The sequence below is a fragment of the Candidatus Poribacteria bacterium genome, assembly GCA_016866785.1.
In the GTDB taxonomy this organism is placed as follows: domain Bacteria; phylum Poribacteria; class WGA-4E.
In genome coordinates, this window is record VGLH01000001.1 from 57,672 (window position 1) to 106,559 (window position 48,888).

The window sequence follows — 48,888 nt, forward strand, 5'->3', positions numbered from 1 at the left end:
AGGGCGACGGGGTGCGTGGGTAGACGGTAGCACTCGCCGCGTGGCTCGTCAAGGAAGTGCGACAGGTCTCGTCACCGGACGGACGAAAGGCGGCGACGGTTGCCAGACCGCATCGACGTCCATATCATCCATTGAGTCCGCTAGCTGCGAACGTCGAGGACCCGCGATGAGCCGTTCCGCGTTCCGTTGGTCTGCGATCCTCTGCCTGCTCGTGTGCGCACTCGGACCGACCGCCGCACGCGCGGCGTCCCGCGCCGAGCTCAACGAGACGGCAGCGAAACGGGCAAAGATACAGCGCGAACGAGAGACTGCCGACGCCGAGCGACGACGGATGCTCTCCGACGAGCGGAGCGTACTGGGTGTTCTTCAGAAGCTCGACAAGGGCATCGAGGTCGTGCGCCGTGACGTGGCTTCGGTGCGCAAAGACATCGCGTCCCTTGACGAGCAGATCGCCGAGTCCGAGTCCGAGATCGGCGACTTGACGGCACGCATCGACGCGCGTCGGCAGCTCGTGGCAGACAGGCTGCGGGCGAACTACAAGATCGGCTACTCGAACCCCAACGGGTTCGTGTCATTGGCTCTGCGCGCCGACAACCTGTCCTCGCTGCTCGTACGCCTTCGGTACGCGGCACGGATTCGGTCTCGAGACAACGAGATCATCGACGGGTTCCGCGCTGACGAAGCCGCTCTGCGCGAGCACAAGTCCAAGCTCGAGACGCAACAGTCGGCGCGCGTCGCTCAACAGGAGAAGCTGGAGTCGCAGCAAGCCAAGCTGAACCAGGATAAGCGCGAGCGCAACGCCGCGCTGTCAGTGATTCGGCGCGACCGAGGGCTCAAGGAACGCGCGATACGTGAGATGGACGCTTCCATCCGCCAACTCAACGCCCTCATACGGCAACTCGAAGCCGCGATCCGGGCTGAGGAGGAGGCGCGGGGAGGCGCGAAGGGCAGCACCGCGACGGCTCCCTCCGTGCAGTCTCTTGGGTCCACCGAGGAGATCGCGCTCGCCATCCAGACCTTCGGCAGGATCGACTGGCCCGTTGAAGGCAAGGTGACCAGCAACACCAGTACCGCGCTGGAGGGAATCACGATCATCGCGTCCGAGGGCGCAACTGTGAAGGCTGTGCTCGACGGCACGGTGGAATACGCGCAGTGGTTCAACGGGCTGGGATTCGGGAAGCTGCTCGTTCTGAACCACGGGAACGGGTACCGCTCCTTCTACGCACACCTGTCGGACTTCGCCGTCAACGAACGGCAGCGCGTCCGCAAGGGCGAGAAGATCGGAACGGTCGGGAGCACCGGTTCACTGATCGGACCCGCGCTTTACTTCGAGATGAGACGCCACTATCACGTCATCGACTTCAAGCGCATTGCGCGCTGATCCACCCGCGAGCTTGCCCGGCGTAGAGACGGGGGAACCTGTGTTGCGACCCATGTGGCTTCCGGTGGCGGTGCTCTGTTCGATCATTCTGGCGACGGCGCGCTCGTCTGCCCAAGAGGCGATCCCCGAGGCCGCGAGCCCTGCGCCGGCTGCCGTCAGCATGTCCGACACCGACGGCACGAGACGCGAGCTCGGACGACTCAGCGAGGTCCTGGCTCAGGTACGGCAGAACCATGTTGACGATCCCGACGCGCGCCGCCTGTCCGAGGGAGCCATTCGCGGCATGCTCGCAGCCCTCGACCCGTACAGCCAGTATTACGACGCGGACGCCTACCAGAGCCTGCAAACGGACACACGAGGCAAGTTCGGCGGCGTCGGCATGTACATCGGCGTGAAGCAGGACCGCATCACGGTCATCTCTCCCATCGAGGACACCCCCGCGTTTCGGGCGGGCATTCTCTCTGGGGACGTGATCTCCTCCATCGACGGAGCCTCCACGGTCAGTATGTCGGCTGACGACGCCGCCAGCAAGATGCGAGGGGAACCGGGAACCGAAGTCACGTTGACGCTGCTGCGCGCTGGGCGCGATGAACCGGTCGTCGTGACGCTGACGCGCGACATCATTACGGTCCGGTCGGTGAAATGGCATCTGATCCATAGCAACGTGGGCTATGTGCGCATCACGCAGTTCATGGAACCGACCGCCCACGACGTGGCAAACGCCATCGCCGAACTCACGAAGATGGGAGCCCTCGCGCTGATCTTGGACCTTCGTAGCAATCCAGGGGGTCTGCTCAGTTCCGCCGTGGCGATTGCTGGCATGTTCCTGAATGAGGGGAACCTGGTCGTCTACACTCAGGGGCGCAGCGGCAGAGAGGACTTCACCGTGTCGGCTCCTCTGCTGCACACGGACTTGCCGGTGGATGTTCTCGTCAACAGCGGGAGCGCGAGCGCTTCGGAGATCGTGGCTGGAGCCCTCCAAGCCCACCATCGCGGAATGATCATGGGATCGACGACCTTCGGCAAGGCATCTGTCCAGAAGATCTTCCCGCTGCAGGAGGGCGATGGCGCATCGGCAGTGAAGCTGACCATCGCTCATTACTACACGCCCTCTGGAGTCGATATCAACAAGGTGGGCATCAAGCCCGACGTCGAGCTGGCTGCGCTGAGCGCGCTGGAACGCGACATGTGGCGCAAGCTGCGCTCCAGCGATGCACTCAAGACGTTCCTGCAGGGCGAGAGCCCGGACCTGCTCAAGGCGATTGAGGCGTTCAAGGCTGACAACACCACCGATCGTCTCTACCGCAAGTACCAAGCGTTCCTGAAGTCGGCATCGGAACAGAACATCGTCCTGAGCGAAGGGCTGATTCGGTTTGCCATCGCCTCCGAGACGGTCAACGAAACCGACGACTTCGAGTACGACCCGCAGATCGCTGCTGCCATTGGGTACCTCCGAGCGTTCGATGTCTACCGAGCGCTGCGCCAAGACGGGGCGGCAGAATCGGAATGATGCCGTCTCACTGACGGATCGTGACTGTGCGAGTTTCGCCGTCGCTGCCTCGCGGAATGGACGGCACTTTGCGCGCCGGTGCCCGCGAGACCAGTGCACCTCAGACGGTCGGACTGCTGGCGCTCATCCTGCTCAGTGACCTCTATCTGCACACGTCCGTCCCCGTCGCTGCGGGTCCGGGACCTGGCTTCATCGCCATGCTCGCCTGGGCTGCGGTCGTGCTGTGGAGCGCACTCATGTCCACGCGCGCCGCAACAGCGGTGGTTTGGCTGGCAGCCGCACTCAGCGCGGTGGTGTACGGCGTCACCACTCCATGGGCGAACGACATGGCGTTGGTCGCGGCGTGCTATGCGCCGGTGATCGGTACGATCGGCATCGCCGTTCACTCGCTGCGGCGCACCTACGAGCGCGAAACTCGCGCGGCGGCGGAACTCGATGCCGCGAACGCGCGAGCCGCCAAGACCGTCACCGAACTGTCGGCTCTCCTCGACGTGAGCCAGATGTCGGAGCTCAGCTTCGACCTCGGCATGCTCTTCCAGTCGTCTATGGCTGCGGTATCCCGCGCGCTACGTATGCACCGGGGCACGCTGGCTCTCTATGACGAGGCGACGCAAGAGCTCAAGGTGAAGTACGCGTTCGGTCTGACACCTGCGCAGATCGCCGCCGGAAGGTACCGTCTGGGAGAGGGAATCCACGGCACGGTCATGTCCACCGGGCAAGCGATGGCGATCCCGAACATCGGAGAGGAACCGATCCCGCTGTCCTCTGGAGGGGCTCCCGTCGAAGCCCTCTCCCGTCGTCCGAGGACCGTCGCCATCCTCTGCATGCCCGTGAGAATGGAGGGACGTACGATCGGCGTGCTCAGCGTGGATCGCGCCCCTGTCGATGATCGCACGCTGGGAGACGACGTGGGATTCCTGACCATCCTGGCGTCCATATTCGGGCAGGCGCTCCGAATCCAGCAGATGGTCGATCATGCCTTGCGTCAGGAGCGACTCGCGGCGCTCGGACAGCTCGCCACGAGCGTGGCGCACGAAGTGAGGAACCCACTCGCCGGAATACGCGGCGCTGCCGAGCTGCTCCAGAGCGACGATCCGCTCCCGGTCTCGGATGCGCAGGCGTGCGCGTCGCTGATCGTCACGGAGGTGGATCGTCTCGCGCGCGTGGTCGAGCAGCTCTTGCGGTTCGGCGACCATCGCCGGGGCGAGCGAGCAAAGCACGATTTGGTCGATATCCTTGACCGTGTTCTGACGCTCGTGGGGCCCGAGTGCGACGAGATCGGGATCGAGATCATTCGGCGATACGGGGCGAACTCGACGTGCCTGGAAGCCGACGGCGACCAACTCGCCCAGGTGTTCCTCAATCTCGCGCGCAACGCCGTCGAAGCGATGCCCAACGGCGGAACTCTCATCGTCGAGGTGCACACCTCGCCGCGGGAGTCCGTCGGCGACGGTCGCGTCCTTCGCTATATCGAGGTTATCATTACGGACACGGGCGTCGGGATCCCACAGCCAGCACGCGAGCGTGTGTTCGACCCGTTGTTTACGACCAAGCGCAAGGGAACCGGTATCGGACTCGCCCTCAGCCGCAGACTCATCGAGGAACACGACGGCTACATCGAGGTGCGCTCTCCCGAGGTCGGAGGAACCTCAATGGTTGTCACGCTGCCGTCGTTGGCGTCTGAGCCCAGCACGGCATCGACGAACGCCGAGATCGGGACGCAACCGAACCACGGAGCGGGTCACCGATGACGATGCGCATATTGATCTGCGACGACGAGCCCTCCATCTGCTTTGTCCTCCGGCGCGCGCTCGAACGAGCCGGGTTCGAGACAAAGAGCGTTCATTCGCTCGCCGACGCCAAGCACGCGCTCCGTAACGACGCCATCGACCTCGCGTTCCTCGACATCCTCTTTCCGGATGGCAGCGGACTGGACGAGCTCCCGGCGATCCGTGAGAAGTTCCCGGACATTCCCGTGATCATGCTGACTGCCCACGGGACGATGCGGACCGCTCTGGAGTCGATGAAGCGGAACGCCTTCGACTACATCACGAAGCCCTTCGATCTCGCGTCGGTGGTGTCGCTGGCACGACGAGCCGCCGACTCAGTCCAGGAGAGCCGCCGCCGGTCGGAGGAACCCGTCCGCGCACCTCTCGCCACGGAGGGCGACGAGATCGTCGGTAACAGCCCGGAGATGCAGGCGATCTACAAGACGATCGGTCGCGTCGCTGCGACCGAGGTCACCGTTCTCATTCAGGGCGAGTGCGGCACGGGCAAGGAACTCGTCGCGCGCGCTTTGCACGCGAACGGAAGTCGGGCTGACAAGCCGTTCGTGGAGGTCAACTGCGCTGCCATCCCTGCGACGCTGCTGGAAAGCGAGCTGTTCGGTCACGTCAAGGGCGCGTTCACGAATGCGGTGGCGACAAGGATTGGTCGGTTCGAGGGAGCCAAGGATGGCACGATCTTCCTCGACGAGATCGGAGACCTCTCTCTGGAACTCCAGACGAAGCTCCTCCGAGTGCTCCAGGAGAGGTCTTTCCAGCGGCTCGGTTCCAACGAGACGGTCGTCACCGATGCCCGAGTAATCGCCGCAACGAACCGCGACTTGGACCGCGCCGTGTCCGAGGGTTCGTTTCGAGAGGACCTGCTGTACCGGCTCAACGTCGTACAGATCACGCTCCCGCCGCTAAGACACCGGCGCTCAGACATCCTCCTGTTGTCGGACTACTTCGTGCGCAAGTACGCCCCGCGCTATGGCAGGGACGGCGTGTCGATCTCCGAGGACCTTCTCAGCCGCTTCGAATCTTACGACTGGCCCGGCAACGTGCGGGAGCTTGAGAACGTCATCCATCGAGCCATCGTGATGGCGCGCGGGCCCGTTCTCAGTACTGCGGACGCGCCCCTGGTGTCCCCGGGCCCGGAACTCGAATCTGACGGCGCGATGGACCTTTGGCTCCGCAAGTGGACCCAGGACTACTTCGCCAGCGGGAGACGCGGAACACTCCACGAGGAGGTCCTGGAGCGCATCGAGGGGCACTTGATGACCTACGTGCTGGAGCACACAGGCGGCAATAAGAGCCGTGCCGCCGACTACCTGGGCATCAACCGGAACACCCTCCATGCGAAGCTGAAACGCTACGGGCTCACAGGGACAGACGACGACGGAGAGGATTGACGCGAACCGATGACAGCGATGACTCGAAGAGCGGCCGTCGTATCGATCGCCCTCGCCTTTGCGCTCGCGCTGGGAACGACAGCGTCTGCGCTCACCGTGCGAGTCACGATGCCCAACGGAGATCGCCTGACCGGAGAGTGGCTCGGGTCGTCCGAGTCGACGATGAGCATTCGGCTCGGCGACGGACAGACGCTCGAGATGTCCCTCGACGGTGTCGTGGCGGCCTTCGGCGACGACGACGCCCCCATATCCATCGAAGCGCGCGCCAGGCTCGATGCGGCGCTCGACGCCGTCGCGTTGGGCATGGACACGCCCGCCGAATCCGCGTTCAGGGACTCAATCGCTCTGGCTCCGCGCTTTGCCCGGGCATATTACGAGTACGCCCGGTTCCTGGAGCACCATGGACGCGCGTCCGAAGCCTTTCAGCATTACGTACTGGCTGCTCGGTTGGACGCCAAGACGTACCGCATCGCCGACAAGATTCGCGCGGCGGCGGACGACGCGCTCGGACGCAAGGACTTCACTAGCGCAGGACGAGCTCTACTGCAGTTCGCGCAGAGCTTCTCGAACGACGCGACGGCCCCCTCAGCGGCGTACGACGCCGCGCGCTATCTCGCCGACGGCGCGGACGCCTCGGAGCCGGGCGACGCCGTGCGCGCCGATGCGGAGAGGGCGCTGCGTTACGCAACCACGACGTACCCTGATCACGCAGCCTGCGACGAGGCACGCCTTCGGCTCGCCAATCTCTACCTCACATGGAAGCAACCGACACAAGCGGCGGAGGTCGCGGAGGATTTCATCCGTCGTCGCCCCAACAGCCCGCGCATCGTCGACATGCATCTGGCTCTCGGGTACGCCCATTTGCAGCGCCGAGAGCTCGCCCGCGTGATCGAGGAAGCGCGTTGGGTGCTGCAGCGTGCAGAGGACCCGGACATGCAGGAGCGGGCCCGAACGCTGGCTGCGGAGAGCGCCTGGGTGGTTCAGTCGGTCGATGCGGGGTTATCCGCCGCGAGCGTATTCTCCGTGCTCCGAGACGGTCGGTTCCTGTGGGTGGGGTCCTCGGGCGGCGTCGGGAAGTACGATGCCTCCGGGGATAATCTCACCTCGGCACCTGGCGCCCCGGAGGGCACGGCTGGCATGACAATCCGCGCCATCGCCGCAGACGACTCGGAAGTGTGGCTGGCGACCGCCAACAAGGGCGTCGTCCGGTACCGCCGAGACAACGGCAACACGGCGATCTACGGACGTCTCGACGGGCTTCCGAGCCACAGCATCGCTGCCGTCGCCATGGACGCCAACGAGGTCTGGGTCGGCGGCACAGGCGGCTTGTCACGCCTGAACCGTGTCACGGGAGAATGGACGCCGTTCAGGTCGGGCAAGGAGTTCCCTGGTCAGGAGGTGACCGCCATAGCCTTGTCGCCGTCGCATGTGTGGGTGGGAACGCAGGGCAACGGCGTTCTGCGTCTGACGCGAGCGACGAGCCAGTGGGAGAGCTTCGGCGTGCAGACCGGCTTGGGCAGCAACTCCATCCGCAGCATGGTGCTGACTCCGACGGGCATCGTCGCCGCATGGAGCACATCCGACAAGAATGGTCTCTCCGAATGGAGCGAGTCAACGCGGCAGTGGGCGAACCAGCCCATCGGACCCGACGAGATCGCCCCTCACGACATCCGCGTGACGGCGAACTCAGGCACGCTCTGGGTCGCCGTCGGCGAGGCGCTGCTCTACAAGGACGCGCGCGGCAAGTGGGGGAGCGTCGACTATCCGTCAGCACTGCGCTCGGCTCGCATCTACACAGCCCTTGCGGACTCGTCCTCGGTATGGGTCGGCACGAGCGCGGGATTGGGAAGGCTCGACATTCGGGCGACCGGCACGCTGGGGAGCCTGCGATGAGGTGTGACGTCCGGGCGGCATTCGTTGCGGCGATTGCGTTGCTGGGTGTTGCGTCACCACTACCGTTGTCGGGACAGACATCCGATCGCGGCACGCAAGCCATCTCCCGCGATATCGACCAGATCCGAAAGGCGCGGCGGAACCAGGGGGAGCTCCACCGAGGTGTCGTCGACAAGTGGCGCGCTGTCGGCAAGCTCGCCGAGTTGCTCGCCGTGTATGAGAGTCAGAACGCCGCGTCGACAGACAACGCCTTCCTCGCCTACGGCTACGGCTACGCGCTCGCCCTTCGAGCGGGCGAGGGAGACCTCCAGCGCGCAGCCGATGTCTTGTCGCGGGCGTCTTCGCTGGACGCGACATTCGTCCTTGCGCGGTTCAGCCTCGCGGGGGTACAGCACCTACTGGGGAACACAGAGGCGGCTCTTGCCGCCTATAGCGAATGTGTGCGGATCGACCCCGCCTATGTGGCTGCCTACCACGCGATGGGTGAAGTCTACCGGTCGGATGGCGACTACGCGGACGCGCTGGAGTCGTACGACTTGGCGCTCGCCAACGCTCCTGCCGACTGGGCTCGACCTCACTACGGCAAAGGTACCGTGCTCCTGGCGATGGGCAGCCCCGCCGACGCTGACCGAGAGCTGACCCTGGCAATCGCCTTGGACAAGTCCCACGGCCCGTCGTACATGGCTCTTGCCCAGGCTCGCGCCGCCCTGGGACAGGTTCCCGAAGCTGTGGAGCTTTTCCGAACCGGCGCATCGCTCACGTCTCCAACTCGCGACAATCATTGGGGGCTGGCGCGGGCTCTTGCTGGGGGAAGGCATTGGGAGGAGGCGGAACGGGAGTACGCTGCCGCGATCCGACTGGACGACGATGCCGCCGAGTTACACCTCGAGTTCGGCGATGTCTTGTGGGCGCAAGCCCGTCGCGACGAGGCGGGAACCGAGTACCGTACCGCAGTTGGGCTGGAACCGGAGTTGGGAAGCCGCTTCACGGATCCGGTGCGCGATGGGTTCTTCGCCGCGCGTGTCTCGGAGCCGGAGGCGCGCGATCTGCTGGAGAAGGCGCTCACGATCCGCCCCGACGACGCCTCGGTTCATGAGCTCTACGGCGATGTGGAAGCTGCGACGAGCCATTCAACCGAGGCGCTGGCGCGCTATCGTCGAGCCACTGAGCTCGACCCTCAACGTACGCAGGTCTGGGTGCGTATCGGCGATCTGCTGCTCGCCGACCACGCGCTGAATGAGGCTCGGGACGCCTACGCACGCGCATCGTCGCTGTCTCCGAACCTCCCGGAGGAGTGGTCGCGAGCGTCAGCGGCGGAGCTCGGATCGGAGCGCTACGCCGCCGCTCTCAACGGCTACGGGCGGTGTCTCCTGCTGGCTCCCGACGATCCGTCGTTGCGATATGGCCGCGCCCGAGCGCTGGAGGGACTCGGAAGGACCGACCAAGCCGTGGCGGCTTATGAGGAGCTTGACGCCCTTCATTCCGACTACTCCGATACGCTGAATCGCCTCGCCGGTCTGTACCGCGCGTTGGATGACCCTGAGCGGTCACTCGCCGTGCTCGACCGGATCGTGTCGTTGCGACCCGATGACGTCCCTGCGCTGCGCGAGCGGGCATCGCTGCTCAGGGAGTTGGGCAAGAACCAAGAAGCCACCGACGCCTTCCGACGACTAACCGCCGCCGCACCAGACGATGTCGATACGTTTGCGGCGCTCGCCGAACTGACGGAGGAAGCCGACCCGACCGCCGCGATCCGTGCCTATCGACGAGTCACGGAACTGGCTCCCGACCGGGCTGGGGCGCACTTCAGCCTCGCGCGGCTGCTGCTGTCGTCGGGCGATGAGCAGGGAGCGCTGGTTCCGCTGGAGCACGGACTCGACCTGGAGCCGCGTCGCGCCCGCGAGCAGTTCATGCTGGGCGAGCTCCTCGCCAAGCGACGTGAGTTGGCACTGGCGGTCCCGCACCTCGCCATCGCGTGCGAGATCGAAGCCGATAACGCCGAATGGCAGGCGCTCCTCGCCCGAACGGCTGAAGGAGCCGCGTCAGGCGATGTCGGCGACGCGAGCCGCGAGCGACTTTTGGAGATCGCTGATTCCGCGTACAGCGCTGCCATCCGCATTCAGCCGACCGCGTCAGCGTTGTTCCGGCGCGCAGTCTTGCGCCGGGAGCATCGACAGATCGGCGAGCGTCTCTACCTCTCCAGCGAGATCGCCGAGGACTTCAAGCAGGCGGCGTCCATGGACTCGAACAACCCGGATGCCACATACCTGTTGGCTTTGACGTATCTGGACATGGAATCGAGCGACCTTGCCGCGACCACGCTCCGAGACCTCCTGAAGGCTCGCCCGAAGTATCCCAACGCGAACGCCGAACTGGGGAAGCTGGCGGAGGCGTCGAACCGGTTCGACGAAGCGATCCGCTACTACGCGCGCGAGATCGTGATCAACCCCAAGTCGTTCGCGGCGCACTACCGTCTTGGGTTTCTGAAGGCGAACTCGCAAGGCGACATGACCTCGGCGATAGACCACCTGTCGAGAGCCGTCTCGCTCGATCCGAGCCATGTCAACGCGCACATCGAATACGGCATGGTGCTCTACCGCGTGGACCGCGTCGCGGGCGCGGCTGAGCAGTTCGAGATGGCGATCCGGCTGGCTCCGGACAACCTCACCGCCAACTACAACCTCGCCCTCATGTATCAGCTCCTGGGGAAGGATCGACTCGCCATCGAGCGATGGCGTCACCTGCTGAGTCTCGATCTGCCGGGCGAGTGGGTCGGCGAGGCTCGCACGATGCTGGAGAAGCTAGAACGCTCGTCCAGCCGACCGGGATCGCGTCGTTAGCCGCATCGACGACCGCGCCCGCGACACGCCATCAGGTTCCTACGTGCCTCCATAGCTCGGAGATCGCCCGTTCCACCCACGCCGTGGGGATGGTCTCGACCAGGCTCATGCCTGGGCGCAGGGGAATGGAGTCAGGCTGGGACGAGTCCGCCCTCACGAGCCGGGCGGTCGGGGATTGAGGCATCCATCGCACATGGTCGGTGTGCCCAAAGATCGCTACCAGAGGCGTGCCCACGGCGGCGGCGATGTGCATCGGACCCGAGTCGTTGGCGACCATCATTCGGCAGCGCGACGCGACTGCCGCCATCTCGCGGAGCGACAGTCCGGCGAGAACCGTGGACGACAATGACAGACGCGACGCCAGTTCGCGGCTGCGTTTTTCGTCGCCCGGACCGGAGAACACCAAGACGTGAGGCGCGATTGCCCACGAGCCGGTCGCCGCGTTCAGGGCGTCCGCGTACCGTGACTCCGGGAACCGTTTGTCATCCGAGCTGGCTCCGGGATGGACGCCGATGAACGGAGCGTCCGAACCGCGCAGGGCTCCCAGAGACTCATCGGCTGCAGCCCGTTCGCCTGACGAGAGCGGCATCTGCGGTTCCGCCGCCCGCGCAGACACGCCGACCAGTGCGAGCAGTCGCAAGTTGCGCTCGACTTCCCGGATCGATCCTGGTCGGTTCCCAAGGCGCTCGGAGTGCGTGAACGCCGGATGGAAGGGCTTGTCCGCATAGCCGACACGCATCGGCGCACCGGATGCCGCTGCGATGGCGTGGGTGTCCGTCGCCGTGCGGAGCGCGAAGACGCAGGTGAACCGCATGCGACGCACTCGCGACATCCATCGCAGCCGCGCGAGCAGGGACCGGTCGCCTCCGCGCGCATCATAGATCAGCACTTCGTCCACGTCGGGGTTGTGTTCCAGGATGGGCGCGTTCAACGGACTCGCCAGGACGGCGATGTGCGCTGAGCGGTGGGCTGCGCGGACGGCGGTGAACGCGGGCAGGGCACAGACCATGTCGCCGATGCCGTCGGGTCGGATGAACAGCACACGATCCACGGCGCACCTCAGACTGGCTGACTCGTGCCGAGAATGCGCCCGACGGCTTCCGCGACCGCCTGCGGGCTGTGGGCGTCCATGCACCCGTAACGGTTGCGTGTCAGCGGGCAATCGCGCTCGTAGCACGGAGCGCACGGGAGCCGAGCGTAGAAGACCTCGTGGCATTCGCCGTCAGGACCATGGCGACTCGGGCTAGTGGACCCGAACAACGCGACGACCGGCGTACCGACAGCCGCCGCGATGTGCATGGGACCCGAATCCGCCGTCACGCAGCAGTCGGATGCCTCGAGGAGGGCTCCCAAGACGAAAATGTCCCCGGCTTCGACGGCGTCGATGAACGGCACGTCTGCCATCGACTGGGCGAACGCATCGCGGGCGGCTCGCTCCGACTGCCCTCCGGTCACGACGACATCGTTGCCTTGTCGGGCGACGTGCCGCGCAACGTCTGCGAAGCGCTCGACGGGCCACGCCTTCGACCGCCACGTTGTGCCGAGGTTCATCGCGATGAGCGGCTTATGAGGACTGCCGCGACGGGCGTTCAGGAACGCAGCAGCCTCGAGTCGGTGCTCCGCCGTGTGCCAGAAGAACGTCTGGCGCTCTTCGTCGAGAACCGGGGGCACGCCAGCCAATCCGACGATGCGCAGATATCGATCGCGCTCGTGACAGCCCGCATCGGGCACAGTCGCCGTGAGAATCGGCTTCCAGCCGACGCGGGCGCCGCCAACGCGAACCGGGATACCGCTCGCCCACGCCAGCGCCGCCGACCGGACGCTCGTCGGATGAGCCACGACCGCGATGTCCCACCTGCCGGCTGACAACTGCTCGCGCCAGCGCCACGTGCTGCGCCAACCCGACTCCGCGCCATCCTTGTCCCACGCGAGCACCTCATCGAGGTATGGGTGGGACGCCATCATGTCGGCAACGTGAGATCGCACGTGAAGGCATACGTGGCTGCCCGGGAAGCGCTTTTTCAAGGCGCGCAACGCGGGACCCATCAGCACCATGTCGCCGATCCAGCCGCCCGTCTGCGTGACGTAGATGCGCGGGCTGCGTCCCGGCGTCACAAGACGGCGGCTGACGGAACCGATGCCCGAACCGCCTGCCCAAAGCGCCGCATGCCCTCGTCGATCTCGTCGAGTGTCGGATACCCGAACGAGAACCGGACATATGGTATGTCCTGCTCCTGGACGTGGAACGTGCGTCCGCGAGTGCAGAGCACGCGCAGGCGCGCCAATTCCGCCATCAGGCGGTCCATGTCGGTCGAATCGGGCACGCGCACCCAAGCGAACAAGCCGCCGAACGGCGGAATGCACGAAGCGAGGTCCGGCACGTACCGGCGGATCCCCGCCACAAGCGCGTCACGTTTCGCGCGAACTGCCGAGTTGGTCGTCGCGATGTGGCCCCACAGATGGTCGCGCAGGTACTCGGCAAGGACGATGCTGGCGAACGCGCTCGTTCCCCCGTCGAACCGCCCGGCGAGAACCGGCACCATGCGCGAAGGCGGCGCGATGAGGTATCCGAGCCGCATGCCGGGTCCCACGACCTTCGAGAACGTGCCGACGTGGACCACGCATCCCTGCGGCGCGATCCCGTACATGCTCGGGATCGGTTCACCCTCGAAGTGGATGTCGGCGTAGCAGTCATCCTCGAAGACGAGCACATCGTATTTCTCGGCGAGCTCGACGAGCTCTCGGCGGCGAGGCTTCGACAGGTTCGCGCCCGTCGGGTTCTGGTTCGTCGGAACCGTGTAGATGAGCGCCGGATGGACGCCGCGAGCCGTCAGGCCCGCCAGCGTCTTGCCGAGCTCGGACGTCACCATGCCGTCGCCGTCGACGGGAACTCCTACGAGGCGCGCGCCGGCATGTCGCAGAGCCCCCAGCGTTCCCATGTAGGTTGTTTCCTCGCAGATCACGGTGTCGCCGGGCTTGACGTACGCGCGGATCACCAGGTCGATGGCTTGCATGGATCCGCTGGCGATGGCGATGTCGTCCGTAGGAACTCGAGTGCCTTCACGCGACGCCAACCGATCTGCCGCCACGCGGCGCAGCTCGATATCGCCGTGGTCCCCAGGGTAGCGGACGAGCGTCTTGCCACCGACGCGGCGCAAGGCTCGCGCTGTGGCACCGATCAGCCCTTCCACCGGAAACGTGTCGGGATCGGGCATGCCGCCGGTGAAGTTGATCTCGCGGAGGGATGACATCGAGTCGTCTCCTTATGCTTTCACGCGGTCCCGTGAATGCCGGGCTCTTTCAGGTCGAGGACGGTTGTGGTATAGTTGCGAGTGACGACCTCGCCTGCGCCGCTCGGGTTCCGCGTGCCGACGAGTGCCAGCGTGCGTTGTTGCGGTCTAGGAGGTCTGCCATGTTGCCCGTTGAAGTCGCGTTCATCTCTTACGATCCGCGCGCGCAGCTCGCTGTCGTGTTTCTCCGCGAGATGGGCCCCCAGGTTCCCAAGGAACCCGAAGGCGACGCCGGCGCGGCTCCCCCGCGACGTTTGCTCCCGATCTGGATCGGCTTGCCCGAAGCGAACGCCATCTATCTCAAGATCGAGGGAAAAGAGCCTCTGCGGCCGTTCACCCACGACCTGATGGCGACGATACTCTCGACCCTTGAGGCACGCGTCCTTTCGGTGACGGTCCACTCGCTCGAAGAGTTCGTGTTCCACGGACGGATCGAGGTCGAGGCTGCAGGCAAAAGGCTGGACATCGACGCCCGGCCGAGCGACGCGATCGCTCTCGCGCTCCGCATGGAGGCGCCCATCTTCGTCGAGCCGTCCGTGATGGATGAATCGGCGATCACCGAAGCCGACATGCAAGAGATGGACAAGTACGCCCTCAAGCATACCTTGGAGTCCCTCGACGAGGAATCCTATGAGGAATTCAAGGTCTGACCGCCCTGCGCTGCCCAGTGGCTCCGTTCCTGTGGAGCCTCGATCCGACTCCACTCCGGGCGTTTGTCGGTCTACCCCTGAAGAACAGATCGGCTGATGAGCCTAGTTGAGCTCCTCATCGACAAGTTCCGCCAACTGCTCATGCCGGCACCGCCGCCCGACCCGCAGGTGCAGCTGAAGGAACTCCTCGCCCGACTGCACGCCGAACTTCGCGACGCGAAGATCCAAGCCGCCGACATGATACGCCAGAAGCGCGACCTCGAGCGAGCGCTCGATGAGCAGACCGTCACCGTCGAGCGACTGGAGGCGTCAGCGTCGTCCGCCCTTCGCAGCGGAAGCGACGCCTCTGCGCGGCGCTACGTGGAGCAGAAGCTGCACGCGATGGAGGTCCACACACAACTGGCAGAGCAGGTAGACGCCTTCCGAGCTCACGTTCAGGGACTGCTCGACGCCATCGAGACCTACAAACTCGAAATCGAGCGCGTCGAGCAGGAGCAGCGAACCTGGGAAGTCCGGCAGCGCACCGCCCAACTGAAGAGCTCGATGACTCGCGAAGTCACATCGACGTCCATCTCGGAAGCCAGGCGTCTCCTGCAGAGCTCGCGCGACGCCGCGCTGCATGAGGAGGCGCGCGCCGAGGTCCGCGACACGGTGCGCCAGCGCGTGTCGTCGACGGCTCCGCGATCCGCGTCGGATCGACTGGTCGATCGCGAGATCGAAAGGCTCCGAGCGGCGATATCTGAGACGCCGCAAGACCCGCGCTGACCTACGACGATGCCGATGCCCACGTCGCTGAGATGAGCTCGCGCGCGGCGACCAACTGCTCGTCCTGGTGGTAGGGCGACACCAGCCCGCTCTCGATTGTCAACCAGCCGTCGTAACCGACCGACTTGAGCGCATCGAATCCCGCCCGGAAATCCGTATGCCCGGCTCCCGGCTGAAGGCGGTTGCTGTCCGCCAGGTGTACGTACCCGACGCGCGCTCCGGCTCTACGGATCGAGTCGGCGATGGCACGCTCCTCGATCTGCATGTGGAAGAAATCGGCGAGTATCTTGATGCGACCCGAACCGACGCGGTCAATCACCTCGACCGCCTGCTCGAGTCGGTTCATGAACCGGGTCTCGTAGCGGTTGAGGGGCTCGAGGATGAGATCGACGCCGTGCTTTTCAAGGTCGGGTGCGAGCTCGCTGAGTTGGGCGACGAGCAGGTCGGTTCCGTACGCGTGTGCCGACGTGCCGTCGGGCAAATCGTCGAACTTGGGCTGTCCGAACACAGGCACTTCGATGATCGATTCCGCCCCGAGCCGCTTCGCCATGACGACGCGTTCCCGGTCGGTCGGCACAGCCGACGCGCGCGCCTTGGGGTCTGCCGCGAGGAGCGCGATGGATCCGACGATGGCAGTCACTTCGATGCCGGTGCCGTCGAGTTCGCCAAGCAGGTCGTCGGCGGTTCTCGACAGGTACTCGCCGCCAAGCTCGATGCCGGAGTATCCCGTTCGGCGTAGGGATTCGGCTCGCTCCCGCAGTGTGCTGCCGGGGATCGGTCCACGGATTCCAAGCTTCACGGTCCGTCTCCTCTGTATGGGCCCGTCACCACGTGTCCGGGCGCGGACGACTCGATGGGCGTTCTCTACCGCAACGCTTCGATCAACTGCTCTTCCGGCAGCGCGAGCGTGTCGCGCGCTTCCTTGAGCGCCGTCTGCGCGTCGAGATCCAACGGATCCGTCTCCACCGCGCGCTGAAAAGCCCGCACGGCGAGCTCGAGCTCCGCCCGCGTCCGGGCGTTCCGATAGCGGACCATGCCGGCGTCGACCCATGCGCCAGTGTCCGTCGGGTCCACCTTCACGATCTCTTCGAGCGCTGCGAGTACAGCGCCACTGTTCGGATCGCCGGTTCGTCGCAACAAACCGATCTGCTGCCGCAACGCGCTGACGAGTTCGGCTTCGGTCTCCGCAGACGCTGCGAGCTCGGCTCGCCGGATTTCCCGAACGGCTTCCCGAAGCTCCTCGATCGCAAGCTCCACGAGCTCCGCGCCGTCTTCCCGGTTTCCTGCGGCGAGTTGGGCAGTCGCGAGCTGCCGGTACGCTCTGCCCAGTTGCACGCGCGCCTGGATGCCGAATGGCAGGTCTTCAAACGGAGGGCGTGTCAGCTCGGGATCGGCGGCGATTGCCGCGAGGTACGACTCCGCCGCCAAGGTCATCTCGCGCGACGCCTGGTAGGTCGTGCCGAGGTAGTAGAGCGCCTCTGCATTGTCGGGCTGCATCGACAGGGCTCGTTGGTAGTCCGCAACAGCGGCGTCGGATTCGCCGTCGTCCCGGAGAACCCGCGCCCGAAGCAGCAGCGCGTCGATCATCGCCGGGTCGCGCCCCAGCGCCTGGTTCAGCAGGTGCAGGGCGCTCTCGTTCCAAGAGTTGCGGTGGAGAGTGAACGCCAACCGGACCTGGGACCGGGAGTCTTCGGGATTCCGAGCGATGGATTCGGCGTAGAGAACGCTCGCTTTGGCGAGGTCCTTGGCGTCAAACGCGGCGTCTGCGACGGCGATATCGGCAGACAGCTCTGCTGGTTGCCACAGCCAGGCTCCGCGGTCGAACGCGATGCGTCCTGACAGACTGCCGATGAGAAGCGCCAGCAGACCGGCTTCCACGGCGAACGCCGCGCGGCGACCGTTGCTCATGCGACAGCCCTTCGCCTTGCGAGAGCGTGGAATCCACCCGATATCGCGGCGGTCAGCGGAATCGTCACCACTAGCCCGATGGTGCCGGCGATGATGCGCACGATTTCGGAGGCGATCGCACCCAGGCTGAGGATTTCCATCCCCGTGGCTGGAATAACGTCGGTGCCGACGACCGCCAGCACCACAAGCAGGCGCAGACCGAAGTAGACGAAGATGACGGTGTTCACCATCGTGCCGAGGATATCGGTTCCGACGTTCATGCCAGCCTCGATCAGCCGAGGAATGCCAAGACCTGGATTCGCGGAGCTCACCTCTTCCATCGCCGAAGCGACTTCGATGGCAGCGTCGTTGGCGATCCCCAGCAGACCGATCAGCATGCCCGCGATCAGCAGACCTGCGAAGTCCAGATAGGACGCCGACTGCGATTCGATGATGTCCACGGCGTTCGCGCGCTCGATGCCGGTGAAGCGCAGCTCGCTCTGCGCGAAGAGGACCACGACACCGGCGATCAGCACGCCGCCGATGGTTCCCAGGATCGCCGCGTAGGTCTTGCGTCCGAAGCCTGCGACGATCAGCCGCGACTGGACCGAGATCAGAGCGCAGGTCAGCACGATCGTCCATACCGGATCGAACCCCCGGTGGATCATGGGCAGCATCACGTAGTAGAGGATGACGCCGTTGAGCACCATGGTCACCGCCGCTCGGATGCCTGTGCCCCTGCCGACGATGATGACCACGGCGATGAGGATGCCGAGGAGCGCGACGATGAAGCCGTCGCGGCTGTAGTCCTGAACCAGGTTGCGCGCGCTCAGAATGCGGACCTCGCCCACGGAGCCGCCGACTCGGCACAGGATGACGTCTCCGACCCCCGCGTTCACGTTCAGCATGGGGAACCCCTGCGGGTGCAGGTAGTTCCGAAACAGGGCTCGCTCGCCCTTGAACGACCCTCCAAGGAGCTCAACGTCGAACAGCTCCACGACGTTTGTCTCTCCTGTGGGAACGGACTGGACGACCGAAAGCACGCGTCCCTTGACGTACTCGGTCACCGCGACGATGTTGCCGTTCTCGTCTCGCTCTTCGCTGATCGTCGCAGACCTCCGGTTGACCGCCACGTAGCCGGCATGCGTCAGCACGAAGACGACGAGCAGGGCGATCGGGCTCTGCCAACGCTTGAGGGACATCAGGTCTCCCTCAATCCGCGCGTTTCATCGGTCGGCGACGCGTCTGAGCGCGAGCGCGAAGCCAGCACCCCCGCGATTGCCGCGCTGACGGGGATCGCCAGCACGAGCCCCATGGTTCCCATGATCGCATGGACAGCCTCGACCGCTGTTTCTTCGCTGTTGAGCATTCGCATGAATGGGTAGAGCCGTCCAGCCCCGGGGAACACGAGCCCCGGCATCACGATGAACACCAGGTCGGCTCCGATGAAGGCGAAGATCAGCGTGTCCGTCATCGTGCTCATGATGTCTTTGCCGACGTTGTATCCGGCGCGAATGGCTTCCATCGCCGAGATCGACGGATTCGCACGCTTGACCTCGTGGATCGTCGAAGTCACCGACATGCTGACGTCCATCATGGCTCCCAGCGCGGCGATGATCAGTCCGGCGGTCAACAGGTCGACATAAAGCCAACCGTGAGACTCCGGCTGTCGGTAGAGCACGGTTCCCAGTTCGAGGAACCCGAGCTCGACCGCCATGCCGGTGAAAGCGAGCAATCGACTGGCGATCAGCGAGATGACCGCACAGACGACCAATCCGCCAATAACCCCCAGCGACCCCGACACGACCTTTGCGCTGAAGCCCGTCACCAGCACGAAGGTCACGAGAGTCACCATGAGGGCAGTGACCAACGCGAGCGGCACGGGTCGGTTCCCGATAAGAGCGATGGAGCCCCACGCGAGTGCAGCGAATGCTGCGCCCGTCACTGCCCATGTCGCGATCCGGCGTGAGTGCACCGCGACCCAGCGCTTCGTCTCCGCCAATCCGTCGGACAGCACGCGGGCAACGAGCCATCCGATCCCCAGCAAGACGGCGGTGGTGCCCACGAGCCACGCGGCGTTCGCGGCGGCGCGACCCGTATGACCGAGAGCTCCGGGGACGAGCACGCCGAGTAGAAACAGAAGCGATGAAGCCAGCGACGCCAGCGTGAGGATCCCCTTGACGCCACCCACTAGGACCGTGGCGATTGACAACGCCGCGACCATGCGCAGCAAGAACTGAGTTCGGAAATACTCGCGGATATCGACGCGCTCGATTCGGTCGGCGCGTTTCATGGGCACATCGACGAACAGACGGTCGCCGATGCGTAGAACGCGGTCGCTGAAGGGTCTGCCCTGGAAGGTGTTGCCGACGACCGCCGTCGTGCCGCGAAAGTCCTGACCCCGCTGGCGCATCTCGGCGGGCCAGGTCAGGAGCCGCATGGTCAGTATCTGATCCTGGCGTTCGTCGATCCGCTGGACATCACCCGAAGCCCGTCCGCGCCGGAGCTTCGCGATGGTTCCGTCGGCGTGCCGGAACGTCACCCCGCCATCCATGTCGGACTCGACCACGGTTCCGATCAGCGCGGAGCCGTCGTTGAGCCTCAAGATGTCGCCGCTGTCGATATCGACCACCTGACCGACGCAGATGACCCGCGTCAGGCTCCCTTCTTGGACTGCCTCCGCGTACCGTCCGAGACGCACATCGAAAAGCGCGAACGCGACGAGGAGCACGAGCGAGGCGATCCATTTGACGCGCCATGAGTAGGTGAGATCGCCCGACATGGGTTCCCCTGGGACGCGCGGCTCGGATGCCCTAGTCCCGGTGACTGTGAAGGTGCTTGAAGATGCGCTGCGCCACGGGTCGCGTGATGCTCTTGACCGACAGCAGATCGTCGAGCGATGCGTGGCGGATCGACTCGACGTCGCCGAAATGGGAGAGAAGCGCGCGCTTGCGTCGGTCGCCGATGGACGGGATCTCATCGAGGATCGAGGTATTCATCCGTCGATCGCGCAGGCGTCGGAGGTAGCTCACGGCGAACCGGTGCGCTTCGTCGCGGATGCGTTGGACCAGGTGCAGCGTCGGATGGTCTTTGCGCAGTATGATCGCGTCGGCGGCGTCCGGCAGGAAGAGATGCTCGTAACGCTTGGCGACGCCGAATCGCGGTTGCCGCGCGTAGTCGGCGTCGGCGAGTCCCTCGCTGGCGGCGTTGAGCTGCCCCTTCCCACCGTCGATGAGGATCACGTCGGGCATCGGCGTGCCTTCCTGGATGCCGCGCGTGAAGCGCCTGAAGATGACTTGCCGCATCGCGGCGTAGTCGTCGGGGCCCTGAACGTCCTTCACTCGGAACCGGCGGTATTCCGATTTGGCGGGCTCGCCGTCCTCGAACACGACCATCGACCCCACGATGATGTCCCCGCCGAAGTTCGAGATGTCGTACGCCTCGATCCGATGCGGGATCGTGTCGAGGTTCATGATCTCCATCAGCTCGCGGAGCTCCGGTCGCTCGCCCGCGCTGTACACGACGTTGGCGGCGCGCTGCTCGAGGATCGTCGCTGCGTTCCTCTGCGCGAGTCCCGCCATCTCGCGTTTCTGCCCGCGCTGTGCCACGTGGATCGTCACGCGCGCGCCGCGTTTCTGCGTGAGCCACTCCGAGAGCGTGTCCTGCATCTCCACCGGTTCGATGAGCACGATGGTGCTCGGCACGAAGGAGGCATCCGCGTAGTACTGCGCCACGAACGCGGCGACGACGGAGCTCGTCTCCTCGCCTTCGACATCGGTCAGGAAGAAGTGCTCGCGCTCCACCAGCTTTCCGTCTCGCACCATGAGCACTTGGGCACAGGCGAGCCCGTCGCGGATGGCGGTTCCGATGACATCGTAGTCCTGACCCGCGGCGGAATCGAGGCGCTGGAGCTCGGTCGCTTGGCGAATATCGCGGATCTGGTCGCGGAGCCTCGCTGCCGCCTCGAAGTCGAGCGAGCGCGCCGCGTCTGCCATGCGTTTCTCCAGGCTCTCAAGCAACCGATCCGTCTTGCCGCTCAGGAACATCATGACTCCCTGGACCAGCGGTGCGTAGTCTTCGACCGTAACCAGGTCCGCACACGGTCCCGGGCACCTGCCCAGATGATGGTCGAGGCAAACGCGGTAGTCGTTGCCGATTGCCGAGAGCTCCAGCGCGCAAGTGCGCACTGGAAACGCCTTGGTGAGCACTTTGAGCGTCTCGCGGGTCGCGCGGGCGTGCACGAAGGGCCCAAAGTAGCGACTGCCGTCACGCTCCGTGTTGCGCGTCACGGACAACATGGGAAAAGGCTCACGAACCGTCAGTCGGATGTACGGGTACCGCTTGTCGTCTTTGAGCTTGATGTTGTAGCGAGGCTGGTACTGCTTGACGAGATTGTTCTCGAGTATGAGGGCATCGACGGCGCTGTTGGCGTGCAGAATCTCGATCGAGTGAACGCGCGGCAGCATCATCGCGATGAGCGTGCCGTGGGGCTTGGCGCTCGGCTGGAAGTAGCTGCGCACGCGGCTGCGCAGGGAAGCGGCTTTTCCGACGTACAAGACCGTGCCGTCCTCGCCCTTCATTAGGTAGACGCCTGGGCTCGCAGGCAGCTTCGCCAAAGTGTCGGCGAGATGATCGAAGGGCAAGAGCCGGTCTCCCTGATTCGCTCAATCCGCTCGTTGGTTCGTCGCACGCCGAGAGGCAAGCGCTCGCCGAACCTGCTCTCGCTGCTCCGGCGTCAGGCTCCTCAGGGCGTCTTGGAAGACACGCGGATCGGTGTCGGCAAGGCGCATCACGGTCTCGATCTCTCGAGGGCGCAGCGCACTCGTCCCTGACGGCAGTTGGTCCTCAGGTGTGTCCTGGCGACGCGAGGTCCGTCCGCGTCTGGATGCGGGACGTTCCACGAGGAACCGAGTCTCGCCGACGCGTCGAGCGACGATGCCCGCGCACACGACGGCAGTGCCTCCCAGCCCTGCCGTGCCGCCCCAGAACGCCGACGGCGCAAGCCACGCACCCAAGACTCCTGACACAGCGGCGGCTCCAGCGGCGGCGGCGACCCGCGACGACATGGCAGAACAGAGGCATCCCGCGGCGACGGCGGCGACCCATCCAGCCCATGGGTGCAGGAGCCCGCCGACCGCTCCTGCGACGGCCGACAGCAGAGCCCCGACCATGAACCAGACGACTACCCCCACGATATTCCCCGATTCGAGGTGAGCGAATGATAGCGCAGTCGGCAACGCGGTCAAAGAACCCTATTGGCTGTGGCTCATAAAGCGCCGAAGCATGCGGCGAGCTCGACAGACGCACTCCCGGCGTATTATGCTGATAGCTAATGAGCGCTCGCGCCGACCGCATATGGACGGCGTTGCGCGGCTGTCTGGGAAGGTCGAGATATGAACGGCGACAACTCGCGCAGTGGAACCTGGGTAGCTGTCAGTCTGGTTCTCGGCGTCAGCATGTTCCTGAGTGTGGTCGTGCTGGCGATAACGTTCTATCGGGTCCGTGTGCGACCGGATACCTTGTCCGTGACCGGGTCCACCAAGCAGCGCATCACGTCGGACGTAGCGAAATGGACGGCATCGTTCACTCGACAGACGACGGGTCGCGACCTGAGAGCCGCGACCGTCCAGATGGAATCCGACCTGGAGGTCGTGACCGCCTATCTGAAAGGCGAGGGCGTGACGGACGAGGGTTTGACCGTCGCGCCGGTGTCCGTCGAGCAGCAGTACGAAACGGTTCGAGTCGGTCAGGAGTGGCAGACGCGACCCGGGGAGTACCTGCTCCGCCAACGGATCACGCTCGAAACGAAGGACGTGCCGCTGGCGACCCACGTCGCGCAAGACATCACGAAGCTCATGGAGCAAGGCTTGGTGATCTGGACAGAAGGTTTGGAGTACTACTACACGGAGCTGCCGGACCTGCGAGTCGAGCTCCTGAAGGGGGCGGTGCAGGATGCGCGGCGCCGTGCTCAGACGGCTGCTGAGAACGGCGGATCGCGGCTCGGGAAGATGAAGTCCGTGTCGGCGGGGGTGATCCAGGTGCTGCCGCCACTCTCCACGGATGTTTCGGGAGACGGGCGGTACGACACATCGACCATCGAGAAGGATGTCATGACGACCGTGCACGCGAGATTCACGCTTCGGTGAGGTGGGCGCACTGCGTGGATAGGGAGGCGACGGATGGTTCGGCGTCACGTCTGGCTGGCATCGGCGTGTGCGGTGTTGGCACTGAACAGCGTGTATCTGTGGGCTCGGAACGATCCCACGGCTCTGTACGTGGCGAACGTTCTGCTGCACCTGGGCTTGTCGGGCGTCGCTCTGGTGTTGGGACTTCCTCCGTTGGCGCGTCTGCTGCGCGGACCGGGCGTCCTTCGCCGGGCGACCGGCGTCTTGCTCGCTGTGGGCGTGATCTCGGGCGTCGCCATCGTCGTACTCGGCGCGACGAAGCCCCATCGATGGATCGTGTGGGCCCATGCGGGGTCCCTTGCCGCCGGCGCGTTGCTGCTGCCGCTCGTCGTCTCGTCCGAGTGGCGTCGTCGCGTCGCGATGGCGGTGGGCGTAGTCGCCGTGCTCGCTCTCGTTCTACGGGCGCTACCGACTTCCGTTTCCAAACCCGCAAACAACTCCGGGGCTCTCTACGGCTCCGAGCTGGTTCGCAACCCCCAGCTACCCCCGGAGTCGATGTCGGGCGAGAATGCCGCGGGCACGGAGAGCCCCTTCTTCCCATCGTCCGTCGAGACATCCGACGGCAAGTTCATTCCCTCGTCGTTCTTCCTCGAATCCGAGCAATGCGGCGCGAGCAGCTGCCATCCAGACATCACGGCGCAATGGCGCGAATCAGCGCATCGACTGTCGTCGTTCAACAACCAGTGGTACCGCCGCTCAATCACCTACATGCAGGAGGTCCAGGGCATCGAGGGCTCCAAGTGGTGCGCAGGCTGCCACGATCCCGCCGTGCTCCTCACCGGCAGATGGACCCGTCCCATCGTCGAACAGCTCGATACGCCGGAAGCGCACGCAGGACTGGGGTGTTCTGCTTGCCATTCGATTGCCCACGTCAAGAACACGATGGGCAACGGCGGGATGGTGTACGAGTACCCGACCATGCACCGATTCGCAGAGACCTCGAATCCGCTGCTCAAAGCGCTGCACGACTTCGTCGTCCATCTGGACCCCGCGCCGCATCGCGAGACCTTCCTGAAGGACTTCCACACGGAGCAGACGTCTGAGTTCTGCTCAGGCTGCCACAAAGTGCATCTCGATGAACCCGTGAACCACTTCCGCTGGGTGAGAGGCTTCAACGAGTACGACGCCTGGCAGTCGAGCGGCGTCTCCGGGCAGGGGGCGATGTCGTTCTACTACCCTCCGACGCCCAAGGGTTGCGGCGACTGCCACATGCCGCTCGTGCCGTCGAAGGACAAGGGCAACATCCAGGGGATGGTGCACTCGCACCGGTTCCCAGCCGCGAACACGGCGCTCCCCTACGCGTGGGACCTGCCCGACCAACTGAAAGCAACCGAGGAGTTCCTCAAGTCGAAGATCGTCACGCTGGATATCTTCGGCATGGTGATCGGAGCCGATGAACAGGCGGTCGATGGCTCCACAGCGGGATCGGGCCCGATGGCATTCACGCTCAGCGGTGACGAGTCGGGGCTGATCCACGGTGCATCCGGCGGGTCAACCGTGGATGTCAGCCAGATCATCGCTCCGCTTGGGGCTGTTGATGCCGCGATCCGTCGCGGCGATTCGGCGCGCATGTCGGTCGTCGTCCGAACACGAGGCGTCGGTCATCGGTTCCCAGGTGGCACATTCGACGCCTTCGACGTGTGGGTCGAGCTGGAAGCAAAGGACAACCGTGGTCGAACCGTATTCCATTCTGGCGGGATCGAGCCCGACGGCAGCGTAGACCGAGGTGCTCATTTCTATCGCTCTGTCATGCTCGACGCACGCGGGAACGTCATCAACAAGCGGAATGCGTGGGCGGCTCGGACCGTGCTCTACGCACGCGGAATACCGCCAGGCGCTGCGGATACGGTCCACTTCCGCCTCGATATTCCCCCCGATGCCGGTGACACGATTGCTCTGACCGCCCGTCTGCACTACCGCAAGTTCGACCGATACAACACAAACTTCGCCTATGCAGGAGTGTCCAATGGCGACGGGAGCTACGACCTGCACCACGACGACCGTACGTGGTCGTTCACGGGCGACACGTCCGGTGTCGCTGGCGTAGTGAAGTCCATCCCGAATCTGCCGGTGATCACGGTTGCCGAGGACACCAAGACGATCCGCGTGCTTCCTGCAGACGCACCGGCGGTCGCTCCTCGGACGGCGACTTCGAAGGAACTGCGCGAACGCTGGAACGACTACGGCATCGGCCTGTTCCTGCAGGGCGATTTGAAGAACGCGCGGACGGTGTTCGAGCTGGTCACGCGGATGGATCCCGAGTATGCCGACGGTTGGGTGAACGTCGCCAGAGCCGAGGTTCGGGAAGGCGATCTGGATGCCGCAGAGCGCAATCTCCGTGAGGCGATCCGTCTGCTGGATGCCACCCCTTCAACGAACCCCCATCGCGCCAAAGCCCATGTGCTCATGGGTCAGGCGCATCGGACGCGCGGCGAATTCCGCGAGGCACTGGCGGAGTTCGGCATCGCCGCCAAGCAGTACCCGCGTGACAAGACGATCCTGAACGAGCTCGGCAAGGTCCACTTCCTCATGCGTGACTTCGAGAAGGCGGCTGAGTACTATGGGAGGACGCTCCAAGTCGACCCGGAGGACCTGACGGCTCACTACAATCTCATGCTGACTTACCGCGGAATGGGTGACTCGAGCCGCGCGGCAGAGCACCAAGCGCGCTATGTGCGGTTCAAGGCGGACGAGGCGGCGCAGGCGATCACCGGAGATGTCCGCCGCCATTCACCCGAGTTGAACTTGGAGCGGCAGGCGATCCGGGAGCACTACACCATGACTGTGCGTGCTTCATCGCCCGTTGGCTTCGGCGGAACGCAGGCGACGGCACGCATGAACCGTTGACAGGAGACAGCGATGCAGAGCAATCGCCTCGGTCTGCTGGTGTTCGGCGCGCATCCCGACGACTGCGACATCAAGGCTGGCGGTCTGGCGATCCTCTACGCGCAGATGGGGCACCGTGTGCGGTTCGTGTCCGTCGCGAACGGCGACGCGGGACACCATGAGCAAGGTGGAGCCATCCTGGCGCAGCGTCGCACGGCGGAGGCACGGAGGGCTGGCGACGTCGCCGGAATCGAATACATCACGCTCGACAACCATGACGGCGAGCTCGAACCGACACTGGAGAACCGGAGGAAACTCATCCGCATCATCCGGGAGTTCGAGCCCGATCTCGTTCTGACGCCGCGACCATGGGATTACCATCCAGACCACCGGTACGCTTCCGTGCTCGTGCAGGACTCGGCGTACCTCGTCACGGTGCCCAACATCTGCGCCGACGTCCGCCATCTCAACTACAACCCGGTGATCGCCTACGTCTCCGATGGGTTCCAGAAGCCGCTGCCGTTCCAGCCGACCGTGGCGATCGGCATCGACGAAGTCGTCGAGCGCAAGCTGGACATGCTCCACTGTCATACGTCGCAGGTCTACGAGTGGCTCCCGTACAACGGCGGATATCTCGCTGAAGTTCCGGAGGACGAGGCAGAGCGGAGACAGTGGCTCGCGGAGCGATGGAACCGACGGAGCAGCGCCGACCAGTACCGCGATCTCCTCGTCAAGCTCTACGGCGAAGAGGAGGGTGGTCGATTCCGCTTCGCGGAGGCGTTCGAGCCCTGCGAGTACGGGTCGCCGCTGACTGACGACAACATGCGCACGCTGTTCCCGATGCTCCCAGATGCTCGCGCGTGATAGATTGTCCCTGACCGGCGACTCCGAATTGAACCGGCGTCCGCGTTCACGGCTAGAACAGGAAACTGTCAGGACATCCCGATGCCGGATCCCTGCCCGACCTATGCGACCGAGGTCAACCGCACTCGCCCGGATTATGTGGTCTACAGACCGTCCGGAGAGTTCGAGCGGGACAGCGAGAACCAGCAGATCATCGTGACGCCGACCCCGCGCGGTACTTTTCTCGCGACCTGGACCATGTCGACACACGAGAACCACCCAGACCAGAGGATCGTCGTCAGCCGCAGCGGGGATCGCGGCAGGACCTGGTCTGCGCCTGTAGTCATCGACGGGGCATCGGCGTCGGATCGACCGGGAACCGGTCTGGCGAGCTGGTCGTTCTTCATCCAAGCCCCGGACCTGGGCAGAATCTACCTCTTCTGCAACAAGAACATCGGCATTACCGACTGCCGCGACGACACGACCGGCATTCTTCGGTTCCGCTACAGCGAAGACGACGGGCGAACCTGGTCCGAGCCGTTCGACCACCTACGCATCGGTCGCGGGGCTCTCGACCATCCGGATCCGGCTGTGCCCGTGAACTGGGTGGCGTGCTTCCAGAGCTTCCTGAACGCGGACGGCGTTCCGATGGAAGGATGGACGCGCTGGGGAACCGGCAGCCCAAACCTCCTGAACATCGACAGCGAAGTGTGGTTCTGGCGATTCGACAACATCCTCACCGAGACGGATCCATCGCAGATACGCATGACGACGCTGCCCGACGCCCCGAATGGTCTGCGCGTGGCTAGTCGCGATGCGCCGTCGATCTCCGTAGCGCAGGAACCCGCCACCGTGCGACTACCAGACGGCAGGCTGCTGACGGCGATGCGAACGCTCAACGGGTATCTCGCCTACTCCATCGGGACTGGCGACGGCGCCGAATGGTCTGATCCCGAGCCGCTCCGGTATCAGGACGGCGGCGAGCTCGTTCTGAATCCCATCTCGCCAGCGCCGCTGTACGAGACGGGAGACGGCGGGTACTTCCTGCTGTTCAACAACAACGACGGTACGTCGTTCGGCGGGACGAATCCGACGGACTATCGACGTAACCGACGCCCCTCGTGGATCGCCGCCGCAACGTACGCGCCGGACGACCATCAGCCGCTTCGCTTCGGCACGCCACGGCTCCTATGCGACACGGACGGCGTTGTGCTGGGCCCGAGCCGGCGTGTCGAACCGGCGAGCTACCCGAGCTACTTCATGGACGGCGAGGATCGGTTCCTATGGTACCCAGATCGCAAGCACTTCGTGCTCGGGAAGCGGCTGAGCGCTCGACTGCTGAGCCCGACCGGGGCGAACGGCAGCCGATGAACCCCTCCGCTGCGGCGATGTTCCATCGGCAGCGAAACCGGCTGGTGTTCGCGTGGAGTCTCGTGTGGGCGATCGCGATCAGTCACACCCTCGCGGCGGACACGGATGTGTATCGGATCATGCCCGGCGACTCCCTGCGCATCGCGGTGCTGAACCGTCCGGAATACTCCCAGGAGGTCAAAGTCCAACGGGACGGCACGTTCGTATACTTCGTCGTGGGCAACGTGATCGCCGCTGGACGGACGTTGACGGAGCTGCAAGCCCTGCTGCGCGAGGGGCTGACCCCGAAGCTGGCGGACGCCGAAGTGGTCGTCGTGCCAGTGCCACGCGCCAACGAGGTGTACGTCGGAGGAGAGGTTCGCACTCCCGGACGCTACGAGTTCGCGGAGGGCGAGATCGACGTCCAGCGTGCGATCATGCTCGGAGGAGGGAGCGTGCCTGATGTCGCGGACTTGACAAGAGTGCATGTCATTGCCGTCGGGGAGGAAGCCTCCACCGTGGATGCAACGCTGTCACCCGACACGCTTGTGCGACACGGCACAGCCATCGTGGTCGCCGCGCGGTCGTCGATCCGCGTCACCGGGAATGTGCAGACGCCCGGAGTCTACTATGTCGCTGGTCCGGTCTCCGTGCGGTACGCGCTCGGTCTCGCCGGCGGGCCCGTCGATGAGAAGGGAAGCGTCTCGGACTTTGTGGTTCTGAGGCGCGACGGCTCGGTGGAACCGGTTGGCGGCTCCGAGCGGTTCTGGGAAGGTTCTGACTCGGGCCCCACGTTGCGCAGCGGCGACACACTCTACGTGCCAAACGCCTATCGAGTCGAGGAGATCAGCGTCCTGGGTTACGTCCACAATCCAGGCATGCTGCGCGTGCGTGGACCGATCACGGTCGCGCGAGCCCTGTCGCTCGCAGGTGGAGCGATCTTGGACGAAGCCGACTTGAAGTCGATCGAGGTGATCCGGGCAAGAGGCTCTGTGGATCGGTTGGCATTGGAGGAAACGTCCACTGAGAGCTGGGTCTACCCCGGCGATGTCGTCCGCGTGTCCAAGCGCTTCACGATCAACTGGATGGCGATCTTGAGCGCCATCTCCACCGGCGCTGTCGTCTACAGCCTCATTCGGCGATGACTCCAGTCGGGAACCGACGATGACCTGGCGGGTGAGCGAGACACACGAGGTCGCTGGCTACTCGTTTCAATGGATCAAAGACGAAGCGGATGCCTGGTTCGTTGCCGTGTGGAAGGACGCAACGCCGGACACGTTGAGTCCAGAAACGCTTCGACAGTGCCTGACCATCTACCGCGTTCGCCCGACCGGCGATTCCAAGGCTGACTTGCGCGCCGTCCGCGATTTCTGCCAGCGGTTCGTCGCCGATATTCCGTTCCGAGTTCGCGCGATCCGCAACAAGCTGCCGACGCTCTCGGCGCTTGGGCTGGCTGCCGTCGATACCGATCAGGAACGATGACGTGGCGTGGTTCCGACGGCGCGAGTCATGGGTCGATATTGGGCCCGTCGCTGATTACCCGCCCGAGACGGTCCGACGAGTCACCATCCGTGGGACGCCAATCGCAATCTTCTCCACGGACGGCGCCCGCTACGCGCTGGGCGACATCTGTCCCCACATGGGGGGCTCACTCAGCGAAGGCACGCTGGAGCCAGGGCTGCTTGTCGAGTGCCCGGACCATACACTACGATTCTCGCTGATCTCAGGGCGTTGCGCCGAAGGCGAGCCCTACGAAGCCCGCGTGTTCCCAACTCGCGAGGCTGACGGACGTCTGATGATCCGGTTCTGAGCGCGCCCGAATCCTGACACCGCCGGATTCTCCACATGACTCCGATCACATCGCTCTATCGCCGCCCGCTCGCGCTCCTGACCGATCTCTACCAGGTGACGATGGCGTACGCCTACTGGAAGCGCGGCGTCCATGACCGAGAAGCGGTGTTCCACCTTTTTTTCCGACAGAACCCCTTTCAGGGCGGCTTTACGGTCGCGTGCAGGCTGCGAACGATTGTCGATCTGCTCGAGACGGCTCGGTTCACCGCCGAGGATACCGACTATCTCGCCGATCTGCGTGGCAATGACGGCGCTCCTCTCTTCGAGCCGGAGTTCCTGTCCTACCTGCGTCGCCTTCGGTTTTCCTGCGATCTCGACGCCGCGCCCGACGGTTCCGTCGTGTTCCCGCACGAACCGGTTCTGCGCATTCAGGGCCCGATCCTCCAGTGCCAGTTGCTCGAGACGCCGTTGCTCAACGCCGCCAACTTCGAGTCCTTGATCGCCACGAAGGCGGCGCGCGTGTGCCTCGCGGCGGAAGGCGACCGCGTCATCGAGTTTGGCTTGCGGCGCGCCCCTGGCATCGACGGCGGCGTGACCGCGAGCCGGGCTGCCTACATCGGCGGGTGTGCTGGCACGAGCAATTTGCTTGCCGGATGTCTGTTCGGAGTGCCCACGATGGGCACGCACGCCCACTCATGGGTCATGTTCTTCGATGACGACTTCGCGGCGTTTGACGCCTACGCCGACGCCCTGCCCAACAACTGCGTGTTCGTGGTCGACACCTACAACACGCAAGACGGCGTGCGACAGGCGATCGAGGTAGGCAGGCGGCTTCGGGACGAGGGGCATCGGCTCGCCGGCATCCGCCTCGACTCCGGCGATATCGCTTTTCTCAGCACCCGGGCCCGAGCCGCGCTGGACGAAGCTGGGTTCCACGACGTGATCATCGTCGCCAGCAACGATCTCGACGAACACACTATTGCCAGCCTCAAGTCTCAGCGAGCCCGCGTCGACGTGTGGGGTGTCGGCACGCGGCTGGTGACGTGCTACGGACAAGGGTCTCTGGGCGGGGTCCTCAAGCTGACGGCGGTGCGCGATGAGTCGGGTGCGTGGCGCGAACGTCTGAAGCTGTCCGAGCAGGCAGTGAAGGTGTCTACGCCGGGCATCCTTCAGACGCGGCGTTTCCGGTCCGAGGAGGGCTTGGACGTGGCAGACGCCGTTTACGACGTGCGGCGACCCGTGCGCGGAGCCTGCACAATCGTCGATCCGTTCGATCCGACACGACAGCGGCGCATCAATCATTGGGCGACGTACAGGGACGTGCTCATCCCCGTCTTTCGCGGCGGGTCGCGCGTGTACGACCTACCGGCGTTGGCAGCATCGCGCGAGAACACGGCATCGAATCTCAAACGTCTGCATCCTGGGATCCTTCGGCTGCTGAACCCGCATGAGTTCCCGGTCGGGCTCGAAGCGTCGTTGCACGAACGACGCATCGAGCTGATGGGGCAATACCGACGGAAGAGCCAGACGTGAATCGGGCGAAGCGCGCACTCATCCTCGTCGATATCCAGAACGACTTCTGCCCAGGAGGGGCACTCGCGGTCCCGGACGGCGATGCAATCGTGCCGGTCGTCAATGCGATCATGCCGCAGTACAAGCTCGTGGTTGCCACGCAGGACTGGCATCCGCCCGGTCACGCGAGCTTCGCGTCGAGCCACGGAGCGCGTCCGGGCGACACGTTAGAACTGGACGGGTTCCATCAGGTGCTGTGGCCCGACCACTGCGTACAGGGAACGCCGGGCGCTGAGTTCGTTTCCGAGCTGAACACGGAGCCGATCTGCCACGTGTTTCAAAAGGGCACCGATCCGGTAATCGACAGCTATTCGGGGTTCTTCGACATGGCAAGACGTCACTCGACGGGTCTCGGAGACTACCTACGGCAGCAGGGGGTCACGCAGGTCCATGTGGTCGGGCTCGCCACGGACTACTGCGTTCGGTTCACAGCGATGGATGCGCGCGGTCTCGGATTCGACGTGACCGTCTTGGTCGACGCGACGCGCGCCGTCGAGTTGCATTCAGGAGACAAGGACAGCGCTCTGGAAGACATGAGACAGGCGGGCATCAGGATCGAGCTGGCGAGCGCCGCAGCGGGTGATGCATGATCGACAGGGTTTTCCGCCACGGCGCTGACGTCACCACGTTCGTGGCACGCATTTTCCGCGAGCCCGCGGCCCGGAGGGCGGCAAGGTTCGCCGCAGCGGTCTGCGTGGCGGTCGGCGTGTGGCTGCTATCCGGCTGCGATGAGCGGGCGGCGGAAAGGCGTCTTGCATCGCTCGTCGAGGAGTCGCGAACCAGAGAATCGCCTGACGCCGAGTGGGAGGAGGCGATCCGCAAGATCGCTCGTGGCGCGCGTGACGAAGCGGTGCGGCTCAGAGCGTCCTACGTGTTCGGGAACGCCCTTCGCTCAGCCGAGCGCTACGAGGAGGCCGCCGCCGCCTATGCGCGGTGCGATGTCGAGGGGTTCATCCTCCGCGACATGGCGCGATATTACCGCGCGGAGTGCCTGAGACGCCTGCAGAGGCACGATGAGGCAGTCGACGCCCTCCGCTCTCTCTTGCAGGACTTCCCCGCGTTCCCATTGCCCGCGACTGCCACGTTCGCGCTGGCGGAGGAGTATGAAGCGTCCGGCGAATCGGGGAAGAGCTTGGCTGCGTTCCAGTCCATCGCGGACGATCCAGACCTGGGACGGTCGGCGCGCGTGCGCGCGGCGAAGGCGCTGTCGGGCATCGACAAGCATGCGGAGGCGTTCGACCTGCTTCAGACGCTCATCGAGGAGAAAGGGAACGACGCCCACGCACTGCGCGCTGTGGAGGAGCTCCAGCGCATCGTGTCTGCCAACCCTGCGCTCAAGCTGACGCGTCGCCAGGAGTTCCTGCAGGCACAGGTGCTCCACGACAACGGTCAGCGCGCTCGAGCGCGTGACCTGTGGGACAAGGTCGTGCGGTCGGGAAGCGACGACCTGACCCACCGCTCCCGCTACGCTGTCGGCATGTCGTACATGCGGGAGCGCGACTGGGGCAACGCGAACAAGGTCTTCACCAAGCTGATCGCGACGGCGGGAGCCAGCTACAAAGCTCGCGGGACGCTCCAGAAGGCGCTCGCGGCGCGCCGTGACCAGAAGCGCACGACGGCGCTGAAGGTGTTCGACGATCTCGAGCGGCTCTACCCCAAATCCGATGTCTTCGTCGAGTGCCTGATGGAACATGCGTGGACGCTGAAGGACGCAGGCGACTACGCCGGCGCGTTGGCGTTCTACTCCCGCGTCGCGCGCGACTTCGGCAAGAGCTCGTTCGGCGATGAAGCCTCATGGCAGTCGGCGTGGTGCCAGATCAAGCTCGGGTCGAACGACTCCGCGATCCAATCTCTCACGTCGCTCGTATTGCAGCACCCCAAGAGCAGCCATGTGGGTCGCGCGTGGTTCTGGATCGGCAAGCTGTCTGAGCGCGTCGGCAAGTGGTCGGAATCAGCAGACGCCTATCGCCGTGTCGTCGAGGCGGACACCTACTACTACGTCGACCGAGCGATTGAGCGTCTGGGAGCACTGGAATCCGACGGCCGAATACCACGGTCCGTCGTGCCGGCACTGCGCCGTGTCGTCGCGAAGTCCGCCATATCGCTGGATACGCTTCGAGGCCAGGTATCCGACCGAGTCACGCTGATGGAGGCGCTGAGCGACTACGGAGCCGCCATCGCGGAACTGACCTCGCTCGCGCAGCGCGACGCGTCGCAGCGCGCCAAGTACACGTTCCACGTCGTGACGGCCTATCAGGCAGCGGGCAAGCCGTATCAGGCATACCTCGCCGCGTATCGCTTCACGACGCTGCCCGAGGTGCGATCCAACGGAACCGCGCCCCCAATCGAGATCGGCGAACTGCTCTACCCGCTGCCATACCCCGAAGCCATTGAGAAGGAGGGGCGGGAGTTCGACATCGACCCGCACTACATCGCCGCGACCATTCGCGAGGAGAGCCGGTTTAACCCGACGGTCAAGTCGTGGGCGGGAGCTTACGGACTCATGCAGGTCATGCCGGACACCGGCAAGGTCGTCGCGCAGCGGCTCGGGATCGAGTCGTTCACGACGTCCATGCTACTGGATCCGGAGGTGAACATCCGCATCGGGAGCTGGTACCTGCGTTCACTGATGGATCAGTTTGGCGACGATCCGTACCTGGTCGCTGGGGCTTACAATGGCGGGCCGGGCCGCATGAGTCGCTGGCAGACTGAGTTCGGGGTGACGGATCGAGACGAGTTCATCGAGCAGATACCGATTGACGAGACCCGCAACCACATTTTCAAGGTTATGCACGCCTACAACACGTACACGCGGCTCTACGAGGACCTCGGAGCCGAATGAGTCCACGTCTATAGTGCCATGATGCGGAGACCTGCCTGATCCGCCTGTCGCACGCACTCCTCGCGGTCGAGCAGAAACGTCCTGCCCGCCTCCACGACGATCATCGACGCGTGTGCCTCGATCAGAACGTGGATCGTGTCTGCGCCAATCGTCGGCACATCGAACCGGAAATCGTGCTCCGGACGCGCCGCCTTGGCGACGACGACGCCCTCCCCGCCGAGCTCTGCGCCACGGCGGATCGCCGCGTCCGTGCCCTCGATCGCCTCAATGGCGACCGGTATGCCATCCTTGACCACTACCGTCTGACCGATGTCCAGATCGGCGACGCTCCGAGCCAGCGCCATGGCAGATGCCGCCGCTTCCGCCGCGCGTTTCCCGATGCGGCGACTCGTCACCGGTCCCGCGTTCGGGACGATGTCGCCGAGGTGATACCTCTGATCGGCGATGACGAACCCACGACGCGCGAACTCATCGCCGATCGCCGCGAGGATCGCCTGGTCGCCACGAGCTCGTGTCTGGGCGAGGATCTTCAGCGCGAGCCAGTCGAGCTGCGTGGGGCGGAACACAACGTCCTTGCGGACGCTGCCGATGATGGCAAGCTCCTTGGTTCCCGACTCATCGAACACGGCGAGGATCGAAGCGATCTGCCCGACGGGAACGCGCTCCAGTCGGGCTGCAGACGCAAGGAGCTCCGGCTGAGTCTTCTCGGCGATGCTGACTACCACCACGGGTCGATGGTGAGCGGCGCGCTGGGCAAGCAGGACGGGCAGACGCCCGCCTCCTGCGATGATTCCAAGCGGCTCCGTCATGGGGACCATCAGCGGCAGACGCCGCGCTTGGATGATTCGATGAACTCGAGGAGGTGCGACACGTACGCATCGTCCTCGACTTCGTCGCGCACGCGCGCCACGTTCACGCTCAGGTTGGTGGCGTTGCGGAACAGGATGCGGTACGCCTGCTTCAGACGACGAACGGACTCTTCCGGCACGTCTCTCATCGGGTGGCTCTGAGCCGTCCCGCGCCCGAGCAGATTCAGCCCCCGAAGTCGCGCTGGATGACCGTCTGCAACTGTGTAGGGAGGCAGGTCCTGGACGAACTTGGAGCAGGCTCCCGACATCGAGCCCCGACCCACGCGGACGAACTGGTGGAACGCGGAGTGGGCTCCGATGCGGCAGTTGCCCTCGATCTGCACGTGGCCGCCGAGGGTCGCGAAGTTCGCCATGATCACGCCGTCTCCGATGACGCAGTCATGGGCGACGTTCGACCAGTTCATCAGGAGGCATCGACTCCCCACCGACGTCGTTCCTCCGTCGAACGACGACGCCGAGATCGTCACGTACTCACGGAGAACCGTGCGGTCGCCGATGTCGGTTCTACAGATGCCGCCTCGATACTTCAAGTCGACGGACACGTGCCCGACAACTGCTCCGAAGAACAGCTCGCAACCCGAACCGATCGTCGTGTGTCGCGCCACCTTGACGTGCTCGTGGATCCTGGAGCCCGATCCGATGGTCACGTCATCGTCGATGATCGAGAATGGCCCGATCTGTACGTCATCAGCCAAGATGGCGTTCGGACTGACGATGGCACTTGAGTGGATGTCAGGCATACAGGTGCTCGTGTTTGAGGATCCGCGAACTGGTCCACGTCTCTCGCCAACGCGGGCTACCCAACGGCATCGCGGTCGGCGATTGCAAAGCTGAACGTCGCTTCGGCCGCCAGCGTGTCGCCGACGTAGGCGGCGCCGCGCAGTCTACCGACCCGCGCGCGTACGCGCAAGGCTTCGACTTCAAGACGCAACTGGTCGCCCGGAGTCACCGGTCTGCGGAACTTGGCGTCTTCGATGGTCATAAACAACGCGAGCTTCCCGGCAAAGGTCGGACTCCTCATCAGCAGGACACCGCCAGCCTGGGCGAGCGCTTCGACGATCAGCACGCCGGGCATGATGGGTCTGCCTGGGAAGTGCCCTCGGAAGAAGTCCTCGTTGCCGGTGACGTTCTTCACGGCAACGATCCGTCGCTCGCCTTCGATCTGCACGACTCGGTCGATGAACAGGAAGGGAGCCCGATGCGGCAGGATGCCCTCGATCTGGGTCAGGTCGAGCGGCGGTTCGAGCTCGCTGACGCGAATCTCCTGCTGCTGACGGCATAGTTCTGCCAACTGTCGGCTGAGCTGGAGGTTCAGAGCGTGCTGCGACCGAACCGCGATGATGTGAGCGAGCGGCAGTGAACCCGCCGTGTACAGGTCGCCGATCAGGTCGAGAACCTTGTGGCGCACCATCTCGTCTTGGAAGCGGAAGGCGTGCCCGCCGCCGGGTTGACCGCTCTCGTCGATCACGAGCACGTTCGAGTCGTCCGCTCCCTTACCAAGCCCGGCGGATCGGAGCGCGGCGACTTCATCTTCGAAGCAGAAGGTCCGCGCAGGCGCAATCTCGCGCTGGTACGTCTCAGGCGTAATGTCGAACGTTGCGATCTGCGTCTGAACGCCCGCTCTGCCGTAGTTGTCGAAGACGAACGTGACGCGCAATCGATCCGACGGAATCAGGTCGATCCGCCGATCACCGTGCTCGACGTGGATCGGCTCCGACAGCCGCAGCCGGCGACGCGGTACCGCCTGAGTCGCGATCCCAGCGTCGATGATCGCGTCAACGAGGGGGCTGGCACTGCCGTCGCCAATCGGAGGCTCCGGCGCGTCGATCTCGATGAGAGCGTTGTCGATGCCGACGCCCGCCAGCGCGGACATGACGTGTTCGATGGTCTGAACGCTGGCTTCGCCCGCCCGCACCCCTGTGCTTCTGCCCAAGTCGCTGACTAGGTTCTCCGGGACGACCGCGACCGTTGGGCGAGCCGGCTGATCGACTCGTTGGAAGGCGATCCCCGTGTTCGGTGCTGCCGGGCAGACGCGCATCGTCGCCTCGACTCCCAGCATCAGACTGATGCCGGACACGACGGCAGGCGACGCGACCGTCTGCTGAAGGGTGGATTCGTCCTTGGAACGGTCAGTGGATGATGTCGGCATCGCGGTCACGGCAACGACGTATCGGCTAGGCTTCCGCCCACATGCTCGGCAAGCGTCGTCGAGAACCGGTTCTTTCCGCCTTCTCCGACGTCGAAGAACAGGTACGCGGTTTCGGCTGGGTGTACCGCCGTCCGGATGCTATCGAGGCTGACGCTGCAGATGGGGGAGGGTGGGATCCCGTCGATCACGTAGGTGTTGTACGGCGACTGCGCCGAGCGGTCGGAAGGCATCATGCTCCGCTGCGGGTTCCCGAGACCGTAGGCGATGGTCGGCTCAGACTGAAGCCGCATGCCGCGTCTCAGCCGGTTGTGGAACACCGAACTGACGCGACGCTTGCCGTCTGCCGTACCCGCCTCCTGCTCGATGATCGATGCGAGCGTCAGGACATCCTGCGAGCTCATCGATGGGTAGAGCCGTCGCGCGTCCGCGAACAGGTCAGCCGTCGCAGCGTGGAACTCATCCAACATCAGAGCCGCCACGGTCCGCGCTGGGCTCCCTTTCGGGAACCGGTAGCTTCCAGCGAGGATGTAACCGTCCGGCAACGGGCTCCTCAGCCCGTACTTGGCGAGGAGACGGTCGTCGTTCAGGGCTGTGAGCAACTCAAGCGCGGGACCGAACCCGTTCGCCTGCCACAGCAGAGCGATCTGCGTGTTGGTCACGCGGCTTGGAAGCGTCCAGACGACGTATGTCGCGGATCCACGGAGATCGTCCAGCAAGTAGTCCGTGGTTGGGGCGACCGGTCGCGGAAGCGCGTCCGACGCCTGACTGTCGGAGCCGCTCTCATTGGCGGAACCGAATGGCTGCGGCAACATCGAGGCTGCGAGAGGCGCTGTCGCAGGAGATGTAGCGGTCTCGACGCGAGGGGCTCCGTGTGTTGCCCGTACGTACCTCCTCAGCGCCTTGGACGCCGCAAGCGATGGCCCGGCAACCACGAGTGACAGCCCAAAGGCAGCCGTAGCTAAAGCCGCGACCGCCACGATGGCTCGCCAGGGGAGTCGTTTGGGGGTAACGAAACGGATCGAATGTCCAGTGCGCTGGAAAAGGCGCTGGCGGAGGCACCGCGCAGCCAGGTCGTGGAGGCGTTCGTGTTCGTAATGCTTCATTCACCACCTAGCACTGGGAGGAACCGATAGCTACCGCGCTCGTGAAACCCCTCGAACCTGCGCGCGCATCGGGCACACGAGTAGATGATCGTTCGGTGTTCCGGGAGGTGGATCACCTCAAGCTCGACAAAGCCCCTAGCACGCGCGTTGCCCGGTGTGAGCCCGGCAGTTCGGGCTTCGAGGTCGCAATCACACACACCGTCCGCGTGATTCACGCTTCGATCCATTTCGGCTGCCTGCCCGAGCCCCACTTTCACCCCGCTCTACACGCCAATATAGCGCATGGACCTGCGGGAGGCAACACGAGGGGGGCGAGCTAGAAGCGCGCAAGAAACGAAACGCGATGCCCATCGCCCACGCCATCGTCGGGCACAAACGCGTAGTCGAGCTGGAAGTCGACGTTCTCAAGCGCCTTGGTACCCTGCGACCGCAGACCGATGCCGACGCTGAACCCATTCGCAGGCGATTCGCTGTTGGCGAACTGGTATCCGGCGCGGAAGGCGATCTGATCGCGGAACCATTGCTCGGTACCAGCGCGGACGCTCGTGTCGCCGTCGCTCGGCATCACGACGTCGACGGCAACCATGGGCCCGTCGTCCGACAGGCACGCGGACGCTCCCAGACGGACGGTCGTCGGCAACGGCGCATCGTCGATGTCTGGGCCCAGGTTCAGCACACTGCCGCCGAGGTCGATCTTCCTGTAGCTGAGTTGGGCTCCGAGGTCGAACGATGCTCCCGTCACCGTGTCGATGTCGTAGTCTTCGCGGATTCCCTTCACCGCGCCGCCTATGCTCAGCGATCCCAGACGGCACGCGGCTGCACCACCGATGGCGTATGTGGATGCCGTGAACTCCGAGTCAGCCTCGAGCGTGTCTCCGGCACGGCGCTCAATGCTAGCGAACACGCCCTGGAAAGTCGCGCCGACTGCCAGCTTCGGCGACACCCGATGGGCGTAGATCAGCGTGTCGTGACTGATGCCGCCGAACGAGAAATCGTGTGTGCCGGTGATCTGGCGACCGTCGATCGACGACAAGGCTGCAGGGTTGCCAAACGCAGCATCGAGGTCTCCGGTGATACCCACGGACGTACCGCCCATGGCGGCGCCCCGGCTGCCGGACTCCATCTTGAGGAATGCCGCACTGCGAGTGCCGGCTTTCTCATGGATGTCACTCTCAGCCCTTGCCGTCGAGTTTCCGATTGCCACAGACAGCAGCACGCCCGCGACACCAATCGTTCTCACGAGGGTTGGCATCGGTCGTCTCGTCATCGAGGTCTCCATCTGCCCCAGTTCTCCAGTGCGCGTCCGCTATCGAACTACGACGAGTCGTCCCATCCGGCGGACCTTGCTCGAGCCGTCGTCGACTTCGACCTGCCAGACGTAGATGCCGCTGGCGACGCGTGTGCCGCTGCGGTTGCTCAGGTCCCACGTCATCGCTTGACTGTTCGCCGTGCGTTCACGCGACGCATCGACCGTGCGGCTGAACAAGAGAGTGCCGGCCACGTCGTAGATGCTCAACGTGACGCGAGCGCCCTCCGCTTGGTTCGTCTCGAACGAGAAGTGCGCCGTGTCGGCGTCTCGATGGAGCGGCGAGGGCCACGAGTAGACGGGACCCTTGAACGCGAGTGCGGTCGTGAACTCCAACGTCCCGACATCGACGATGTTCGTGTTGCCGGCGCGGTCCGTGACACGAACCGCGAGTCGGTACTTGCCGGACCGACTGGGCAAGAAGTCTGCCGACCATTGCGCCCATGCCTTCTGCTGCTCCGTGCTCTCGTCGTCAGCGGCTTCCCAGGCGAGCTCCTCGCCGTCCGGGCCCGTGCCGCCGATCTCAACGAGCGCCACGCCCGAAGCCGTCACCGACAACTGCTGGTTGCCGCCGCCGGTAGTACCAGCCGTGTCACTCGCCGTCCCGGCGATGTGAGCCGGCTTGCTCTCGAAGACGCCAGTGCCGCCGGCGTTCGTGATGGCTGCCACCGGAGCGGTTTTCTCGTAGAGGAACGTGGCTCCTGCGGTCCGAGACGGCTGGATGCCCAACCCGTGGACGTCCAGTCCGACTGCTGTGATCTGGACTCGGTAGATGCCCTGATCCGCTAGCGCCCCTGAGATGAACTCGAGCGTGTCCGTGCCGTTCTGGCGAGTCGTGCCTGAGATCGGCGCTCCTTGTGGCGACACGACCGAAATCGTCGACCGGGCGAGATCCGCGCCAGCGCCGTCATCCGATATCTTCACCCGAAGCGTGATACCGGACTCCGAGTTCACACTTGTCGGGTACTCCAGGCTGTTCGTGTCGACCATGACAGGTCGGTCGTTCAGCGTCAGGGTCGCAACATCGACGGTCGGAGCCTTCGTGTCGAGCTCGAACTCATAGATGGCGACGGTCTCGTTGCCGGCTCGGTCCAGCGGCGCGATCGTCAGCGTGAACGCACCGTCCTGGCTCCCATCGCTCGCCAAGGGGCGCGTGAGGATCAACGCGAGCGACTGGGAACCGTCTCCGGAAACCGAACCGTCGAGCGGCTTGCCGTCCGGGCCCTGAAGCACCATCCACGAGTCGTCCACGTTGTCCCAGTCGATTCCCGAAGCCGGAGACATGTCCCGGATATCCACCGAGAACCCGGCGACGCTCTGAGTCGACCCGCTGGACGGGTAGAGCGTCTGCAGAGAGTTCGAGACGATCCGAGGCGACTGCGAGTCGTAGACGAACGTGAACGTCTTGGCGACGCCCCGCTTGCCGGCAGCATTGGCGGGCGTGACGACGATCCGATAGGTCCCGTCGTCGGAACCGTCGTCTGCCAGTGGCTTTGCGAGCCGGTAGACGAGCGTGGCGTTGCCGCTGGACGACTGCGTGCCGGCGACCGTGTTCCCGCTGTTGTCCGTCAGCCGGATCTCGGTGTGGATGGGCGACAAGGAGATGCCGCCGTTGTTCGTCGCCTGGAGCGTGGCTGTGACCTGCGCGAGCCCCTTCGGCGCGAAAGCCTCATCCACTGGATAGGTCTTGGGCGCTGTCGACGCGACCGTCGGGATGTTCGCCGCGTGGAAGAACGAGAGGTCCGTGCTCCGCCGGTTCCCCGCGCGATCCGCCATCGACAGGCGGAGGGTATGCGTGCCGTCCTGCGTCAGGTCCTCTGCGAACGTGAACGTCAGCGTCGAGGCGCTGTCGTTGGACACGATGCCGGACACCGCTGAACCTGTCGGCGCGAGCAGCGTCGCGGTTGTCGCCGCGAAATCGATCCCGCTGGTTCCGCGGTCGGACAACGTGACCACGATGGACAGAGCATTCGTCGCCAGCGTGCCGCCGCTCTCGGGCACGGATCGCACCAACGTCGGAGCCTGCGTATCGTAGGCGATGGCGTATTCCCACTTCCCCGTGTTCCCCGCGCGGTCCACAGCGGAGACGACGACGCGATACTCGCCGTCCGCCGAGCCGTCGGTGGGCAGAGGCGAAGTCAACTGCCAGCCGACGCGGGACGTTCCGTCGGTCGTTGCACGACCCGCCACGGTGGAGCCGTTGGGTCCCAGCAACCGGACCGACTGCTGAGCCAGATCGAGCCCCGACTGGCCGTCGTCCACCAGCGTCGCCTCCGCCTGCGTGATCGATTGACCGATGTAGCTGAGCGCGAGGCTCAGGCTCGCGGGCGATATCGCCGTGACGCGGGGCGGACGAGAGTCGTACACGACAGCGCGTTCCACCGTCGTTCCGGTCCGTCCGCCAAGATCGACCGGCGTCACAGCGATGGTGTAGTTCCCGTCGTCCGTGCCGTCCGTCGCGAGCGGCAGGATCGGCGTCCACGTGAGCGTCGTACCGCTGGCGGTCGTCCTCCCGGCGACCACGCCGCGCGGACCGGTCACGCGCACGGATGACGCTCCTTCTCGGAGGTCGAGACCGGATCCGCTCAAGTCTTGGAGACCTGCCTTGATCTCGCGGAGTTCACGACGATAGGACGACTCGGTCGAGCCGGACCCAATCGCCAACGACACGACGCGAGGCGGCAGGACGACAACGGTGAACGGAATGCGGATCGCGCTCTCGGCGGCATTGCCTGCCAAGTCGCGCGGCACGATCTCGACGGAATAGGCTCCCGCAGCCGTCAGCGGCGAGAACGTCACCGTGAGCGTGTCGCCGGACGCGCGTCGGTTCGCCGGAACCGTGTTGCCCGTCGGGCCCTTGACGATCACCTGGGAACCCATCAGATCGGGCCCGCTGCCGTCGTCGGCGAGTTGTATCGTGATCTCGGAGAGCGGTTCCGAAACGGTCGCATTGGCGGCGGGCTTCGTGCTCGCCACCGTGGCAACGAGCGTATCGAGAGCGACGACGCGGCTATCCTCGATGCGGTTCCCCAGCGCGTCGACCGCCGTGACGCGAATCGTGTAGGAACCGTCGTCCGATCCGTCCGTCGAGAACGGCGCATTCGTCGTGAACGTCAACGTGCTGCCGGCTCGGCTGATGCGTCCTGGGACGGACGCGCTCGCGGCGTTCAGCAGTTCGAGGGTCGAAGCGTCCAAATCCAGACCCGCGCCGCTACGTTCCTCGAGGACCGCCTGAACCGTGCGCAGCTCGTTGACCGTGGAGCCCGCTGCAGGCGTGGTCGACACGATGCGCAGCCCACGCGTGATCACGTAGAACGGAACGCTTCGGGTTGCGGAGTTTCCGGCGCGATCTTGCAGCGTCACGTTGATCGTGTAGGTGCCGTCATCCGCCCCGTTGGTTCGGAGGGGCAGGAAACCGAGGACTAGAGCGTTGCCATCAGCCCGCTGAGTGGCGTTCACGACACCCCGAGGTCCCGTGAGCTCCAGACGCGAACTCTCGAAGTTCACACCGGACACCGCGTCACGGACCTCCGCACGTACCTCCGACAACGCCGATGCGATCGTGACGCTGGCAGCGGGCGTTGTCGACGACAGCGCTGGAGCCACGGTGTCGTAGACGAGCGTGTAGGTGCGATCCTGGCGGTTGCCTGCCCGGTCACGAGCGGTTACCGCGACGGCATAGACGCCGTCTTGTGCGCCACCGGGCACCAATGGCGTCGCGAGCTGCCACGACACGGCGGATTTCCCGTCGGTCGTCTGCGATCCCACTACCTCCGAGCCGCCCTTCGTGCGCACACGAATCTGGGATGTCGTGGTGTCGATGCCGGTGAGCGTGTCATTGAGGGTCGCCGTGATCCTGGAGATGGTTCCCTTGGCGAACGACTCCGCCGCCGTGAGGTCCATCTGTGAGACCGACTGAATCTCTGGAACCTGCGTGTCGTAGGTGAAGGTGAAGGTCCCGGTCTCGCCGGACGTGCCGACCGCGTTGGTCGGCGTGATGCGAGCCGTGTAGACCCCATCGTCGCGTCCGTCGGTCGCCAGCGCCGGCTGTGGCGTGAACGCGAGCACGCCGTCCGCGAAGGTGGAAGCGCCGACCAGAGCTCTGCCGTCGGGGCCCGTGACCTCGATCCGCGAGCCGTTCGACGCGCCGGACAGCGTCGCCGACACACTCGTCAGCGCCGAGACGTAACCACGGTTCGCCGGAGTCACCGACACGATACGCGGCGCACCGGTCTTGACCGTGAACTCGCGGCGAATCGTGCCCGCGACGTTGCCGGCGCGGTCGCGCGCGACGATCTGGAGGGCATAGACGCCGTCCGCCGATCCGTCGGTCTTGAGCGGGTCGAATGAGATCGTGATCGTCGTGTCGTCCGTGGGACGCGCCGTCACAGAGAGAGCCGCCCCGCCCGGAGCGAGCAGCGAGATGATCGTGCCGGACAGATCGACGCCACTCGTCGCATCCGACAGCGTGACGCGCGCCTGCGACAGCGCCTCGGACACCACCGAGCCCGCCGCTGGCGTCGTCGACACGACCCTGGGCGGCTGCGAGTCGTAGACGATAGGGAACGTGCGCGCCAGGCGGTTCCCCGCCTTGTCCACGATGGTCGCGGCAAGCGTGTACGAGCCGTCGTCAGCGCCGGTGAGTGCGAACCGCGTGGATGGCCTCAACGTCACCGTGTCGACGCCATCGTTCTCCAGCGTCGCAGGGACGGTGGAGCCGCCAGCCTTCGTGAGAGAGAGCGATGTCGCTCCGAAGTCGATGCCGGAGACCGCGTCCTGGACCTTGGCGGCGAACGCATCGGGCGGCTGGCTCACGCGCGATGTACCGCCGGCGAGATCGACATGGGTCAGCGACGTCAGTACCGGCGCGACGAGATCGTGATAGAACGGCACGCTGCGCTGCTTGCCGACGTTGCCGGCGACATCCGCCAGGTTCTGCACGGTCAGCGTGTAGCGTCCGTTCTCGGATAGATTGGACCATCCCACCACCACGGCGAGAGGCGGGGCGGTCTCGGAGACCGAGACCGGTACGTCGACGCCGGATGGGCTCGTCAGTCGCACGGATGCTGTGGCGAAATTCACGCCGGTTCCGCTCTCCACGATGGCGAAAGACATGCTGTCGGTCGTCTTGAGCGCGACGATCTCATCACCGGCAATGGTCTTGCCTGAGCCGGTTGTCACAGCGGAAATGACCGGAGCGACCGTGTCGAGCGTGAAGGAGGAGGTTTTTGCGAGCCGGTTCCCCGCCTTATCGACGGCCGTGACAGTCGCCGTGTAGACTCCATTGCCGGCTGTAGCGGTAAGTGACGATCCGAGCTGAAGCCGAAGCGTGTTCGTCGCACGGTCGATGATGAGTGTGCCGGCAACCGGAGCTCCAGACGGGCTGGTCAGCGCGATTCCAGTCCCCGACGCGTCGAAGTCGAGCGCCGAGCCGGTCCCGGCGTTGACCATCGCGACGAATTCGGTCACTCCGGCATTCAGTCGAGCGCCGTTCGCCGGCGTGATGCTCGCGAGCTCAGGAGCCGTCACATCGACCGTGAAGTCGCCGGTTGCCTTCCCGACGTTGCCTCCGATGTCGGTGACCGCCGCTTCCAGCGTGTAGTTGCCCTCGGGCAACGCCGCCCCGGCAGTGTCGGTTCCCACCCATGTGATGTTCGCCGTCTTCGTCAGCGGCGAAGGACGGCTGATCGCAGGCGTGTTTCGGATGGGTCCCGCCGTCAGGGCGAAGTCCAGGCGAACCGGTGTCTCTGAACTGGCGTATGACACCGTCGTGGAGTCGCGGGAACCGTCGCCGTTCGGAGAGAGCGACCCGACGCGGAGCGAGACGACAGGGGCGGTCGTGTCCACGGTGATCTGGACAATCGCCGTCGTTGCGCCGACATCAATGATCTTGTTGTCGAAGCTGTCGATGGCGATCTGGGCTTTGTAGGTTCCTTCGGCGACCTTCTGGGTGGAACCCCACGCCACCGCACCGTCCCACTCCGAACTGACGGCAATCGTCGTTTCCTCTGCACGAACCTTTGGCATCGACTGAACCGCGCCCTTGGAGACCCAGTCGTCCGCCTCGCTGAACGTGCCGTCCGGGCCCCCGACACCACCCGGTCCACGTGTGTCGATGACCACTCGGTAGCTACCGATCAGCACGCCCGTTACAAAGACGACGAAAGCGCTATCCTGAGACCCATCGCCGTTGGGGCTGAACGTCGGGACGTATGCGGCGTCTCGCGCCGCGTTTTCGTCAAGCGCGTCCGTCGCGTACGGGGCGACTGTGAAGCCCTGAGCGAGCACACTCCACGTCGGTACGACGGCGAATGTCAGGGACAGGACAACGCGCACCAAGAAGGCGGGAATCCCGCCGCCGCGCGGCGAAGTCCGTGCACACGGATCCCCCTCAGTGCCCCTGTCCCGGTCAGCATCGAAGGCAAAGCGAGATGCCAACAACGTTCTGCGCGGATCGCACGAGGGACCATGGGCTGATTGGGCGCTTGAGCCGTTCTTGCGTGGTCTCATCGCTGGTTCTTCATTCCCTCTCGTCGTCCGTGTCCGTCATGTAGCTCGCTGTTCCTGATCGCAAGGCGAATGGTGCGTGGGCGACCCGCCTTCTCCGTAGCTCGTCCCAAGAAGCGTGGAACCGTATGATAGACGAAGTGCCGGGCGAATGGTTGACTTCGTCGTGCGGGATATTCGGCTGAGCATGACCAGCCGTCGAGCGTCATCGACGGCGTAGCACATAGTTCTTCTTCCCGTCCGATAGCAAGCCAGCCTCCTCGACCAATTCGTCAGCGGCTCGCCGGTCATGGCTGATGTCGATGCCTTCGGTATCGACGACCAGAACGGGGGTGGCAGAGTACTGGAAGAGGAACGTGTGGTAGCCCTGAACGACCTTCTCCAGGTACGTCTCGCTGATCCAAGACTCAGACGCGAAGCGCCGGCTGCGAATCCGCAGGGCAAGCTGACGCGCGTTCGCGTGCAGGAACACGACAAGGTCGGGTCGGAGGGCGTCTACCGCCACATAGCCATGGACGCGCTCATACAGCGCGAGCTCTTCGTCGTCCAGGTTCAGGTAGGCGTAGATGCGATCTTTCGCCTGCAGATAGTTCGACACGACGGTCGTACTGACGATGTCTTGCGACAGGAGATCGCGCTGTTGTTCACACCGGTCGATGAGGAACCGACACTGCGCCGGAAACGCATATCGGTCGGGGTCCGTCCCGAGGCGGTCCAGGTACGGACTGCGGCTGGCAGGATCGAGCACCAGCTTCCCGCCGACGACCTCGGCGAGCCGTCGAGCGAAATGCGTCTTCCCAACGCCGGGAGGACCGTCCACGGCGATGTGCCTTCGCTTGCGCAAGCCCGCGAGCGCAGCCTCGCTCAGATTCGTCGTGTCAGGTCCTTCGGGGTCCATGGAAGCGCCTATCCTCCGAGAAGAGCAGTCGGCTCAAAGGCAGGTCGGACGTCGCTGGCGTCTTCGCAGACTCTCAGCAGATCCGCTAGGTTGGCTCCGAGCGCCGCCGTGCATTCGGGACCCTCGACGTCGGCAAGTGGAACGAGCACGAATCGGCGCTCCGCGATCCGAGGATGGGGTACCGACAAGCGCTCGTCGGAAACTCGCTCGGAACCGAACAGCAGCAGATCGAGGTCGATCTCGCGCGGTCCCCACCTCATCGTGGGAAGCCGCCCGATCTCCTGCTCGATCGCCTTGAGGGCAGCGTGGAACGCCCGAACATCCGAGTCCGTGTGTGCGACCAGCACCGCGTTCAGAAACCACGGTTGGTCCCGGTATCCGACCGGTTCCGTTTCGTAGACTCTCGATGCCGCCGAGATTTCGAAGCTTCGCTCCCGCAGTGCGCGGACGGCAGCCCGAAGGAACCCCAGCCGGTCCCCGACGTTCGAACCGATGCCGACGTAGGCGCGAGTCATCTCGCCGGTCCTCGCTGGTACATCCGGCGCTGCTGACGGAGCTCCGTCGCCGATCGCTGCCGGTTCTTCTTCGGCGGAAGATTCCGCTCGCCGGGCCCATGGACCATCGCTCCGCAGGCGGTCGAGGGCAATCCTCGCCGCGTCGCGGCAGGCTGCTCGCTTCGTTGGGCCCACGCCCTGACCCAAGAGGAATGTACCGCCATGGACCTGCGCGCGGAAGTGCGGGGAATGGTCCGTTCCGCCGACCCGGTCGATCTGGTAGCGTGGCGGTCGACCCGTTCGTGCCTGCCAGTACGCTTGGAGATCGGAGCGCGAGTCAAATGCGTCGTCCTCGCCAGGGTCTGAGGCGACGGTCTCGAGCACCCGTTCGGCGATCCTGCAGGCGCACTCGAAGCCTCCGTCCAGATACGCAGCGCCGACAATCGCCTCGAATGCAGACGCAAGTACGCGCTCTCGCCGCGAGGGATGGCTCGTGCCGATATCCAGCTCCGCTCGGATATGGAGGTCGATACCCAGCGCCTCGGCGACCCCTGCCAGATGTCTCCGGCTTGCGAGTCGCGCACGTGTCCGGCTGAGGTCGCCCTCGGACGCACGCGTGTGGGTCGCGAGCAGCCTGCTGCGAATCGCCAGATCGATGACCGCGTCGCCCAGGAACTCGAGGCGTTCGTTGTGGGAGTCCGAATCACCGTCGTCTGACGGCTCCGCCGCAGAGCGATGGGTCAGAGCGACCGACAGCCACCT

General features: G+C 64.9%; 33 protein-coding genes (1 of these 33 cut by a window edge). 16 read left to right on the forward strand and 17 right to left on the reverse strand.

The window, feature by feature from the left end; genetic code table 11:
- From FJZ36_00260 to FJZ36_00280, 5 genes are all read left to right on the forward strand, one after another.
- A protein-coding gene (locus FJZ36_00260) for a hypothetical protein (protein MBM3213339.1) crosses the window boundary here: on the forward strand, window positions 1-1,381 show its 3' portion. Its footprint begins 29 nt before the window's first position; 1,381 of the gene's 1,410 nt are visible here — the last part of the coding sequence; its start codon lies beyond the left edge, outside the window; it ends in the stop codon at window positions 1,379-1,381.
- A 43-nt stretch (window positions 1,382-1,424) separates the two neighbouring features.
- Window positions 1,425-2,891 (forward strand): S41 family peptidase, encoded by a 1,467-nt coding sequence (locus FJZ36_00265; protein ID MBM3213340.1) that lies wholly within the window; start codon window positions 1,425-1,427, stop codon window positions 2,889-2,891.
- Window positions 2,892-2,917: 26 nt separating this feature from the next.
- Complete coding sequence (locus tag FJZ36_00270; GenBank protein MBM3213341.1) at window positions 2,918-4,642, forward strand: GAF domain-containing protein; 1,725 nt, start codon at window positions 2,918-2,920, stop codon at window positions 4,640-4,642.
- Window positions 4,639-6,066 (forward strand): sigma-54-dependent Fis family transcriptional regulator, encoded by a 1,428-nt coding sequence (locus tag FJZ36_00275; protein MBM3213342.1) that lies wholly within the window; start codon window positions 4,639-4,641, stop codon window positions 6,064-6,066. The genes FJZ36_00270 and FJZ36_00275 overlap by 4 nt, the downstream gene beginning before the upstream one ends.
- Before the next feature lie 1,355 nt (window positions 6,067-7,421).
- Entirely contained in the window at window positions 7,422-10,799 is a 3,378-nt protein-coding gene (locus FJZ36_00280) for a tetratricopeptide repeat protein (GenBank protein ID MBM3213343.1), read from the forward strand.
- Between the two features lie 31 nt (window positions 10,800-10,830).
- On the opposite strand, the gene FJZ36_00285 is transcribed toward FJZ36_00280, so the two are convergent.
- From FJZ36_00285 to FJZ36_00295, 3 genes are read right to left on the reverse strand one after another with little or no spacing between them, the layout of a single operon-like run.
- Window positions 10,831-12,015, reverse strand: a complete 1,185-nt coding sequence (locus FJZ36_00285) for a glycosyltransferase family 9 protein (protein ID MBM3213344.1) — start codon at window positions 12,013-12,015, stop codon at window positions 10,831-10,833.
- A complete protein-coding gene (locus FJZ36_00290) occupies window positions 11,859-12,914 on the reverse strand; it encodes a glycosyltransferase family 9 protein (protein MBM3213345.1) in 1,056 nt (351 codons plus the stop codon). The genes FJZ36_00285 and FJZ36_00290 overlap by 157 nt, the downstream gene beginning before the upstream one ends.
- A complete protein-coding gene (locus FJZ36_00295) occupies window positions 12,911-14,050 on the reverse strand; it encodes a PLP-dependent aminotransferase family protein (protein ID MBM3213346.1) in 1,140 nt (379 codons plus the stop codon). Before FJZ36_00295 ends, FJZ36_00290 begins: the two co-directional genes overlap by 4 nt.
- Between FJZ36_00295 and FJZ36_00300 the strand changes: the two genes are divergently transcribed.
- Together FJZ36_00300 and FJZ36_00305 are read left to right on the forward strand one after the other, a co-directional pair.
- On the forward strand, window positions 14,044-14,739 hold the full coding sequence (locus tag FJZ36_00300) for a bifunctional nuclease family protein (GenBank protein MBM3213347.1): 696 nt from the start codon (window positions 14,044-14,046) through the stop codon (window positions 14,737-14,739). The two genes, FJZ36_00295 and FJZ36_00300, sit on opposite strands and share 7 nt — an antisense overlap.
- A 96-nt stretch (window positions 14,740-14,835) precedes the next feature.
- Window positions 14,836-15,504, forward strand: a complete 669-nt coding sequence (locus FJZ36_00305; GenBank protein ID MBM3213348.1) for a hypothetical protein — start codon at window positions 14,836-14,838, stop codon at window positions 15,502-15,504.
- A gap of 1 nt (window position 15,505) precedes the next feature.
- Here the strand turns inward: FJZ36_00305 and FJZ36_00310 are convergent, their stop codons facing one another.
- Genes FJZ36_00310 through FJZ36_00335 form a run of 6 tightly spaced genes read right to left on the reverse strand, consistent with a single transcriptional unit; the run spans window position 15,506 to window position 22,583 of the window.
- On the reverse strand, window positions 15,506-16,555 hold the full coding sequence (locus FJZ36_00310; GenBank protein ID MBM3213349.1) for a sugar phosphate isomerase/epimerase: 1,050 nt from the start codon (window positions 16,553-16,555) through the stop codon (window positions 15,506-15,508).
- Window positions 16,369-17,412 (reverse strand): tetratricopeptide repeat protein, encoded by a 1,044-nt coding sequence (locus FJZ36_00315; protein ID MBM3213350.1) that lies wholly within the window; start codon window positions 17,410-17,412, stop codon window positions 16,369-16,371. The genes FJZ36_00310 and FJZ36_00315 overlap by 187 nt, the downstream gene beginning before the upstream one ends.
- Window positions 17,409-18,593 (reverse strand): YibE/F family protein, encoded by a 1,185-nt coding sequence (locus FJZ36_00320; protein MBM3213351.1) that lies wholly within the window; start codon window positions 18,591-18,593, stop codon window positions 17,409-17,411. The genes FJZ36_00315 and FJZ36_00320 overlap by 4 nt, the downstream gene beginning before the upstream one ends.
- Entirely contained in the window at window positions 18,593-20,173 is a 1,581-nt protein-coding gene (locus FJZ36_00325) for a YibE/F family protein (GenBank protein MBM3213352.1), read from the reverse strand. Before FJZ36_00325 ends, FJZ36_00320 begins: the two co-directional genes overlap by 1 nt.
- 31 nt (window positions 20,174-20,204) lie before the next feature.
- Window positions 20,205-22,034: an excinuclease ABC subunit UvrC gene (gene uvrC / locus FJZ36_00330; protein ID MBM3213353.1), complete on the reverse strand. Its 1,830-nt coding sequence runs from the start codon at window positions 22,032-22,034 to the stop codon at window positions 20,205-20,207.
- A 21-nt stretch (window positions 22,035-22,055) separates the two neighbouring features.
- Entirely contained in the window at window positions 22,056-22,583 is a 528-nt protein-coding gene (locus FJZ36_00335) for a hypothetical protein (protein MBM3213354.1), read from the reverse strand.
- A 201-nt stretch (window positions 22,584-22,784) separates the two neighbouring features.
- Between FJZ36_00335 and FJZ36_00340 the strand changes: the two genes are divergently transcribed.
- From FJZ36_00340 to FJZ36_00380, 9 genes are all read left to right on the forward strand, one after another.
- Window positions 22,785-23,537, forward strand: a complete 753-nt coding sequence (locus tag FJZ36_00340; protein MBM3213355.1) for an SIMPL domain-containing protein — start codon at window positions 22,785-22,787, stop codon at window positions 23,535-23,537.
- Between the two features lie 33 nt (window positions 23,538-23,570).
- Complete coding sequence (locus FJZ36_00345; protein ID MBM3213356.1) at window positions 23,571-26,423, forward strand: tetratricopeptide repeat protein; 2,853 nt, start codon at window positions 23,571-23,573, stop codon at window positions 26,421-26,423.
- Window positions 26,424-26,435: 12 nt separating this feature from the next.
- Window positions 26,436-27,266, forward strand: coding sequence for a PIG-L family deacetylase (locus FJZ36_00350; GenBank protein ID MBM3213357.1), 831 nt, complete (start codon window positions 26,436-26,438; stop codon window positions 27,264-27,266).
- 81 nt (window positions 27,267-27,347) lie between these two features.
- Window positions 27,348-28,616 (forward strand): exo-alpha-sialidase, encoded by a 1,269-nt coding sequence (locus FJZ36_00355; GenBank protein ID MBM3213358.1) that lies wholly within the window; start codon window positions 27,348-27,350, stop codon window positions 28,614-28,616.
- Window positions 28,436-29,740, forward strand: a complete 1,305-nt coding sequence (locus FJZ36_00360; protein ID MBM3213359.1) for a hypothetical protein — start codon at window positions 28,436-28,438, stop codon at window positions 29,738-29,740. Before FJZ36_00355 ends, FJZ36_00360 begins: the two co-directional genes overlap by 181 nt.
- Window positions 29,741-29,931: 191 nt before the next feature.
- Window positions 29,932-30,405 carry a Rieske 2Fe-2S domain-containing protein gene (locus tag FJZ36_00365; GenBank protein ID MBM3213360.1) on the forward strand — a complete coding sequence of 158 codons (474 nt, stop codon included), beginning with the start codon at window positions 29,932-29,934 and terminating at the stop codon, window positions 30,403-30,405.
- Window positions 30,406-30,440: 35 nt separating this feature from the next.
- The gene (locus FJZ36_00370) at window positions 30,441-31,919 is read left to right on the forward strand and encodes a nicotinate phosphoribosyltransferase (protein ID MBM3213361.1); all 1,479 of its coding nucleotides are present in this window, start codon (window positions 30,441-30,443) and stop codon (window positions 31,917-31,919) included.
- On the forward strand, window positions 31,916-32,548 hold the full coding sequence (gene pncA, locus FJZ36_00375) for a bifunctional nicotinamidase/pyrazinamidase (GenBank protein MBM3213362.1): 633 nt from the start codon (window positions 31,916-31,918) through the stop codon (window positions 32,546-32,548). Before FJZ36_00370 ends, pncA begins: the two co-directional genes overlap by 4 nt.
- Complete coding sequence (locus tag FJZ36_00380; GenBank protein MBM3213363.1) at window positions 32,545-34,800, forward strand: tetratricopeptide repeat protein; 2,256 nt, start codon at window positions 32,545-32,547, stop codon at window positions 34,798-34,800. Before pncA ends, FJZ36_00380 begins: the two co-directional genes overlap by 4 nt.
- A gap of 8 nt (window positions 34,801-34,808) precedes the next feature.
- Here the strand turns inward: FJZ36_00380 and FJZ36_00385 are convergent, their stop codons facing one another.
- The 8 genes from FJZ36_00385 to folK all read right to left on the reverse strand — a co-directional run.
- Window positions 34,809-35,618 carry an LpxI family protein gene (locus FJZ36_00385; protein ID MBM3213364.1) on the reverse strand — a complete coding sequence of 270 codons (810 nt, stop codon included), beginning with the start codon at window positions 35,616-35,618 and terminating at the stop codon, window positions 34,809-34,811.
- A complete protein-coding gene (gene lpxA, locus FJZ36_00390) occupies window positions 35,618-36,409 on the reverse strand; it encodes an acyl-ACP--UDP-N-acetylglucosamine O-acyltransferase (GenBank protein ID MBM3213365.1) in 792 nt (263 codons plus the stop codon). The genes FJZ36_00385 and lpxA overlap by 1 nt, the downstream gene beginning before the upstream one ends.
- A 56-nt stretch (window positions 36,410-36,465) precedes the next feature.
- Window positions 36,466-37,818, reverse strand: a complete 1,353-nt coding sequence (gene lpxC, locus FJZ36_00395; GenBank protein MBM3213366.1) for a UDP-3-O-[3-hydroxymyristoyl] N-acetylglucosamine deacetylase — start codon at window positions 37,816-37,818, stop codon at window positions 36,466-36,468.
- Window positions 37,819-37,823: 5 nt separating this feature from the next.
- Complete coding sequence (mltG, locus tag FJZ36_00400) at window positions 37,824-38,921, reverse strand: endolytic transglycosylase MltG (protein ID MBM3213367.1); 1,098 nt, start codon at window positions 38,919-38,921, stop codon at window positions 37,824-37,826.
- Window positions 38,922-39,237: 316 nt separating this feature from the next.
- Window positions 39,238-40,200 (reverse strand): PorV/PorQ family protein, encoded by a 963-nt coding sequence (locus tag FJZ36_00405; GenBank protein ID MBM3213368.1) that lies wholly within the window; start codon window positions 40,198-40,200, stop codon window positions 39,238-39,240.
- Between the two features lie 27 nt (window positions 40,201-40,227).
- Window positions 40,228-46,737, reverse strand: coding sequence for a hypothetical protein (locus FJZ36_00410; protein ID MBM3213369.1), 6,510 nt, complete (start codon window positions 46,735-46,737; stop codon window positions 40,228-40,230).
- A gap of 202 nt (window positions 46,738-46,939) precedes the next feature.
- A complete protein-coding gene (locus FJZ36_00415; protein ID MBM3213370.1) occupies window positions 46,940-47,632 on the reverse strand; it encodes a deoxynucleoside kinase in 693 nt (230 codons plus the stop codon).
- Window positions 47,633-47,640: 8 nt separating this feature from the next.
- The coding region (gene folK / locus FJZ36_00420) for a 2-amino-4-hydroxy-6-hydroxymethyldihydropteridine diphosphokinase (GenBank protein MBM3213371.1) at window positions 47,641-48,888 on the reverse strand (1,248 nt) is incomplete at its 5' end.

What these genes read in the sequence shown, in the direction of transcription:
- FJZ36_00325 (MBM3213352.1), bottom strand. Translation starts at nt 20,173, where the DNA reads ATGTCGGGCGATCTCACCTACTCATGGCGCGTCAAATGGATCGCCTCG.
- FJZ36_00405 (MBM3213368.1), bottom strand. Translation starts at nt 40,200, where the DNA reads ATGGAGACCTCGATGACGAGACGACCGATGCCAACCCTCGTGAGAACG.
- FJZ36_00275 (MBM3213342.1), top strand. Translation starts at nt 4,639, where the DNA reads ATGACGATGCGCATATTGATCTGCGACGACGAGCCCTCCATCTGCTTT.
- FJZ36_00305 (MBM3213348.1), top strand. Translation starts at nt 14,836, where the DNA reads ATGAGCCTAGTTGAGCTCCTCATCGACAAGTTCCGCCAACTGCTCATG.
- FJZ36_00295 (MBM3213346.1), bottom strand. Translation starts at nt 14,050, where the DNA reads ATGTCATCCCTCCGCGAGATCAACTTCACCGGCGGCATGCCCGATCCC.
- lpxC (MBM3213366.1), bottom strand. Translation starts at nt 37,818, where the DNA reads ATGCCGACATCATCCACTGACCGTTCCAAGGACGAATCCACCCTTCAG.
- mltG (MBM3213367.1), bottom strand. Translation starts at nt 38,921, where the DNA reads ATGAAGCATTACGAACACGAACGCCTCCACGACCTGGCTGCGCGGTGC.
- FJZ36_00320 (MBM3213351.1), bottom strand. Translation starts at nt 18,593, where the DNA reads ATGTCCCTCAAGCGTTGGCAGAGCCCGATCGCCCTGCTCGTCGTCTTC.
- lpxA (MBM3213365.1), bottom strand. Translation starts at nt 36,409, where the DNA reads ATGCCTGACATCCACTCAAGTGCCATCGTCAGTCCGAACGCCATCTTG.
- FJZ36_00285 (MBM3213344.1), bottom strand. Translation starts at nt 12,015, where the DNA reads ATGCCACGAGGTCTTCTACGCTCGGCTCCCGTGCGCTCCGTGCTACGA.
- FJZ36_00370 (MBM3213361.1), top strand. Translation starts at nt 30,441, where the DNA reads ATGACTCCGATCACATCGCTCTATCGCCGCCCGCTCGCGCTCCTGACC.
- FJZ36_00350 (MBM3213357.1), top strand. Translation starts at nt 26,436, where the DNA reads ATGCAGAGCAATCGCCTCGGTCTGCTGGTGTTCGGCGCGCATCCCGAC.
- FJZ36_00385 (MBM3213364.1), bottom strand. Translation starts at nt 35,618, where the DNA reads ATGGTCCCCATGACGGAGCCGCTTGGAATCATCGCAGGAGGCGGGCGT.
- FJZ36_00415 (MBM3213370.1), bottom strand. Translation starts at nt 47,632, where the DNA reads ATGGACCCCGAAGGACCTGACACGACGAATCTGAGCGAGGCTGCGCTC.
- FJZ36_00345 (MBM3213356.1), top strand. Translation starts at nt 23,571, where the DNA reads ATGGTTCGGCGTCACGTCTGGCTGGCATCGGCGTGTGCGGTGTTGGCA.
- FJZ36_00340 (MBM3213355.1), top strand. Translation starts at nt 22,785, where the DNA reads ATGAACGGCGACAACTCGCGCAGTGGAACCTGGGTAGCTGTCAGTCTG.
- FJZ36_00355 (MBM3213358.1), top strand. Translation starts at nt 27,348, where the DNA reads ATGCCGGATCCCTGCCCGACCTATGCGACCGAGGTCAACCGCACTCGC.
- FJZ36_00280 (MBM3213343.1), top strand. Translation starts at nt 7,422, where the DNA reads ATGGACGCCGTTCAGGTCGGGCAAGGAGTTCCCTGGTCAGGAGGTGAC.
- FJZ36_00315 (MBM3213350.1), bottom strand. Translation starts at nt 17,412, where the DNA reads ATGAGCAACGGTCGCCGCGCGGCGTTCGCCGTGGAAGCCGGTCTGCTG.
- FJZ36_00410 (MBM3213369.1), bottom strand. Translation starts at nt 46,737, where the DNA reads ATGAGACCACGCAAGAACGGCTCAAGCGCCCAATCAGCCCATGGTCCC.
- FJZ36_00380 (MBM3213363.1), top strand. Translation starts at nt 32,545, where the DNA reads ATGATCGACAGGGTTTTCCGCCACGGCGCTGACGTCACCACGTTCGTG.
- FJZ36_00310 (MBM3213349.1), bottom strand. Translation starts at nt 16,555, where the DNA reads ATGGGTCGACGCCGGCATGGTCCGCTATCGGAACGCCCGGACGCGGGC.
- FJZ36_00300 (MBM3213347.1), top strand. Translation starts at nt 14,044, where the DNA reads ATGACATCGAGTCGTCTCCTTATGCTTTCACGCGGTCCCGTGAATGCC.
- FJZ36_00360 (MBM3213359.1), top strand. Translation starts at nt 28,436, where the DNA reads ATGCGACACGGACGGCGTTGTGCTGGGCCCGAGCCGGCGTGTCGAACC.